We start from the raw sequence: 55,537 nt of genomic DNA, 5'->3' as shown, positions 1-55,537 counted from the left end.
GGCAGATAACCTTTGAATGTACGGCGCAACAGGCTTTTTTCGACTTTGTCGACGGTTTTCATCGAATAAGGAATATTGAATAAGTATTGAACCAATCGGTAATCGCTGAACGGAACACGCGCTTCAAAACTGTTATGCATGCTGATGCGATCTTTCCGTTCCAACATAAACGGCAGGAAGCGGGTGATGAAAAGGTAAGACATTTCCCGTTGTTTTTCTTCGATTCCCGTTTCCCCGTCCAATTTCGGAACCTCACTGACCGCTTCCTGGTATCTGCGGTTTCTGTGCTCTTCCGGCTGGAGTGTTTTGATCGCCTCTTCATTCAAAACATCTTTGAAGTAGCGAATTTGTGCGCTCCACGGGAACGTTCCGGAGAACAAAAATTCATCCTGATGGAACCAAGGATATCCGCTGAAAACTTCATCTGCAGATTCTCCGGAGAGCGTGGCTGCCGCATTTTTCTTCATTTCACTGAACAACAGATGCAACGATGCTTCCATTTCACCCAGTGCCGGCAAGTCGTGTGCCTCCACAGGGAGGAATACATGTTCCGTCAACTGATCATGGTTAATGATGACAGTATGGTGATCGGTATTTGCATATTCCGCAACGATTTTAACATACGGCTCATCCCGGCTGACATGCAACAAGTCGGCTTTGAAATGTTTGTCGCTTCCGGCAAAGTCAAGGGAATAGGTACCGAGTTGTTTTCCTTCTTCCGCCAAATACCGGGCAGCCATGGAAGTAAGACCACTGGAATCCAACCCGCCCGATAACATGGAGACGATCGGGGCATCGGCGATCAATTGGCGTTTCACAGTGTCTTTCAGGATTTCCCGGATTTTTTCAACAGTGGTATCCACATCGTCTTCATGCGGTGTGCTTTCCAATTTCCAATATTGATGATGATCGGCTTTTTCTTTTGTGAAAACAATGTAATGACCCTGTTTGACTTCCTGAATTCCGCGGAACACACCAAAACCGGGGGTGCGGATGGGTCCCATTCCGAAAAGTTCGCTGAAGCCTTCGACATCCACTTCCGGTTTGACTTCCGGATGGGCCAGGATGGCTTTCAATTCGGAACCAAATAAAACTCCGGAATTATGTACTTTGTAAAAGAGGGGTTTGACTCCGATGCGATCCCGGGCCAAAATCAATGCTTGGCGACGTTCATCCCAAATGGCAAAGGCAAACGCCCCGTTGATGCGCTGGATGAAATCTTCTCCCCATTCCAAATAGCTGTGCAGCAAAACTTCTGCATCCGATTCCGTTCCAAAACGATGTCCGAGATTTTCAAGTTCTGCTTTCAAATCTTTAAAGTTATAGATAAACCCGTCAAAGGAGAGTACGATGGAATGATCCCCTGAGCGATAAACCATCGGCTGTTTTCCACCGGCAGGATCGATGACAAAGAGACGGCGGTGACCAATCGCTGCACGTTCCGAAAACCAATAACCTTCATCATCGGGACCGCGATGTTGAATCGCGTTGGTCATTTTGCTTAAAACATTTTGTTCTCCCGACAAATCTCTTTCCCAATCAATCCAACCTGCAATTCCACTCATGAATGAATCATCTCCCATAAAAGAATCAACAAAATTATCAATATATTTAATTATAAAACAAGAAGAAGAAAATAAAAATATTTTTTTACATATTTATATAATATTCTATGTGAAATATTAAAAAAACCCGCTTTTTAAATGCGTTTTATGTAATTTATCATGAAAACAAGTAAAATTTTTACATAACGCAAAACATATGGAAATGCAGGGGAGGATTGGCAAAAAAATCCGGTTTAGCTCCCAAAGAACAGGACACAAAAGCCGTCCCGACAAATTGCAAAAGGCTACGAAACAAACCGTAACCGTCGGCATCATGCGCTGCAGAGGAGAGGAGTTTTTTAATTTCTTGAGCTGAAAATAAGATGGGGCATTCGCCTCTTTTTTACGTAACAATGTTATGTTACAATAATGACGAGGAGGTGTCGGGGAATGGATCAAGACTTGATTTCAAAAAAAGACCTGTTGAAAGAAACAGGCATTTCATACGGACAATTATACCGTTGGAAACGAAAAAACTTGATTCCGGAAGAATGGTTTATCCGCAAATCCACCTACACCGGGCAGGAAACCTTTTTCCCTCGCGATAAAATACTGCAACGAGTGAATAAAATCATCAGCTTAAAAGACGATTTGTCTTTGGATGAGATTGCGCAAATGTTTTCTCCCCGGTTTACGGAAATCTCGCTAACGAAAGAGCAAATTCAAGAGAAAAAGATTGTTTCGGATGTTGTGCTTGAACTGCACCTGTCCATCCATGGTCAATCCAATGTGTTTACCTTGGAACAACTCTTTTATCTCTATGTTCTGGATCAGTTGCTTGAAACGGGTGAAATCACCCTGGACGAAGGAAAATCGCTGTATCTGTTTTTGAAAAACAATTCCCACCGGTTTGAAAAGAAAAATGCAGAGTTATTCGTCGTCCGCAAACTGGGGGTCACCACTTATATTTTGGTGAATGAAATTAAAGAAATTTGTTTTGATGATCGTGTGAAAGTGCTCCTGCGCATTTCGCTTGCAGAGGAATTGGAAAAGTTAAAAGGGAAAATTCAACATTTCGGATGGGGAGATGCAAATGAGTGATTTACTGATCAACGGGTACGGAAATTTTTCGGGTGGTACATTCGAAAAGGTCCGCATCAACGGATTGGGAAAAGTAAATGGCGACCTGGATTGCCGGTTGTTTATCACAAACGGGGACAGTGTCGTGGAAGGAAACGTGCAAACACAAACGGTGAAAGTCAGTGGTTCGTCGGCGATTGAAGGGAAACTGAAGGCGGATGAAACAAAAGTGAATGGCCAATTGACGACAGAAGGGGATGTGCACACCCAAAACATCACGCTCAACGGGACCGCCCAAGTAAAAGGAAATTTCATCGCCGACCAGGCAGACATCCGCGGAACCTTAAAGGTTGACGAAGACTTGGAAGCAGAGTCCGTGGTGATCAAAGGGGTTTTTATCATCAAAGGGCTGTTAAATGCCGGAAACATTCAAGTGGAATTGCTCGGCAATGCCAAAGCAAAGGAAATTGGCGGAGAGAAGATCGTCGTCAAAAAGAACAGCTTTGCTTTAAACAAATGGCTGAAATCCTTTTTTGCCGACAAAACGTTGCAAGCCGAAGTGATTGAAGGGGATGATATCGAATTGGAATACACCCACGCCGGCATTGTCAGGGGAAAAAATGTGAAGATCGGCCCCGGCTGCAAAGTGGACGTGGTGGAATACCAAAATTCGTTTGATCAACATGATCAAGCGGAGGTCAAAGAAAGCAAGCAAGTCTGAGGATACCGCCCCGGACTTGCTTGCAGGGGCGGCTTCATGCTTGCTTCCATTTAATATTGCAACCCAGACTGGGTTTTTGTGTGACCGTCACCGGCTCACCGTTAATGATTTGATCCAATGCGGCACGGATGGATTCGCCGGTCACCGGAATGTCATTCCCCGGGCGGGAATCATCCAATTGCCCCCGGTAAACACATTTCAGATCGCCGTCAAAAATATAGAAATCCGGCGTGCAAGCTGCTTGGTAAGCCTTGGCTGTTTCCTGGGTTTCGTCGAATAAATACGGAAACGGGTATTGGAGTTTTTCTACCACTTCTTTCATTTTCTCCGGCGAATCATCCGGATATTGCTCCGCATCATTGGAGTTGATGGCGATAAAGGAAATTCCTTTCGGAATGTAATCATTGGCCAGTTGCACCAACTGATTCTGAACATGTTTTACATAAGGACAATGGTTACAGATAAACATGATGACCGTGGCAATGGAGGATTTTACATCTTGTAAGGCCACCGTTTTTCCGGACACCGCATCCGGCAATGCAAAATCCGGGGCTTCTTTTCCGAGCGGGAACATATTCGATTCCGTTTTCGCCATATCTGCATCCACCTCTTTATGTTTTTTCCGTATTATAACATTTCGCTCTCTCCTAGAGGAAGATGCAAAGAGGGAACGGATTTTCGTCAAAAAATTCTAAAATAAACAAGGATTTATGCTATAATAACGTTAAAGCGATGAAAGATTCGCAGAGAGGATGGGCTCTTTGCCACCGGTGAACAAAAGAATTCCGATTGAAGTTGTGCGGGTGATTGACGGAGACACTTTGAAAATCAAGAGGAATCAAAAACTGGAACGGGTCCGGCTTCTGTATATTGATGCCCCCGAGCTCAATTCCGCCAATTTGTTGGAACATTTCAAAGCGCTTGAGGCCAGAAAGTACATTGTCAGTCTCATCCATCGCGGCCGGAGTGTCACCATCGAGCAAGGCGCCTTTAAGCGGGACCATTACGGCCGGATTCTTGCCCATGTGTATGTGGATGACATGCATTTGCAACCGCTTTTGCTGAAAAGAGGATTGGCCCGTTGCGTGATTCCGAACCGGGCGCGAAAATTGAAATCAGAACGGAAATATCTGAAAGAGTTCCGGCGTTTGGAAATCATGGCACAAAAAGCCGGGCGCGGGATATGGGAATATGAGCAAAACAACGGCACGATCTTAAGCCGGGTGAAAAGCATTCAATCTTAAAGACAGGGATCCTGGGAAAGGGTGTCCCTGTTTTTCATTTTCGTACGAACCGCATCATGATATAGTCAAAGCATGGAGGGGGGATGCCAAGTTGCACAAAAAGAAAATCATTTCTTCATCAAAGTACCAGTGGCTCCGGATGGAACTTTCCCGTTTTGAAGAAGCCGGGATCATCGATTCCTCGCAAGTTCAACAGATCTTATCTTCTTATGAGGTGAAAGGGAAAGGGAGTGCAGGTTTTATCCGCATCTTGTTGATTTTGGGTTCCGTTTTGATCGGTGTGGGCATTCTCAGTTTTATCGCCGGGAATTGGGAGGCGCTTCCCCGAACGGTAAAATTTCTGCTGATTTTGTTTGGACTGACGGGCGCTTATTTCACCGGCTGGAAACTGGAAGATTCATATCCCAAAACTTCCAAAAGCTTTTATTATATCGGCGCGGCAATATACGGAGCAGGGATTTTTCTCGTGGGTCAGATGTTTCACAGCTCATCGCCTTATCAACAGGCCTTTTTGGTTTGGGCCCTCGGGACCGTACCGTTGGCACTCTACTTAAAAGACCGTTGGGTGATGATCCTGTCCATTGTGTTTATCGGCATTTATGCCTCGCCGGCTTGGGATGCATCCGTGCCGTATCCTTTCTGGGTTTGGGTTTTTATTCCGCTTTTTTACGGATGCAATGAGCGCTGGTTGAACCGAAACCGTCAAGTGTTTTTCTTTGCCAATGCGCTTTTGATCCTCACGATCTGGGCGACTTTCGTCCGGTGGGAATGGCACGGGGGAGTCAATGCATTCATTTTGTTATTGCTGGGAGCAGGCATGACGTTTCTCAACATCCGGCCTTATGCGGAGGTGTTGAAACAGCAAGGAGCCCTCATTCACGGGGTTGCTGCCATTGTACTTACTTATCCGGACTTTTGGGAAATGTGGGGGGGAGTGTTTCATGCCCCGCTTTTGGGATATGCAGTCGCAGTGGCTTATCTTGCCTTTTTGATTTTTTTGCTCAGAAAGAAACAGCTTTCGGCTGTGGTGATTTCCTGTGCACTCATTTTTCGGTTCTATCTGGACTTATCCATCGAATTTCTTCCCAAGTCACTCTATTTCTTGATCGGCGGCATTTTGCTCATTCTCAGCGGTTATTGGATTGAAAAAAGCCGGAAAAGGGGGGGAGGGAAATGAAAAACATCCCCAACCGGTGGTTTTGGATCGTTCTTCTCATTCCGGTCGTTTCCCTGGTTTCCATGACCGTGCAACCATTGCTTGCTTTCATGAGCGGCGAACAGGTTACGCTCAAAACCATCCCGGTGGATCCGAAAGATTTGTTTTACGGGGACTATGTCCGGTTAAAATTGGAGATTGAGGAAGTGGACCGTTCCCGCTTTGATCCGCAGCTCGCACAGAAGGCTGCCCACCATCTGCCTGACCCGGGCATCCCGGTTTACGTCTCCCTAAAACCCAAGGGGAATCACTACATCGTGGACCGGGTTTCTGAAAAGAAGCCGCCCGGTGGCTTGTATCTGAAAGGAACGCTTCAAAAACCGGTGTTTCCCTTTCGGGATGGAGAGAAATACCGGGTGGATTATCATTTGGACCGCTATTATGTCGAGGAAGGATCCGGAGAAAAGTGGGAAGCCTTGGCCCAAAATGGCGGAGTTCTGGTTGAAGTCAAAGTGAAAAACGGTTACGGGGTGATCGTCGGAATCAAAGAAAGCCCCGGCAAATCATGAAAAACACGAGCGATTTCCCGCTCGTGTTTTTGGTTTAATCGACGGATTTTTTCCTTCTCATCAATTCTTCCCGTTTAAATCCAAACCGTTCATAAAGACCGTGCGCATCCCGGGTTGCCAAAATCATGCTGGTATCCCGCACAGCCTCATGTGATAGGAGGAATTTCAGCATCCATTTGGCCAATCCTTGCCGGCGATGATCCGGATGAATGATGACGTCACAAATCCAGGAAAAAGTGGCATAATCCGTTACCACCCGCATGAAACCCACTTGTCCTTCTTCTCCGTAGACGCCGAAACACAATGAATTTTCCATGCTTTTCACAATGGTTTCTTTGGTCCGGTGTCCGGCCCAATAAGTGGTTTGCAACAAACGGCAGACGGCATCCACATCCAACAAATCCTTCTGGTCACTGATCCAATAGGGTAATGTTTCGTGTCTCCATTCCATCTGTATCCCTCCCGGAAATTCCCCTTCAGTATAATGGATGTAAATGAGTTAAAAAATGCTTAATTTTCTTATCTGTACCGGTACACAAGATGGAGGGAAGAAACCATGGCGGAAAGGAAATATGAAATGATTAAAAATGCGATAAAGAAAGAACTTCAGTCCGGAGCGCTGCAACCTGGCGAAAAATTGCCTTCCATCCGTTCGCTGTCCGCCAGGTTTTCCTGCAACAAAAACACGGTGATCCGCGCTTACCAAGAGCTTGAAAAAGAACATTTGATTTATTCCGTTCCCAAAAGCGGTTACTATTCCATCCGCCGCCCCGGAGTGCCCGACGAGGATGAAGCTGCGGAATTCATTGATTTTTCTTCAGCCAATCCGGATCCGGAAATCATGCCATACAAAGATTTTCAACATTGTCTGAACCGTGCCATTGAACTGTATCAGGATGAACTCTTCACCTATTCCGATCCACAGGGGTTTTTGTCTTTGCGCAAAGAATTGGTCAAACATCTGGCGGATTATCAGATTTTCACCCGTCCGGAACAGGTTTCGATTGTCTCCGGATCCCAGCAAGCCCTGAATTTGTTGGCCATGATGCCTTTCCCCAACGGAAAAAATGTGATTTTGGTGGAACAGCCAACCTATCATGGGATGATTCGGATTATTGATGCACTCGGTTTAACAGCCATTGGCATCCGGCGAACCAAAAAAGGGATTGATCTTGATGAGTTGGAATGCCATTTCCGTAACAATCAAATTAAGTTTTTCTATACCATGCCGCGTTTTCACAACCCGCTTGGCACAAGTTATGACCAGGAAGTGAAAAAGCAGATCGCTAAACTGGCTGCAAAATATGATGTCTACATTGTGGAGGATGATTATTTGCTGGACTTGGAAACGGATCCCAAGAACGATCCCGTTTTCAGTTATGATTTGTCCGGTCATACCATTTATCTGAAAAGCTTTTCCAAAGTCATGTTGCCGGGGATGAGGATGGGGGCGATCCTTCTTCCGTCCATTCTGACAGAAAGCTTCCGCCTGTTTAAATCTGCCTGTGACATCAGTTCGGCCACACTGTCCCAAGCTGCTTTGGAAATCTATTTAAAATGCGGCATGTATTCCCGTCACACTGCGTCGATGCGAGATCTTTACCAAAAACGGATGAAAATTCTCAAAGAAGTGTGTGATCTGCATCTCCCCCCGGAGATGAACGTAGCCGCGGAAACAGACGGAATTTTCAGTCAATTGTATCTCCCAAAGCAACTGCCGGCCAAAGAATGGATTGCCTGCTTGAGGCAACACCATATCCTTGTCTCATCCATTGACCATTGTTTCCTGAAAACCTTCCCGAAAGTGAACGGATTCCGGTTAAGCATCATACAAACCGACAAAACTCAAATTGAAAAAGGCATTCGCATAATGGGAGAAGTGTACAAAAAACAGTTGAAATCCAAATCAATCGCCTTCCCACCCAAAACAGTGATTCATTGGATATGACAGAAAAAATGATTGACCTTGACGCATACGTCAAGGTGTACAGTGAAGATGCAGGAGGTGAAATCATGGAATACACCGTGCAGAAATTGGCCCGGTTGGCCGGCGTCAGCACACGGACCCTTCGTTACTATGATGAAATCGGAATCTTAAAACCTGCACGGATCAATTCATCCGGGTACCGGATTTACGGCCCTAACGAAGTGGACCGTCTGCAGCAAATTCTGTTTTACAAGGAGCTCGGGGTGAAACTGGATGTGATTAAAGAGATCATCACGTCCCCGGACTATGACGGGCTCAAAGCGCTTCACGAACATCGCCGGCAACTGATGCAAAAACGGGAACATCTGGACCGTTTGATTGCCAATGTGGAAAAAACCATTGATGCGATGGAGGGGAGAGGAACCATGACGGATCAAGAGAAATTTGAAGCTTTCAAAAAACGGATGGTTGAAGAAAATGAAGAGAAGTACGGGAAAGAGATCCGCGAGAAATATGGAGCCGAGGTGGTCAACCGCTCCAATGAAAAACTGCTCGGGATGACCAAAGAAGAATACGAAAAAATGCAACACTTGAATGATGAGATCTTTGAAACGCTGGCCCGGGCTTATCAGCAGGGAGACCCGGCCGGGGAACTGGCCCAAAAAGCGGCGGATCTGCATAAACAATGGCTGATGTTTTCTTGGAGTGATTACAGCAAGGAAGCTCACGCCAACCTTGCGCAAATGTATGTGGATGATGAACGTTTCAAAGCCTACTATGAGAAGGAGCCGGGGATGACTGAATTTTTGAGAGACGCCATTTTCATCTATACCGGCATGCACAAAGGATAAAAGATGCAAACCCGTCATGATACATCCCGATGACCAACGGATTCCCGGCTGGATCATCGGGATGTTTTTTAAGGAATTTATGAAGTGGCATAAACTTTTTTTCTCAAATCTTTCCGGATTAAATCATCATAGGTTTCGCGTTCAATCACCACACGTGGGGTTCCGTTTTTGACAAAGACGACGGCCGGACGGGGAAGACGGTTATAGTTGCTTGCCATCGAATATCCGTAGGCGCCGGTGGAAAAGATGGCCAACAGATCATTGCTACTGACTTTCGGCAAACAAAGATCCTGAATTAAAAGATCGCCTGATTCACAACACTTTCCGGCAATGGTCACCGTCTCTTCCAAAGCGGCATCCGCTTTGTTGGCCAAAACGGCATGATATTTGGCTTGGTAAAGAGCCGGGCGGATGTTGTCGGTCATGCCGCCGTCAATGGAAACATATTTGCAGATTCCCGGGATTTCCTTGATGGCGCCGACCCGGTAAATGGTGATCCCGGCATTTCCCACAATGCTGCGCCCGGGTTCCACCCATATTTCCGGGATTTTCAATCCCCGTTCATTCCATGCTTTTTTCACTTCTTCCGTGATGGCTTGTACATAATGTTCAATCGGAAGCGGCCGGTCTTCATCGGTATATTGAATCCCAAACCCGCCGCCGACATTTAAAACTTTTACTTCAAAGCCGGTTTCGGCGCGGATCTCATCCAGATGCTTCCGAATCATTTGAATCGATTGAATAAAGCCTTCCGTTTCGAAAATTTGCGATCCGATGTGGACATGAACTCCCAGCAATTCATAAAAGGGTTTGGCCAACGCCCGTTTGACCGCCATCAAAGATTGCCCGTGTTTGACACTGAAGCCGAATTTGGAATTTTCCTGGCCGGTGGTGATGTATTCATGCGTATGGACTTCAATACCGGGGGTCAACCGGAGCAAAATTTTCACGTTTTTGCGGTACGCTTCGGCCAAGTCATGAAGCATCTCCAGTTCAAAAAAGTTATCGACGACAAAACAGCCGATGTCAGCTTCCAGAGCCATCCGGAGTTCTGCTTCCGATTTGTTGTTCCCGTGAAAATGAATGCGATCTGCAGGAAAGCCGGCCTGAAGGGCCGTATAAAGTTCACCGCCGGATACGACATCCAGCGAAAGGTTTTCTTCATGTGCCAATTCCGCCATGGCCAAACAACTGAACGCTTTACTGGCATAGGCCACTTGGTGGGGACAACCGCTTTTTTGAAAAGCCAGCAAAAAACGTCTCGCATTTTGGCGGATTTGCATTTCATCATACACAAACAGCGGCGTGCCGAATTGTTCCGCCAGTTTGACCGTGTCACATCCGCCGATTTCCAAATGGCCGGAGTTGTTAATCCTCAAGTGATGCAAAAACATATAAAAAAACCTCCTAATCAACTGGTGTTAGGAGAGACAGGCAAGGGCAGAATCCCCATCCGTGAGACAGGTCGATATTTCACCACACCATAACCATTTCTCCTAAAGATAGCGCACCACACGATTCAAGAGAAGTGAACCGTGTGACAGTCCCGTTCCTGTTCGGAGACGGGCCCAGCCTGCTTGCCCAGAGAAACAAACAGACTTCGGCGGCTTTTCCTTTCCTTCACAGTCATCGGCATCTCTGTACCTCGCGGGAAGTACTCATAAAAGCCGCAACCTCTACCTCATCACTAGTTATGATGAGGTTTTTTTCAATATGATTTTTATTGGTGATTTTAATTACGTTCCAGTATAAAGGAAAGGACACATAAATTGCAAGGAATTGTTCAGATCTTTACAAATTCAAAATGAAAAAAGCATTTTTTAGGCATAATGATAAGATAAGAAACCAAAAAAAGGTGATCGGATGAAGCTCAAATCGAAATTGCAAACCCCGATGACGGCAGCGTGGATCGGGTTGGTCAGCAATATTGCCCTGACCATTTTGAAACTGATGGTCGGCTTTCTGTTTCAAAGCCCTTCCCTGATTGCCGACGGCTTTCACAATTTGGCCGATATCGCGGCATCCGGCGCCACCTTGGGCTCCATGCGGATTTCCAAGATGCCGGCCGACCGGGAGCATCCTTACGGCCACGGGAAAGCGGAAGTAATTGCTTCCGGCATGGTCGCAATTGTGTTGCTTTTGATTTCCCTGTTTATGATTTATGAATCCGTTGCCGCCCTGTTTGGGCCGTTTGTCGAAGCGCATGTCCTTTCCTTGCTTGCCGCCGTGATTTCGCTGATTTGGAAACAAATTCTTTATGTCTATACCATCAAAATTGGAAAAAGGGTAAACAGCAAAGGATTAATCGCAACCGCATATGACCATTTGTCGGATGTCTACGCTTCCCTTGCCGCCGTGGTCGGGATTGGCCTGGCGTTATGGGGACAGCACCAGTCGGTTCCTTTTGCGGAATACGGCGATCCGTTGGCCAGTATCGTCGTTTCCCTTCTGATTTTGCGCGTTGCCATTCATATGGGAAAAGAAGCCGTCGATATTTTAATGGAACGCAACATCCCGGAAGAAGAGTTGAAGATTTACCGGGAATTAATCCTGAAGGTAGACGGCGTCAAGCGGATTGATCAATTGCGGGGCCGGGAACACGGCCATTACCGTTTGATCGATGTCCGTGTCGGGGTGCCTGCGGATTTGACGGTCAAAGAGGGGCACGATATTGCCTCGCGGGTCAAAGAAACGTTGATGAATGAATTCCAGGAAATCCAAGAAGTCTTTGTGCACGTCAATCCTTGGCAACCGCCGGAACCGTAAATTTTTCAAAGAGAACACTAGAAAGGAGAATAAAGATTCGATATACATAATAATGGGAGTGACACGGGAGGAGGGATCCGGACGATTCACTACGATTTCCATCTGACAAGGAGCGATTATTGGCTGGACAGTCCAAAAAAACCGATCGGAATTGGTGAATGGCAACAGGTTGTGGAAAAAGACTCGGAAATGAAACTGGTCAATGCCGTCGAATTAAAAACCGTCACCGGCGAAGTGATCAAGCTTGAAGACGAAGGACTTTCTTTATGGACCAACCCCGAAAACGGGGATATGACTTATTTTACATATCGCGACGGGCGGATCTCGGTGAAAAGCCCATCCGACGGCAAATTGCAGTACCAAGTCTTGCGCAAAATGAAGCAACTGGCGGAAGAATTGGAAGCCAATGTTCAAGGAGATGATGGTGAATTTTATTAATCATGCGGTGTCGCTCCCCGGAACATAAAATTCATCAAAAAAAGAAGCACTTACAAATCGAAGTGCTTCTTTTTTTCTGCTTTTTACAACAACAAATCACATAAACTCTTCTTCACCGCAGTTTTCAAGACTATCTTTATTTGCTCCAACTTGTGATCGATATTAAGTTCATAAAATTAATAATTGAATGATAAAAAACGTCATGCAACAAGCTGAGGAGTAAATTTAAATAACAAGCAATTCAGTGGGCTTATATTGCCCAAAGAAGGGTTTTAGAAAAAAACGAAGAAATATAATTATATAAAAATAAAATTATTATTAAAAATATTAGTCATTTACTGAGTGCAGGAGGGAGCATATTGGATAATTATATATTAACAGAGTATAAAGCTGGATCAACCATTTGAAAGAGAGTGGCAGAAAAAGATGTCCGAAGTGTTCATAACCAAATTGGAAAATAGATCAAGACAATGGGGGATTAAATTACAATGTACAGGTAATCAAATTCTCCCCACTTCTAATCATCACGCTCTTAGACTTCATTTGAAAGATATCGATTTAGACACTGAAATCATATCTGTAGTTCTTCTTGATGAAACAAAACAAAAGGGAGAAGAGGTTTATTCTACCATAAAAAAAGAATTAGGAGGAAATCGTGGAGCTCATACCCAAGTCATTCTTATTGATTCATTGAAAAATGAATATACAATCCCACAGATTCTCTTAGGAATTTATACGAAAGCAGGATTACAGCCTTGGGTATTACATCAGCCATTACATGCAGATTGTTATGTTGGTTATGATGTAAGCCATGAAAATGGCCGACATACTACGGGAATTGTTCAGGTGTTCGGCAAAGATGGTAGCCAAATCTTCTCTCAACCTATTTCTTCTGCAGAAGCGGGAGAAAAAGTCAGTGCAGAGGATATGTGGAGGAAATTGACTGGATCAAAGATGGATTATCCAATCGAGAGCTCACTAATGGCCAATCAATTGCTTTTGATTACATTTCGGTGATTAAAGAATGCGGCAGGAGAATGGCATATTTTGATGATATAAAAAAGAAATACGTCAATGTTCCTGGAATTGCTTATCTTGATGACAATGCCCAGAAGGTTTATCTTTGCTCGACGGACCCATATGAAAAAGTTGGGATGTCAAAACCTATAAAAATAGAAAAGAAAATAGGAGAAATGACACTGGAACAAATTGTAGAAGATATCTATCATCTGTCGTTCATGAACATTCATACCGATCGTAAAGTACATTTTTACCAGTGACAACGAACTATGCTGATAAAAGTTCCACTTTCTTCAGTAGAGGTTATTTATCTTCTCAAAAAAAAGGAATTGGATTTGTATAAAAAATGGATGTCATTATTTCTAAAAGCCCTCTCAGCAATAGAGAGGGCTTTTTTCTTACATAAAATAACCACTGCTAATGAAGTTAGAATCTTCAATTACTATCTTCACGCAGCCGTTTTGGCTGTTTCTTTTTTGTTTTGTCCATGGATGAAAGTGCGACGCCGGCGATGATCAAGAAGGCACCCGGATAGAAGTTCCACGTGAGTTTCTCATTTAACAACCAGGCTCCGAGCAGGGTGCCGACAACAGGCTGGCAAAAGAAAAACAGGGACCCGACGGAGGCGTCGATATATTCAAATCCCTTGTTCCACAAATAAAAAGCCAGAGCAGTCGAAATGATTCCCAAATACAAGATGCCCAGCCATATTCCCCGGTCCGTCGGCCAGGTCCCCCCTTTGGCATGCCATTCCCACCAGCTGATGGGAAACGTAAAAATCACGCCAAACAGGTTGGACCAGAAGGTCACGGTCAGAGAAGAATATTTGAGCGTTTGCACCCGGCTCAATACGGTATAAAGCGCCCAAGTGACCGCGGCGCCGAACAAGATCAGATTGCCAGTGAAGGTGGAAGAGCCGGTTTCCGACGGATAACCGATGACAAGGATCACCCCGACGGTTGCGATGACCAGCGCTGCTCCTTTGCGAAAACCGGGTCTTTCGCGCAACAGTTTCCAGGCGAAAACGGATATAAGTGCCGGGGAAGCGGAAGTAATCAGCGATCCCAGGGAAGCCCCGGACAAATGCGTGCCGACGAATTGCAATCCGATGGAACCGGTATAGCCGATCAAACCGATCAAGGCCATCTGTTTCACATCGCGGCGTGCAATTTTCCATTCACGGGCCAAAAAAGCCCAAGCCCCTAACACACTCAAACCGATAACAAAACGCATCTCCAACAAAACCCAAGGAGGAACGGTATTTAAAACCACTTTGCTTACCACATACATTCCGCCCCAAATGGAAGCGGCGGCACTTAAGCAAAGGGGACCGGGCCACCATTTTTTCATCTTGCTTTCCTCCTTGCCAAAAGTCTCATGGTGGGAAGAGAATGCAATATAATGGAAAATAAATCCCTCATCAATGTTTGGGTTCATCCACAAAGCGCACCCGGGACAATTGCTGTTTCACTTGTCCCCGGATCGCTTTCAGGTAAATTTGATACAGCTTGGCTTGTTCCTTTTTTTCTTCCTCTGTCAAGCCCTGCGTTCTTTTTTTGCGAGCCAGTTCATTGATTCGCTGTATGAGTTGTTCATTGATCACTCCAATCACTCCTTCTTGTTCACTGTACCGAATTCAACGAGGTCTGGCAAGAATGCGAACGGGAAACCGGCCGGGAGGATATCCAATGTTCCGTGTCACTTCACGGCACTTAAATTCCATAAAAAAGAAGCACTTCGATTTGTAAGTGCTTCTTTTTGGACCACGGTGCTTTCACGGAGCCGTTTTGGTTGTTTCTTTTTTTGTTTTGTCCATGGATAAAAGCACGACACCGGTGATGATCAAAAATGCACCCGGGTAGAAGTTCCATGTGAGTTTCTCATTTAACAGCCAAACACCCAGCAACATGCCGACAACGGGCTGGAAAATAAAAACCGGGGACCCGACGGAGGCGCCGATATATTCAAATCCCTTGTTCCACAAATAAAAAGCCAGAGCAACCGAAATGATTCCCAAATACAAGATGCCCAGCCATATTCCCCGGTCCGTCGGCCAGGTCCCCCCTTTGGCATGCCATTCCCACCAGCTGATGGGAAACGTAAAAATCACGCCAAACAGGTGTCACGGCGAGTGAAGAATACTTTAAAGCTAATCCCCGATGGAACACCGTATACATGGCCCAAGTGATCGCGGCACTAAATAAAAACAGATGACCCGCGAAAGAAGTGAAATTTTCGAACGGAAGTCCAATTACAATGAAGATACCGACGATCGTAATGGCCAGAGCGGTTCCTTGGCGCAAATTTGTTTTTTCACGCAGTGTTGACCATGTGAAAACGCTGATGAATGCAGGGAAAGCGGAAGTGATCAAGGCACCTGAGGCTGCGCCGGATAAATCAGTGCCAACGAATTGCATACCGATCGAATAAGTATAACCGATCAAACCGAGCAAGGCCATTTCTTTCACATCGCGGCGGGCGATTTTCCATTCACGGGCCAAAAAAGCCCATACCCCCACCACGCATAAACTGATGACAAAACACATCTCCGACAAAACCCAAGGAGGCATGGCGTACAGAACCATTTTGCTTACCACATACATTCCGCCCCAAATGGAAGCGGCGGCACTTAAGTAAATTGAACCAAGCCACCAATTTCTCATGTTTTCTTCCTCCTGCCAAAAAACTCTTGCCGGTTTGACTGCAGTTTCATTGTGGGAAGAGAAGATGTACAATATAATGGAAATCGAAACCATTCATCCATGATTGGGCTTATCCACGAAGCGCACCCGGGACAACTGCTGTTTCACTTGTCCCCGGATCACTTTCAGGTAAATCTGATACAGCTTGGCTTGTTCCTTTTTTCCTCTGTCAAACCCTGCGTTCTTTTTTTGCAAGCCAGTTCATTGATTTGCTGTATGAGTTGTTCATTGATCACCCCGATCACTCCTTCTTGTTCACTGTACTGAATTCAACGAAGTCTGGCAAGAATGGGAGAGGATGAGAAGAGAGATTTGCGATGAAAGCGATCATTTATGCGAGAGTCAGCACGCAAAAAGAAGAACAGGAAACCAGCCTTGAAAGGCAAGTGGAAGTTTTGACCGAATGGGCAAAAACATTAAAAATGGATGTGTGTCAGGTGATTAAGGAGCAACACAGCGGATTCGATTTAAACCGGCCGGGGTTGTATCAAATGTTTGAGACGATTAAAAAGGAGAAAGCAAACGCCATTTTGATCCAGGATGACACCCGCTTGGGACGGGGAGAGGCAAAATTGGCGATTATCCATCAACTGGACCGTTCCGGTTGCCGCATTTATTCCAAACAGCATCAAGGCGAGTTGGAATTGGAAGCCGGAGAATCCACCGTGCTTGCCATTATCGCCAAAGTCGAAGAACTGCAACGGAAAATGATGAACCAGAAGATCAGTTGGGGGATGAAACGCGCCATCCGGGAGAAAGGATACAATCCGGCGAAAAATCTTAAAAACCAGGGGATGGGAGGAAGGGAACGGAAAGAACTTCCGGTGGAACAAATCGTGGCATTGAAAGAAAAAAATCTGACATTCGAAGAAATCGCCGCAACGTTGAAAGGTTTTGGTTATCCGGTATCCCGTGCCACCGTTCACCGGCGATATCAAGAATGGAAAAATCAACAACAAAAGATGGAGGAGTAACGATGGCTGAAGTCAATTTGGGAATTTACAAAGAGTTGACACAAATCCCCGGCGCTTCCGGCTTTGAACATGAAGTGCGCCAGTGGATGCGTTCATACATAACCCCGTTGGCGGAAGAAGTCCTGACGGACCGGTTGGGAGGCATTTTCGGCGTCAAAAAAGGAAGCGCTCCGGATCCGAAAGTGTTGGTTGCCGGACACATGGATGAAGTCGGGTTTATGGTTACCAAAATCACTTCCAACGGATTTCTCAAATTTCAAACACTGGGCGGATGGTGGTCACAAGTCATGCTTTCGCAACGTGTGGAGATTGTGACCCGCACCGGCAAACGAATTCCCGGCGTCATCGGTTCCACCCCGCCGCATCTGCTCAGTTTGGAACAACGCCGCAAACCGATGGAAATCTCCCAGATGTTTATCGATATCGGAGCCGACAGCGATGAAGAGGCAAAGAGCTGGGGAGTCAGAGTCGGGGACTTTGCGGTGCCGCATTGTGACTTTGTGGAAATGGAAGGCGGAAAACGCCTGTTGAGCAAAGCTTGGGACAATCGCTTGGGCTGCGGATTGGCGGTGGAATTGTTGCAAGAATTGCAAAACGAGAAGCACCCCAACACCTTGTATGCGGGCGCCACGGTGCAAGAGGAAGTCGGCACCCGGGGAGCGGCCACGGCCGCCAAAATGATCGACCCCGATGTCTTTTTTGCCGTGGATGTCGGTCCTGCCGGTGACACTCCCGGAGTGAAAGACGGGTTTGGCGAAATCGGAAAAGGGGTCGTGATCCGGATTTATGACCGCTCGATGATTCCTCTGCCGGCCATGCGGGACTTCTTGCTGGACACCGCGGAATCCAATGATATTCCATATCAATTCTTTGTCTCGCAAGGAGGGACGGATGCCGGGCGTGTCCATCAAACCGGAATCGGAGTGCCGTCGGCCGCCATCGGGATTTGCGGACGCTACATTCATTCCAATGTAACCATTGTCGATAAAGAGGACATCGCGGCTGCCAAAGAATTTGCCGTCAAACTGATCAAAAACCTTGACCGTTCCACTTACCAATCTTTGCTTGCCTGAGAAAGGGAAGGGATGATGAGTCAAACCGCCATTTCCGAAGAACTGTTTTGCTTTTTGGATGGAAACAGCTTAAAAGACAAAACACGGGAGGCCATGATGCTGCTTTCGGTCAGCGAAGACGGCTGGCCGCATGCCGCCATGGTCAGTGTGGGGGAAGTGGTTGCTTTAAACCATGAGGAATTGAGAATTGCCCTATGGCCAAAGACCCATACCGTCGCCAATTTAAAACGAACCCAACAAGCAACCTTGGTCGCCGTCCACAAAGGAAAAGTGCACTATGTCCGGCTGGCGATTAAACCGCTGCCCGCCTTGAAGGATGCCAAACACAACCGGGAGCGGTTTCAGGCCAAGGTGGTTTCCGTCAAAGAAGATACGGCCAAATATGCGGAAATCACTTCCGGCATCCGCTTTGCTTTATATGATCCGGAATCCGTGGTCCGGCGGTGGACCGAAACGGTATCTGAGTTGAAGAAATAGAAGACCCGCTCTCAGGGTCTTTTTTTATTGATCCATCTCTTGCGACAGGCTTTGAATCCATTTCAATTCGAGCTCCGTCTGGGCTTTTTGCAAATCAATGACTTTCAATACATAAGGGTTTTGCACATGATCTTGTTCAGCCTTCCGGTAGTATTCCAGCTTTTTTTGTAACACTTCCTGTCTGTTTCGCATAATTTCTTGTTGTATTTCCGGTTCCAACCGGTCAAATAATGCCACCCTGACTAAAAATTCGATTTGTCTTGCCGCCAGTTTACCCGGAAAATCACAGATCATTTCCAGAAAGATTTCCTCCCCAGTTTCGGTCAAACAATAGACGTGGCGGTTTGGTTTTCCTTCTGACCGAATCACTTCTTTGGAAATGGCGCCCATCTCCACAAAACGACGCAACGCGGGATACAACAAGTTGTTGTTGATTTCAAATTCATCGCCGAGTGCGTTTTGGATGTTGCGTTTGATTTCATAACCATGTTTGGGACCTGACATCAATTCCCCCAAAATCAATATTTCTGCATACATGGACATCACCTTGATTTGAAATTTTTGCGAATCGCTCCGGCGTCATATTCTAAGTTAATTTATCATATGTTATTCTAACATAGGGAGGGATTTTCATTGAGTGATACCAACAACACCATCATCGTTCCTGAAATTTCCAAACTCAAAACCAAAGAAAAGCAGTGGGAGCCTTATGCATGGTACAAAGAAATGAGAGAAAACCATCCGGTATATTACGATGAAGAACAAGACGTGTGGAATGTGTTTTTGTATGATCATGCCAAACGGGTCCTGTCCGATCATGAACTTTTCTCCAACGTAAAAACCAGAAGTTTGATCCCCACTCCCAGAACAGACAACCGGGCCAATATCAACTTTTGTGACCCGCCGGAACATCGCAAAAGACGCGCGCTGTTGGCCAAAGCTTTCACCCCCCGCAGTCTGGAATCATGGGAACCGCGGATCCAAGCCATTGTCAATGACTTGATTGCCGAAATGGAAAAATACGAAACAGTGGATATCGTGGAAAAATTGGCCGTTCCGTTACCCGTCACCGTCATTGCCGACCTGCTGGGGGTTCCCAACAAAGACTGGCGTTTGATCAAACATTGGTCCGATATTTTGTTCCGTCCCTATGAAAAAGAACACTATGACGATATTGCCAAGAAAAAACAACAAGCTTTGAAAGAATTCCGTGAATACTTATATCCCATTGTGCAAGAAAAACGCAAAAACCCCGCTGATGACATCATTTCCGACCTGACCCGGGCTGAACTTCACGGGGAACGGTTAAACGACGAAGAAGTCGTTGATTCCAGCAGAGGGTTGCTTGGCGCCGGAAATGAAACCACAACCATGCTCATTGCTAATATATTTTATTGCATGTTGTTTGATCAACCGGGGGTTTATCAAGAGTTGCGCGAGGACATCTCGCTGGTTCCCGATCTGATTGAAGAAGTGTTGCGTTTTCGCTTCCCGGCTTCCAATGACCGACGGATCGTGAAAGACACCAATGTCTTCGGTCCTTTGATGAAGAAAGGGCAAATGATTATCGCATGGGCCGGATCCGCAAACCGGGATGAATCCCAATTTGCCAATGCGGAAACCTTTGACATCCATCGTCCCAACAACAAGCAACACCTCACGTTCGGAGCCGGACCGCATTTCTGCCTCGGGGCTCCGCTGGCCCGCATGGAAGCCAGAATTGCACTGACCACCTTTGTCAAAAGCTTTGCCGACATCCACCCGGTGGAAAACTTTAATTTGACGGATCATTTGATCGCTTCCGGTGTGGGGCAGTCGTTGAAAAGCTTGCCGATTCGATTGGAAAAAGCATGACAAACCTGTTCTGTTAAACTCATCTCCTGACAGAAAACACCTTGAGACGGACTCAAGGTGTTTTCTTTTTACCTGAGATTGCAAAGCACAAAAGCCATGATATGATAGGGGGGGGATAGATAATGCTTTGGAAAAGGGGTTATGTCGATGTCGCAAAATATTTGGCTCTGGATTTTTGTCGGACTTTGCGTTTTGTTCTCATTGATCATCACGATCCGGTTAGGGGTCAACCAAAGTCCGGAACAAAACCAAGGTTATGTCAAACGCCGCAAAAAAATTGTTTGGCTGCTGCTTGCGATTTATGCCGCAGCCGTTTTGGTCTGGGGTGCCTTTGTGTTCCCTTTTTTATCCTGACGACAAGAGGTGTGGGATTTGGATTCGGTGATAAAACCTGAAGCTTTGCGGCCCGGAGATACCATCGGCCTGATTGCACCGGCCGGTCCGGTCCGTGAAAAAGAGTTGGAAAATTGCATCCGCATGTTGTCCGGCTTTGGTTATGCGGTGAAAACCGGGAGATCGGCCGGCAAGGCCTATGGATACCTGGCCGGGAAAGATTCATACCGGACAGAGGATTTGGAATCAATGTTTCTCGATCCGGAAGTGAAAGCCGTTTTTTGTTTGAGAGGCGGATATGGAAGTTTGCGCATCATCGACCGGATCGATTATGAAGTGATTCGCCGCCATCCGAAAATTTTTGTCGGGTACAGCGATATCACGGCGCTTCACATTGCCATCCGGCAAATCTGCGGCCTGGTCACTTTTCACGGCCCGATGGGTGCGGAATTGTCCGGCGAACGGTACAATGAAGAAAGTTGGAACGTATTGTTTTCCGTCTTATCCGGCCGGGATGTGGAGGGTTACCCCCCGAATGAACACTTCTTTTCCATTGTTCCCGGCGTGGCGGAAGGGGAACTGACCGGCGGCAATCTGAGTTTGTTGCGTTCGGCCGTGGGAACCCCTTATGAAGTGGACACCCGGGACAAAATTTTGCTTCTGGAAGATGTGAATGAAGAAGTGTATGCCATCGACGGCATGCTGAATCAGTTGCGGCTGGCCGGTAAGTTTGAACATGTGCGGGGAGTGATTCTCTCTGATTTCCGGCTCGCCGAACCCGGTCGCGACAAGCCTTCCATCCCTTTTCGGGAAATGATTGAAACATTTTTCACCCCGCTCGGAATTCCTTGCTTTTACGGCTTTTCCGCCGGACATTGCCGGCCTAATTTCACGTTGCCGATCGGCGGAAAAGTGAGGATGGATTCCGCGCGGGGAAGGGTTCAAATCACTGAGCCTCCGGTGATTCCCACCTGATTTGGAATATTTCCCGGATCAAAGCGGGCAGTTCGTTTTCGCTCACTTCTCTCTTTTCTTTTCCGGACGGGGTCACTTGAACCAGCTTTCGGCCGATCAACGAGACTCTGCCGTCCGGCGTCATTTTGGAAATATAAATGGACCGGTTAAAAGGAGAGCGGGGAGAAGTTTCGATCAAACGGCAAGCTTCATGAAAATCCTGAAATGTTTTTGCATCCCCTGCAAACCGGTATAAGACCTGCCAACTTTCAGTCCCGGGCTCTTTTTTCTCCAGAACGTAGTGGTCCGGGTTGGAGCGGATCCGGTATCGTCCGGCAATATCTTGCACAACTTCTCCGGATAATGGAACCGGCCGGCGCGGGGCGTTTCCGCCAAAACCCACATCAACCAGATATTTTTCCCGGTTCAGACAAACAAGATTGGTCAGATGGGTTCCTTCCAATCCCCATTCTCCACGGGATGATTCATATACCGTTCCTGCAACCATTTGCACGTCAAACCCCAATTCATTTAAGAGCCAATGAAACAAGCCGTTTAATTCAAAGCAAACGCCTCCGCGTTTTTTCACGATGATCTTTTGAAAGAGGGATTTTGGATCCAATTGAATGGACCGTCCGGAGAGAATATCCAGGTTTTCAAAGTGAATGTGTTGTTGGTGTTTTTGCATTAACCCGGTGAGACCGGACAGATGGACCGGAACCGGAGGCTGGACACCGATCCGCGCAAGGTATTGAGGGATCATTCTGATTTCTCCTTTCCCATTACATCGGGTACTTCTTATTGTATCGGAAAGGAATTATGCAGAAAATAGAGAAGTATTTGCTTGAAGGAGGTTGTCGCTGTGCAAGATCGTGAATTCACCGCATTGGTTGTGGACCGGAAGCAAGATCAATATTCCCATTCTTTTCAAATGCTGAAGATCAAAGACTTGCCGGAAGAAGATGTTCTGATTCGCGTTCAGTATTCCAGCTTGAATTACAAAGACGGCATGGCCGTTTTAAATCGCGGGAAAATCGTCCGCCAATTCCCCATGGTTCCCGGCATTGATTTGGCCGGCACGGTGGTCGAATCCAAAAACAGTGCATTTCAACCCGGCGATAAGGTGATTTTAACCGGATGGGGAACCGGAGAAACACACTGGGGAGGATATGCCGAATACGCAACCGCGAAACCCGAATGGCTGGTTCCGCTCCCGTCCGGCCTTCAATTGAAACATGCCATGAGTCTGGGGACCGCAGGGCTTACGGCCATGTTGGCCGTGTCGGCTTTAGAGCGGCATGGAATCAACCGGAAAAAACCAATTTTGGTCACCGGTGCATCCGGAGGGGTCGGAAGCTTGGCCGTAGCCATTTTGTCCCGTCTGGGATATACGGTTGCCGCATCCACCGGAAGCCCGGACAACCATGAATTTTTAAAATCCCTGGGCGCAAGCGAAATCATTGACAGGAAAGAACTTTCCGAAGCGCCCCGTCCGCTTGAATCCCAACGGTGGGGAGGCGCGGTGGATGTGGTGGGCGGTGACACGTTGGCTCATGTGTTGAGTGAAATGAGCTATTACGGAACTGTGGCCGCTTGCGGCTTAGCCGGAAACCATTCACTTCACACCACGGTTTATCCATTTATTTTACGCGGGATCAAATTGGTCGGCATCGACTCCAACACCTGCCCGGCGGATGAAAGAACCCAAGCGTGGAACCGTCTGTCGGAACTTTTGCCGGCAGAACTTTTGGACCAACTCACCGAAGTTCACGGCCTTCGCGATGTTCCGGCTTTAAGCGAAAAGATTTTAAGCGGCGACGTCAAAGGGCGGATCGTGATCGATGTTCAGCAAACGTGAGTGCTTCTTACAACGGTGATTTTTTGCTTTTTTGCGGTGTGCTCGCAAAAAAAGTCCTCTTTGGATCGGTCAAGAGGACTTTTTTGATATGCCTGTTCATCAGCGGTTGATATAACGCTCAAACACAAACCCGTAATCTTTGACATGATACTGATTTCTCGCTTCAACAAGCCAGGAGAATGCCGCCTGATTTAACTCTTTGAATTGCTCGACCGGATTGTGTTCGGTGGTCCGTAGCTGGCTTAAAGTGGACGAAGCCAGATTGAGACTCCGGTTGGCGTATTCCAGGATAATTTCGTTATCACGGGAGATTTCAGCGATTTTCAACAACGCTTTGTATAAGTCTTTCAACTCATCCAAATGTTTTTTATGGACATCAATGGAGAACACTCTGGATCCGATTTTAAATTTGAGTTCGATGTCCAAATCGACGGTTCCGGCTGTTTCGAGCATCACTTCCGAAATTTTGTGTGTACTGTAATCATAGCGGTAAAGAGAACGTTTTTTGCTTGTTGCGCTGGTTCCGTCCAGATGAATCAACGCTTTGTTCGTGAAACAATACTCATCGGTTTTGGATTTGATTAAAAAGTAAATTTTCTCATCATCTTCGTGCATCACAAAATCGTCCGAATCGACTTTGTCATAATCTTCCGGTTTGATCACGGATCCGATATCACTCAATCCGAGCACATCCGAAGCCACTTTTCCGAACATTTGAATCAACCTTTCTATATGTTTTGTTGACGGTTGGATATTCCGTTCCATTCGTATGGTACCATAAATGGAATAAAACGGTTGATAAAATCATCAGGTTCGTGTTTTTTCATCGGGAGGGGCGAAGGCATCGTAAACCCATTTGCCGATTTGGTTGATTTTCCGTTGCGCTTGAAGATGATCCAGTCCGCAGCTTAATACCACCAGGATCAAGGAATGGGAACCGATGTATAAAATTCCCCCGTCGTGAAGCGTCTGGCTGACCCACCCGGTTTTGTGCGCCATTTCCCATCGTGGCAGACTGCCGATGATTTCGGATTCGGAGGGAGGGAACCATCCGGGCAGGCAATTCCGCCATTGTTGTTTTTTTAATATTTCGATCATCTTTTGGCTGGCATCACGGGAAACGGCTTGACCGGTTGCCAGCAGCCGGAAACAACGGGCCATGTCTTTGGCGGTGATTTGATTGCTTTTGTTTGAGCCGGCCGGAACGATATGGAGGCGGTTGATGAAAACCGTATCGTTCATTTCCAGGTCAAGGATCGTTTCTTGGACATAATCTTTTCCCAACCGGTCAATCAAAAGGTTGGTTGCTGTATTGTCGCTTTGGATAATCATCAAGGTGACCAAATCCTGAATGGAAAACTCCGTTCCGTACGAAAGATGCTGCAAAACCCCTGAGCCGCCGACTTTATCTTCACGCCTTAACCTGATCCGGTCGCTCAAGCAGAGTTTTCCTTGCGCATGAGCCCGGTAAACTGCCACCATCACCGGCACTTTGATCATGCTGGCCGCCACAAAAGGTTGCTTTTCATTCCAAATCCATTTTTCTCCGGTATGAAGATCTTCCATCCAGATCCCCCAAACCCCCGAAGCCTTTTTCTTCCAGGCATCCAATGAACCGGTCAACGTTTGAAACGGTGATTGTCCGCTCATGCAGTCATCCTCCTGATCATTTGACGTCAAGAATATTCTAATGCAATCCCGGGGGCATTTCTATTTATTCATAAAAATATAACTTTTTTCCTTGTTTTAAAATATTAATATCTGATTGTCGTTTTGTTGTATAATGGAATCAATAACAGAAACTTCATATCATTCGGGATCTAAAAACTCAAACAATCCATCCAGACATTGCAAAAGACTGATTTTTATAAAACAGGGAGCGGAACAATGACGGAAGATCTTATCGAGTTATTGGAGATGTTAAATAAAAATTCAGGATGGTTTTTTGACTTTTTAGTGATTATTATTGCTGTCGGTCTGACAGCCACCTTGGTGATCCATATTTATCGTTATGCCACCGGGAAAAATGATTGGTTGGGCCGCAGTTTGGACGAAGGGGATCAAAGCAGCCAAATGGCCATGATCCAACTGGACACTTGCCGAAACGAGAAAGAAGAGCTGGAAAAGAAAGTGCTGCTTCTGGAACAGGACCGGCAAGAATTGATGGATTTGCTAAAAGAAAAAGACCAGCAGATTGATCAGCAGAAAAACCAATTGGCCAAAGCGGAAGATGAGATTGAGATTTTAAAAAGTTTATATGAAGAATTGGACAGCAAATACAATGATGAAACCTACACCATGTCTCAAATTATGTATACCATTGAGGAAGTGGCCGCAGCCATCGCCGATCAAAACCGCTTCCAGCAAAACCGCGATGAAATCTTCATGAATTTGCTGGACTATCTGGTGAACACACTGAAGAATTTCCGAAAAAAACAACCCCGGGTCATCATTCACGTCAAACATCCTGAAAAAAATGATGTACTTGTGCATTTCGCCCATTCCAGCGGACACTCTCACCGCGTAAAAATATATGAACCCCCGATCCAAGGCAGTGCAGCGGGTCGCGCATGGAGAACAAAGGAAATTTATTATGTGCCCGATGTCGAGTCTCCGGATTATGAATATGACCAAAAAAAGAATTCACGTAAGGTATACCGCACCATATTATGTGTACCGATCAAAGCCGGAATGATGGAACCCACCCGGATAGGGGTTCTGACCATTACCGGAGCGCCGGTCGATGCCTATGAAGATATCGAAATTGAACGGGCCGCATTGTTTGCCAGTTTGCTATTTCCACTGGTCTACACCGATCTTAAACACCGAGGTGGGAATCATCCATGATGCAAGGACGCAAACCATCGTATGAAGAAAGAAAAAAACTGAACCGAATGTACCGCGAAGGATTGTTAAGCAGGGAAGAATTGATGGAGAAAATGAAAAACGGACTGTTTGACCACGAGCGGTTAAAAGTGAAGCGGAAGTTCGTCAAACTGTTCAAGTCAAACCCTTCGAAAAGAACATGATTTTTTCATGTTCTTTTTTGTTTTTCACCGGCAAAAGGGAGGAGGAGGCTTTTTTGACGCTGTTGACGAAGGCGTTTGAAAGCACTATGCTACAGAAGGGAATTCAGGATTCTCCGGATTGATTCGGAGGCCCTGAAAATCAAACAGAAAGAAGTGTACGGCAATGGATGTCAGTTTCATGGTGCTGATTTTTCTGCTTGGTGCCATCGGATCTTTTCTCTCCGGAATGTTGGGGATCGGCGGAGCCATCGTTCAATATCCGGTGTTGTTGTATCTTCCGCCTTTGTTTGGATTCCCTGCATTTTCCGCTCATGACGTTACAGGGATGGTTGCGGTTCAAGTGTTTTTCACGTCCATGGCGGGACTCGTTGTTCACGGGAAAGGGGGATCCTTCAATCAATCGCTGGCCGTTTATATGGGAACGGCCGTATTGGCCGGGAGTTTTCTCGGTGGATATGGTTCCAAATGGCTGAGTGAAACATGGATTCATTTCATCTACGCCATCTTGGCTACCTTGGCGGTATGGATGATGTTTCACTCCGAAAAAGAGACAAAGGAAACCGCGGCTCGTCCAATCGTTTCTCATCCCGCGACGGTGATGGGGATTACGTTGGTTGTCGGGGTTTTTTCCGGTATCATCGGTTCGTCCGGTTCGTTTATTCTGGTGCCGGTCCTGTTGTTTGTTTTTAAAATTCCCACCCGTACGGCCATTGCCACGTCCCTTGCGATCGCCTTTGTATCTTCTGCAGGATCGGTGGCGGCCAAATTGGTTTCGGATCAAATCTTGCTGCTTCCTTCCATGATTCTGGCAATTTCCGGACTGATCGCCTCGCCGGCGGGAGCGATGGTCAGCAAGAAAACAAATCCCCGTACATTGCGGGTCGGCTTGACCCTTGTCATCGCCATCACATTTTTGAAAATCTGGTATGATTATCTCGCAATCTATATCGGATAACCCGGCGGTTCAAATGTTCATAAAGAGAACCGCCGGGCAAATTCAAATTCATTTTTTACGCGCAGGGGGGAGGGAGCAGCTTTGTGTTTCACGACCGAAGCAGCCGGGTCTGCGCACAATGTTCAGTAAATACAGAAAAATCGTTTTTAATAATAAAAGAAATAATTCCGTGTTTTTTATTCAATTTCCAATGCGAATGTTTCGATGCGCCATTAAACATTTTTTATTTCTCAAAACTATAGTTAACTTTTCTTAATGAGATAACATCCAAGGGGGGGATGCCATTTTTTGAGAAATCGGTGTCTGCTTTTTCCCTCATCAACTGACAACGTTACAAAATATAAATTTTGTAACCGTATATAACGGTTTTTCAGGGGAGAAATCTACTGGTTATTACTAATCAATCCATTTATTTCCACTCGTTTGAGTTCTCTGTTTCACATTTATTTCCAATTAGAAATCCATTCTGATGATCGAATCGGATTTGTAAAATGATTTCCTGTGAATCCATACAAAAAACGCCTGAGTACCTTATACAGGTTTCTCAAGCGTTCGGATTTGTATTGTTTAGAAATCGTTTTTTATAAAAACCCTGTCAGAATATGTATCAATGGATCTGCGGAAGTTCAGGATTCAAAGATAATGATGGGCAATACAATAAAGATCCCGACGACAACCACCGAAAAAACCAGGATGCTTAAGATCATGACGATGATTTTCCAAAAGCTCATGTCATACGCCCATTCATTCATCCGGTCCAAGGTTCTTTTCAAGGGTTTCTTCCAATGAAGGATGCAAAAGGTTGCAACAAAAAATAATACAGGGAAATAAACGACCATCCATTGAGGAAATTCTTCGTCGTCATAATTTTTTCTTATCAATATGATACCAAGCAAAATTAAAGCGTATAATGCAGAGTATAATAAATTTTTACCGACTTTCACCGCATCTCCCTCCTGCAATGTTTTGATAACATGGGAATATGTCTATTTCATAATACATGGAACACATGATTTTTCAACAACCACCGGATATGGATATCATTGATTTGCAACTTCGGGCTCAAAAACAGCGAGCGGAACCCCGATCAACAAGATGATGGCAATCACCCAGAAAAGAACCATGCCTGCAATGATCATGATACATTTCCAAAAACCCGCTTGCGCCTGCTCTTTCAACCGGTCGATGAATCTTTTCAACGGTTGTTGCCAATGATTGAAGCTAAAGGTCATGACAAACAGGAGTACGGGAAAATAAATCAGCATCCACAGGCGAACATCCGCCCCGTAAAACCGTTGAAGCAAAAAATAAACCAGCGTGAAAAGCGCGAAACATCCTGACATGACAAGATTCGGGCCAACCCCCATGGTCATTTTCCTCCCGGCGTTTTTTTGATAACATGGGAACATGTCTGTTTCATGTTACATTTCACAATCGTTTTTCAACAGATGCCAAAGGTACTAATTTTTATGGCGAGGTGAAACAATGGATAAAGAATATCAAGTGCAACTTTCCGTGCAAGATCTCAAGCAGGCAGCCAAAATCATGCGCCGGGCTGCAGACCGGATCGAATCCATCAACCAGACGGAGTCTTTTACACTGCAAACGTTGATTTCCGATATCGAAGAGTTGACCGACCGGTTGGATAACAAAGGATGAAAAAGAAAATAATGGGAATGAGCAAAAAAATAAAGGCCTTCACATTCCGTTTGTAAGGCCCCTCTTTTTTTATTCACGACCCATATGTCCAAAAGAACCTAACGCCTCTTAAAACCACGCCAGATTCGCTCTGAGGCGATTTTGGATTTTTCAGGAATATACGTTCGCTTTCTGTGGCCGATTTTATGCCGGTTTCCCCCTTGCTCTCCCCTCCTGCCACCTTTTATCTCAATATTCAAAATGATTCGCGATGGAAGACAGCTTTGGCTCGTTGCCGGTCAAAAAAGAATACCACCGGTTTCGGAACCGGACTTGGGGTCCGTCTGCCGCAACATGCGCTTCCAAACGAAGGGATTCCGGTATGGGCCGCGGATGCTGACTTTCCACGATTTCCTGATCCTCTTTCAGTACCTTGAGGCTGAATTTGGACAAAATTTTGTCCATCAAGAACGATTTGGCAAAATTTCGGCCGATATATCCCCGGATGTCCGTGGAATGAGAATCAACCGGCGTAAACGTCACGAAATTAATCAACCGGTGTATTCCGCGGGATCGGGGGCGTAATATCCATTGTTGCGGAAACCGGTACTCCAATTCGGTTTGATTATTTTCAATGCGGATCCGATCCCCTTCCGCATGAAATTGAATTTTTACATCCGGCGAAGACTTTCTCCCGATCGTCCGGCGGTGAACAACCGGAAGATGGGCCACATCCAAGACGCTTTCCACCACCCGGGTAAAATGGGCTTTCCATGTGGATTGAAAAGGAACAAGCCGGAGGTCCGGATCCTCCAGTTCCGGAAACAACGTCAGCTCATCGTGGGCGTGATCGGAAGGATAAACCCAGATCAGCCCGGCCTTCTCCATCACCCGGTATGCCGTGGCATGGGCAAATTCAGGAATCCTTGCTCCGGGCTGGGATGGAATATCCGTACATCTTCCGTCTCCTTGAAACAACCAACCATGAAAAGGGCACCGGACTCCACCGTCTGCACAAAATCCCAGCGAAAGGTCGGCTCCCCGATGGGGGCAATAGGCATGAATGGCATGCGGGGTGTTGTCTTCTCCCCGGAATAACACAATATCCCGGCCGGCGATCCGTTTTTTGAGGGGCTCCTTTTTCAACTCCGACGACCATGCAACGGCATACCACCGGGCGGGAAACACCGAGTCTTCCGACATGAAATAACCTCCTTGAGATGATTGTTGTCAAGACTTTGTATATGTGGATTCCCGGTATTTAGACCTCGAAGTTTTCCTCAATGGACGGCCAAAAAACGTTTTCCGTACTCCCCGTGATCATGAACGGCAGGATGTTCGATCTGGACGGTGGAGTGGACAATTCCGTATTTTTGAGAGAGAGTATCATTGATGTCCTTGATCACAAGAAACGGTTCTGCCGCTTCATCAATAAACACATGAGCCGTCAGCGAATAATGGTCCGTGGAAACCGCCCACAGATGCAGTTCGTGCACATCCCGAACCCCTTCCACTCTGCTGATGTCTTGGCGGACCGATTCCAGATCAAACTTTTCCGGCACGGCTTCCATCAGAATGAAATAAGATTCGTAAAGGATTTTGGAACCGCCGTAAAAAATGATTCCTCCGATCACCATACTGATCAGCGGATCAAAAATCAAAAGCCCGGTCACGGATATCAGGATGAAGGAAACAATGATCCCCACGGAGCTCAGCAAATCTCCGATAAAATGCCAGAGAGCACTTTGGATGTTCAAATTCTCTTCTTCCTTGGAACTGCGGCTTAAAATCACCGTCAACACAATATTGACCATTAACCCGATGACCGCGATTGTCAGCATCAAGGGCTTATCGATTTCCCGGGGTTCAATGAGCCGGCGGATGCCTTCAATAAAAATCCCGATCGCAATCACAACCAGAGCCAACCCGTTTAAGAAGGACGCAATGATTTCAAACCGGAGAAAACCAAACGTGTATTTTCCGTTCGGATTTCGGGTGGCCATGTAACTGGCCGTCAAACTCAGGCCCAATGCAAAAACATCGGAAATCATATGGGCGGAATCAGACAACAAAGCCAGCGAATTGGACAGCAGGCCGCCTGCCACCTCAACCGCTGTGAAAAAGACGGTTAACGCCAGGGTGATCCACAAGGTTTTTCGAGAGGTGTGCTGTTCTTTTACATGGTTGAGATGGTGGTAATCATAAACTTTCATTTTCATCCTCCTAAATTATAATAATTATTAAAAAGTAATCATTCTAATGATATACTTCTTTTCTGCAATGATCAACCTCCAATTGCAAAAAAAGCCGGTAAATCACCGGCTTTTTTTGCAAACTTTGAGACCATTTCCTTTATCCGTTTGTCATCAATCCATGTCATTTCCTCCGTTGACCGGAAGATAAGCTCCGTTCATAAACGGATTCCAATCAGCCACCAAACTCAAAACAGCCCCGGCCACATCCTCCGGTTTGGCCAGGCGTCGCAAAGGGGTGACATTCCGAATGGATTCATGCATTTCTTTCGGTTGGTCTTTTGTCGCATCAGTCAACACTAAACCAGGGGCGATCACGTTGGTCCGGATATTTTTGGGCCCCAATTCCAGTGCCAGGTATTTTGCAAAAGACACGATGGCTGCCTTGGCTGTCCCGTGAGCAACAAATCCTTGCGCGGGTGTCCGGGATAACTTTTCCGGAGACTGGTACGAACCTTCAGAAAGTCATCGATGCTCCCAATCGCTTTTCTTGGAAAATGATCATCATTCAACGCTACATATGCCGGGATTTTCAAACCGAGATCAACCCCAACCACACGACCGGCAATTTTTGATTCAAGCACAGCGGCTGGCATTTCCAATGATAGATTTAAAATGAGTCGATTTTTTCTGTCAAATTCAACGGACGAATCGCAAATGTCGATTTTCCCTTCAAGAATCCGGTCAAGTGTTTTGTAGAGCTCGGTCTTGTTTTGCCCTTTGCTCCGGAGGATGCAGAGAAAAACAATCCCTTTGATCCATTTGAAGTAAAAGTCGCCGTCTTCCTTGTATAACTTTAAGCTTCTCCCGCGGATGTACAGAGGATTATCCTTCTTGTACGTACGCAAGGAACGTTCACCTTTCAGTAAGCCGTTTTTCACATCATTTTTGAAGTCCTGGTACACCTTCATACACAAGCAATCTTTTGTATCACTTGTTAAATGAAACTGACTGGAGATCACATCTCGAATACTGGTTTGTTCTGAACCGCCAATGATTTGGGTGAACTGCTCAAACAGCTCTAGATTTTTCTTTTTCTGCATGTCTTCCAATTTCTTTTGCTGCTTCTTTAACGTTTCTTTCAACTCCGCTTTTTTCTCATCCGTTCGTGCTTTCTGTATCGCTTCCTTTGTTTTCTCGATACGTGCCAGTTGTTTCTGTTCCTTTTCCAGGTATGCGGAGTCGGCCAATTTCATTTTCTGGCGGGCAATAAAATTGAAAAAGAGATGATTCATTGCCATATTCATGGCCCAATTTTGTTTCCTCATCTCATCCCGGATAAAATCATAAGCTTCTTCTCGATTGTCCGAGACGATGGTGATTTTGATTTTTCTTCCGGTGATCATACCTGTTCCTCCTCTCGTCTATTTTCCATTAATTTCGTTTTCACACTTCATAGTCCATTCAAAACTGCTTACCTTTTTGTGATAAGATGGGAGCCAATTTAACATTTCACATAGTCAATCAAAATCCCAATGTGGAACATCTTTCCTTGAATCAAGTCTTTTCCTACACACTCTCTTTTTATACACTGGATTTTACTAGATGATAGAATGAGGTGATCCCTATGAGCGAGCAAGAAATCCAAGTACTTCTTCGCCAAATCCTCGATGGGCAAAAGCGACTCATAGAGGAAATGAAAGGGATTCATAGACATTTAGAGAGATTGGAATCGAAGTTCGTAACATCTGAAAAAAGTGATTCCCTCCCCGATCGACACATCGTTCCGGTTCCCATGGAGATCCCACTCTTAACAAGAACTTCAGAAGCTGAACAAATATGGTCGAAGGTCTGTGACATTATTCAAGAGCGGATTTCTCGTCCAAGCTTTGAGACTTGGGTTAAACCGACAGAGGCGCGGGGGATAAATGAGAAAAAACTATATATTTCCTGCGCGAACGATTTTGCCCGGGATTGGCTCTCTTCCCGCTATGCATCCTTGGTAGAAGAATGTTTGGATACACTTGAAACCGATCTGAAAACAGTCGAGTTTGTATGGATTCCATCGGAAACACGTGATAATATCCAGAAATGACAAAGACGGCCGCGAGAGCCGTCTTTTGGCCTTTCTATATTCCCAGTAATTCATCCCTGTAACGATATACTTTTTCAAACGCAACTGCATATTGCTCAATTAATTTCTTATCTTCCGGATCGGTGAACGTCGGTAAGCTCAACGCCTTTTGATAATAGGCCTCAGCTTGCGGGAGATCACCGTCCTTATAAATAACTGGGTGATTAAAAGGATTCATCTTGGGCCAACCATTGTGATACATCCCATCTTCCAACGTTTGAAACAAGGGAAGCATATGAAGAGGACGAGATCCCGGCTTTTTGATTTCTACTCCTTCTGCTTGTAAAGCTTTTACATATAGTTCAATCGGAATTCCGTCCATCTCCTCCTGCTGATACAATGGCTTATAGCCATAGAATGCTCCCCTTGAGACATACTCCTTGGTGACTGGTGGCTCAACACCGGGGATTTGCTCTAATAATTGACTGAAGTAATTGAGATTTTCCCCTCTGGCTTGAATGCGTTGATCGAGTTTGCTTAGACTTACCTTTGCTAAAGCAGCTGCGAGCACATGCATTCTGTACTTGAGCCCATAACCTGTTTTGACAAATTGCTTGTAAAAGTCGCTGGTGACACATTGCTTCGATCGGTCCCGATAGTGCCCAAGGAGCGTTGCTCTTTCATAAATTTCTTGCGAATTGGTCAGTAAGATGCCGCCCTCCCCTCCTGTGACCATTTTGTTTCCCTGTAGACTCCAACAGGCCACATCACCAAAAGTCCCCACTAATTGACCTTTATATTTTGAACCGTGGGCATGAGAGCAATCTTCGATTACTTTCAGATTGTAGTCCTGGGCAAATTCCATGATTTCGTCCATTTCACAAGGATGTCCCCACATATGTGTAACGACGATCGCGCGAGTTCGACTTGTAATTTTTCGCTTCATATCCCGGACGTCAATGTTGCCCGTTTCCGGATCTGCATCGACGAGAATAGGTATGGCATTCACATGAAAGATGGGAGTAACAGTGGCCAAGAAGGTATAAGTGGGAGCTAATACTTCGTCTCCTGGTCCTAAGCCACATCCAAAAAATGCGGAGTGGAGTGCTGTGGTACCTGCGTTTGTTGCAACAGCATATTTCATACCATGGTAACTTGCGAAAGCATCTTCAAATTCCTTAATGATTCCGGAACGTCCGTAAACAGAAAGTTCGCCTGTTAACAATTGATCGTTCACTGCCTTTATATCCTCTTGCGTGATTGGTGGCCAACTGAAGTGGGGTTTGGGTCTTTTGATAACCGGTTCTCCACCAAACAAAGCGAGTTTGGACAAGGGGATTCCTCCTTATTTTGCCTTTCTCGCATGCCCAGCAAGCCAGAAAGGATTGGTATACACAAAGACAGGCTCACCCAATTGGCTTGATCGATAAGCGGCTTCCACCAAATGCAGGTGGGGGAGATGAGAAGAACCGTCATCGATTTTACCGTTCAGAGCATTTTCAATAAAATGATCAATTTGTTTTTGAATCGAAACGCTCCAATCTTGGTTGATCTTCACATGAGTCCTGACGCTTCCATCCAGGTTATAAATGATTAGGTTGTACCGATTGGCATAAAGCGTACCTTTGGTGGCATGTACATAGATTTGTTCTTCTTTTGGTTGCGAAGCTCTAGTCAGGTCAAGCGTTCCAATCAGTTGGTGATTGATTCGAAAGGAAAGTGTTGCTGTATCTTCGGTTTCATATGAGACATCAGGGCGAGCGATGTTAGACATCTGTGCATAAACCTGAGTGGGAAGACCAAGATACCAGATGATTAAGTCAATCATGTGGTAACCCATATCAAGAATGGCCCCTCCACCGGCAATGCTCTTTATTCCGCGCCAACCAAAATCATATGGGCCTCCATTGAAACTGTAGCTTCCTCGGAAGAAAAATGGATCGCCAATGGATTTAAGCAATTCTTTACCGGTTTGGTAACATTCGTGGTATCGGCGCTGCATCACAGTGATTAATGACTTTTGGTTTCTCCTGGCTAGTTCAACCAGTTCTTGTCCTTCGGTGACCGTACAAGCAAAAGGCTTTTCTTTGATGACATGAAGTTGATGGGTGAGTGCATAAGAGGCTGCTGCAAAGTGTGAATTGTGTGGGGTACAAATAAACACGGCGTCCAGATCCGTTTGTGCAATCATGTTCTGATAAGAGGAAAAGTAGGGGATTTGGTATGTGCGTCCTGCTTGAATCGCCCGCCCGATATTGGGATCACATACAGCTGCTAACGTGCCCAACCTGGAGAAATGAATGGTTTTCATTTGTTCCAAGGCTTGGCTGCCGGCACCAATAAAGCCTATTTTAAAACTGGCCATGCTGATCTCCCCTTACGCAAAGTGATGAATAAACTCCAACCACCGATCAATAATGTTCTGCTTTTTGAATTGATCGTCCCAAAACTCAGGAACATCAATCAACTGATTATCCTTGCGCAGCCGGACACCACGTTCTTTCGTCACTACGCCATAAACATGAATGGAAGCTCCATGTTTTGTGAAAATATCTTTGATCAAATCCCATTGATCGTGCCGTATGGTCCAACCGTGCGTAAGAGGAGTATCGTAACCGGGTTCCAAACAAAATAAACGGCCATCCAGATCCAGTAACGTGCCGATTTCTTTAAATTGCGGATGGGTAGGAAGGTGATTCAGATCGATTTCGACCCCTAACCCATTTCGTTCAGCGATCGTGTACATAAACTCGACAATCCCATCTGTCAAATCCATACCAGAGGTGATAGCCCCCGTCTTGAATGCTTCAAACATAGGATTGAATGGAGCGAAAGGAAACAAGCGATAAGCATCAATGCTTTTTTGTGTTTCCTTTTTTAAACGGTGGTAAATGTCCAATTTTTGAGCGATGTAGCCGCTCCACCCTAACCCCAAATGACCTGTGGCCACGATCAAATCTCCAGGCTGGGCCCCAGATCGGCGGATAATGCGATCTTTTTCAACCGTTCCCCAAGCCATACATACGGTTTCCAAATGATTGATATCTAAATTTCCGCCTTCAAAAATCATCCCGTAATAGCTAAGCGCTTGATTGATTCCTGTGACGATATTTTCAATATCATTCACAGATGTCTCAAGCGGTGCCGATAAATCCATGGAAAAACCGCGAGGAATGGCTCCCATTGCCAAAACATCACTACATGTACATGCAGCAGCCCATCGGCCGTAGAATTGATAATTTTCGTCGCGTGTAATGTTTCGTGAAAGGAAGGATGGATGGTCAATGGAATAAACGAGGTAAGGTGCTTGAGGATCGCTGGTGAGCTTAGAGAGGTCAATAACGATACAATCATCAAAGTCTTTAACTTTGGCTGTTGCAGCGTATTTGCCTAAAATTTCGTGAATAAAACCCTTCTCGGTCAAATCCTGCAACTGCATATTTACGCCCCCCTTTAAATTTGTTAATAAAACAAACTCTACTGTTCGTTTCGGGACGTACTGTTTTCGGCTATAAGAAACCACCTTATCGGTGGTTTCTTATCGGTAATTGTTCAAAGCCAATTCTTATGTTTTGTTTTATCTCGTTTGATGCTTGAAGTTGGTCAAGATCTTCTAAGTTTACCCATCGATAGGAGATATGAGCTGGACTTAAACGAAGAGTGATTTCATTTGAGTCCAACTGAACAAAATAAACAATTTCGACTGTATGTCTTCTTCCTTCGTCAGATACATAAGAAAATGTACGGTAAGGTCCGATCACAGAGACATCCAAACTCACTTCTTCGCGAAATTCCCGTTTCAATGCATCACTAGGGTCTTCTCCAAAATCAACCTTTCCTCCAGGCAGTTCGAAAAATCCAGGTAAAAACGTTTCATCTAATGACCTTTGAATCACCAATACTTTTCCTTGATGATGGAGGAAACCACTAACTACAATCTTTTGGTACTCTTTACTCATAAACATCCCTCAAGTCTTTTTTGGTTTCTGAATACAATCTACATTTACATTATTCAGTCTAAACTTAAATTAAATGCATTTCAATGCCCAATGTTCATTTTTTTCAGAATGTAGGATACACTTGACTTAGATTTAGATTGTTTTTTGAAAGGAGACATAGCACATGAACGCTTTTTCTACTTGGCCGGAGTTGGAACAAGTAGACATTGCCTTTTTACCTGTTGGCTCATTAGAGCAACATGGACCTCACTTACCGATCAACACCGATAGTATCATTGCAGAAGCAGTAGCAAATGAATTAGCCAAGCGCTTTAATCAAGCCTTTGTAGTACCCACTTTGCCCTACTCCGCCTCTTTTGAGCATGCAGCATTTCCCGGTTCGATTTCATTGCGCTCAACTACGATTATTTCCGTGATACAAGATATTATCCATTCTTTGGAACGTTCAGGGGTTAAAAAAGTAGTGATTGTGAATGGACATGGCGGAAACTATCTTTTGGGTAACGTTGCACAAGAGATGAATATTGATGGTCCACGCATCCTGCTTACTCCTAGTCGAAAACATTGGGATCAGGCTTATGAGCGTGCAGGTATCTCAACTACGATCTCCCATGATATGCACGCTGGCGAGGGAGAAACCTCTCTCTTGCTCCATTTATTGCAAGAAGGAACTGTTCGATCAGATAAATTTACAGACGTTGATTCACCACAACGGGACTTGCTTACGGTGGTAGGGATGAAGCCCTATACCAAAACTGGGGCGATCGGTTTTCCCACTAGAGCCAATGCCGAAAAAGGAAAGGCTCTCTTACACGCGCTGACAGATGAAATCTATATTACGGTAAAGGAGTTCTTGAACCTTGCGTAAAAAATGGATGAAGATCTACAACATATTACGAGATCGAATCATGGAGGAAACCTATCCACCCGGTTCAGACTTTCCAACTAACTTGGAGCTAATGAAAGAATTCGAGGTCCATTCTGGAACCATTCAAAATGCGGTTAACCAGTTGATACGAGATGGATTAGTGTTTTCGTCTGGGTCGAATCCCAACCGGAGAAAAGTCAGACCGGTTCCCTATCGCTCCAGTCGGAAAGGGGATTTTTTGGAGGAGCATGGTGATCCAGGACGAGAGGAATTAGTAGAGATAAAAATTCTATATGAAGATGAGGATTTGCCCCAAGCCATTCAAGAAGAAATGAAGGCACCGGTTCTTTTCTATCATACAAAGCAGTATAGAGATGATATATTGATCTCTGTCACACGCTCTTATATTCCGAATGTTGTTCCCTTAAAAGAACTACGTGAGTTGCTAAAACAGCCGGGAGCAATGATTTATAATTGTTTAAAAAAGCTCGGTGCAAATCCAACCGATTGCCGGGAAAACTTAATCGCATCGCTGGCCACTGCTACCGAAATGATAGATCTCGATTTGCCACCGCAATCGAGTATTCCCGTTGTGCAGATTATCCGTCGGGCTTATGAACCAGATGGCAAATTGGTTCAACTTTGTTTTATGGTAGATCGAGCCGATTGCTATGAATTTGAGTACAAGTTTCCTTTATTTTAGAGTCTATAAAGGGGGTGAAGACATGATTGTCAAATATCATGCAGCTGGCGATCCACCTGGTGATTGATATATCGGGCTTTGAATTCAGTGGCCATCGCACTGCAAGCTCCTCCGTTCCACTCTGGAAGATATATACGGCTTTATCAAAAAGATAAAAGAGCCATCGGAGGTGAAAAAATGAAAATCAACCTGGCCAAACATAAACTCGTCAAAGTCTGGATGAAAAGAAAAACAGAAATCGACCGAAAGATCATCAAGGAAAACGTTGCAACTGATGAGCAATTTGAGCCGTACATAGTCCAATTGTTTACTGAAATCGGCCCACTCTGGTTCCAAGCATTTCGTTTTGACCACCCTGACCAGGAATACAATCATTGGAACCTGAAGTGTTGGATCGAAGAAAATGAACACGAATGTCGGCAAAAGGGCGACACTAATAAGGCACTAATTTGGGTTCAAATGTATAATTACTTTATAACCTTGTTAGAAATGGAATTGATTCCCCGTGATCCATATGAACCGATAAACATAGCCCACTCCTGATCAGAGTGGGCTCGTATCATTACCAGCCAAAACCAAAACCGCTACTATCATTATCGTTGTTGTCGTCATCACCATCGTCGTCTCCCCAAGGCGTAGAAAAAAAAACTCATGGCCGTATCAATTTTTTCATTATACTCGTCTTCACTAATATCTGGTGGTTCTGAGGAGTAGGAAGACTGCTGTTTTTCCTCCTGCTCCCATCTCTTCCGTCGAGCTTCCTCCTTCGGTTTGATATACTTCTCATAATCCTTTGACTTATAGCCGCTTGACCATCTACTCAGCGCACGAGCATCCCTTTGAGCCGGAGTTTCCTCACCATCCCCAAAAATAGCGCGCCAAATGCTACCTACTTCCCGTTTTTTACCCATTTCATTTTCCTCCCTTTACGTTCAAATGAAGTCACATCTATCCAATCAAAACCAGCGCTTATTTTCTGCTTCTTCTCGGATTTTCCGCTTAATATTTTGAACCATTTGCCAGCCTTCTTCAGGGGTATCAACCCGAGAAGGATTTAATCTCGACATAGCATTCGTTTCAATCTCTTCGATCTTCTTTTTTGCTTCATCAGGATCAGTCGTAAAGAAAAACATCTTTCTCTCCTCCCAAAAGACATGGGAGCATTGACATAATTACATCGGCATTGTACGCTCATGACAGACAACACTCCCATGTGTTGTTTTTGCTTCAGGCTCATCAAAGGGTGCTTGCCGGCTGCCTTGATGGGCCTTTAAGCTTGGTTTCAAGTAACACCATCTGATCAAGGAGATGAGCAATCGCTCTATCGCCTTTGATTGTTGGATAATTTGCCTGATTCTTTAGCAATCGATCAATCTGCTGATCCAGATCCTCTATCAAGCTCCGGATTTGTGCAATGTCGTCCATGCTGTTCAACCTCCTTCTCCTTGATGTAGTTTCTAGCCATTGCACGAAACAGTTCTGAGAGATCCGAATAGTATTCTCTTTCAATCTGCCTCTCAAGCGCTTCTTTCATTGTTGGTGGAAGGTATAGCTGGACCTTTACCATCAGAGGCTTTTGCTTTTTACTCAATTGCCATCCTCCCCTTCTTCAACTTCATCACCACTCACCCACTCTTCCCAAAAGTAATCCCGATTGATCCTGGCCATTTTCAAAATTTGTTGATATTCATGGGGTGTTAACTCCTTGTACCAAGGCGGTTGAGCGATTGAAGCGATCTCATCCGCTGGTAACGACTTTCTGAATCCACGAGGATGAATGAATTCAATGGGTTTTCTTTTTCTCCGTTTTTCCATCCACTCATTGACCAGATCCTCATAGTCCCGATCATCCCAAAGAAATATTTCAATCCGGCCGTCATTCATTGTGCAGTATCCAACTGGATATTTTTCAAGGCTTTTCATCCGATCCATTTCGTTTTGAAAAACTTCAGTTTGAACCAAACACTCTTCACAAAACAGGGCTCCAGTTGCAAAAACATAATCCACCTTGAACTTTTTACATTTTTTGCATCTTGGAGCACTTGAGTCATCTGACCGAAAAAAGAGCGGTTTGTTAATTTCCACCGAGAAAAAATCAGGGTGTCCATGTTGCTTAAAAGTAACGACCCTTTCTGTTTGCTTTTCATTTTCTTCAATGAACTTCATGATTCTATCGTCAATGTGAGCCTTGAGCTTCTTTAACATCAGCTCCCCCCTCCCCACTTGGTTTATGAACACATTTTCTAGGCAGAAACGGGGATTCGAGGCCCCTCCGGAATAGGGTGCGCTGGAAATCAAGACGATTTTTCCTCCTCCCTGTTTTTCCATATGCGGGACCACTTCCTGGCATAGATGAAAAGCCGAACGCATTTCGTCGTTCAACTTGACGGAAAACTCTTCCCAGCTCATCTCCATAAACGGCTTGACCGCAAAGGCGATGTTGGCATTGTTGATGAGAATATCCACTTTTCCGAATGTCTGAACGGCCCGGTCCACCAACTTTTTCACATCTTCTTCTTTCCGGACGTCCGCTTGCACCACAATGCCTTTTCTTCCGGCGGCCTCCACTTTTTCAAGCACCTGCAAAGCCTCTTTTTCAGAATGATGATAATTAATGACAACATCGGCTCCGGCCTTGGCAAATAACACGGCCGTGGCGGCACCGATGCCCCGGCTGCTTCCGGTGATCACGGCCACCTTGTCGTTGAGTGGTTTCATTCTTTTCCCTCCTGATTCTTTCATTCGTAATACTGTCAGCATAAATCATTCAGGCCAATCTTTCATCCATGGAAACAAAAATTGTTTGTCGGGCCGTTACTGCCTTGAATGCATCTGATCAACACCGCTTTAGACGATTCACCATCTGACCTCTTGATCCTTCCGGGAAACGTGTAAAATGAAAAAGGGTCCTTATATTAACATGGGGCACATCACCGAAAGGGTTTTGATCTGCATTTCCTGCCAACATGATCACTTGCCTTGCATGGGTAAAAATAAAAGCGAAAGGCCGTCAATGGGATGGGGCCGGATGGATGGGTTCCGATGCAAAGACTCAGGCACAACAACCGGTTGATTCAAATGAAATTCGATATCCAGAGAGGAGAGAACCAGTGAAGTCGGATAAGAAAATCATTTACTTTTTATGCACCGGCAACGCTTGCCGCAGTCAAATGGCGGAAGGGTTTGGAAAGAAATATTTAGGCGATCGCTTTAATGTATACAGTGCAGGAATCGAGGCACACGGGCTGAATCCAAAAGCAGTGAAAGTCATGGCGGAGAAAGGAATCGATATCTCCTGTCAAACATCGGATGTCATCGAGCCGGAATTACTCAATAAAGCAGACTACGTGATTACCCTCTGTGGTGATGCAAATGACAAATGCCCGATGACCCCGCCTCACGTTCACCGTGACCATTGGGGATTGGATGATCCGGCGAAAGCTCAGGGGGCGGAAGAAGAAGTATGGGAAGTGTTCCGCCGGGTTCGGGATCAAATCGAAGCAAGAATTATCAAGTTTGCGAAAGAAGGGAAGTAACAAAAAAGAGTCACTCCCTGTACAAAGGGATATGACTCTTTTTGTTTAATCAACGGCACTCTTCAATCAGTTTTTCTGCGATGACACAATTCACCCGGTTGTCATCTGATTTACCATGTTTTTCATCGATTCCAATTTCTCAAAAACCCGCGGGCTTGACACAATGCCCCCGCTAACAAACGCTAAGGATGAATACACACCCAACCAACTCCAGCTCATCTACAGCTATCAAGATGGGATCATGCTCCTCTTGCTCACGATCCATTTCCGTCGGTTTTCCACTATATCGAAATGGAATTCCCTGGTTATAAATTTCGGAATCGCCGGCACATCCCAGGGAAGGGCTGAGATCAAATATTTTTGATGGGTAAATAAATCAAAAAATAGTTGATGTGTTTTTGTTGCAACGTGCTTAAAGGCAGATCTTTTCGTAATAGGATGCAATATCAGGCAGAACCTATGTTTTCCGGAGGGGGGCATGGTGAAAACCGGTTATGTTCGTGTTTTACCTGTAGATGTGAATGAGGAATGCCAAAAATGATCTTCGTTGATAAGCAAAGCAGGAAGATTTTGAACCGCCCGTGAAGGGGATCGCCCGTGAAGGGGATCTTCTTTATCTGGACGCTCTTGATAGCCTTGGCAGGGATTATGATGGGATCATCCAATTGGCCAATATGAATTAAAGGTTCAAAAAACCCTCCCATGCACTTCAAACAGGGAGGGTTCGGAATCTGTTTATGCAGCCAGTTTTCTTTCATCCGGAACCATGAATGCGAAAAGAACCGCCAGGATGGGCAGCACGGAAATAAACGATAAAATGGTGGGCACCCCGAACAAGTCAATCAGATATCCCATGAGCGTGGCTCCGATTCCCCCGGCTCCGACGCCAAAACCGATGGCCAACCCGGAAGCCATGGCGATATTGCGGGGCAGCAATTTTTGCATATACACCACTGTCACGGCAAAAGAAGATAAAACAAAAAAACCAAACAAAAAGATCACCAGCCACATCGAAACCCCTTGGGCATAAGGCAACCATAAGGCGAAAGGAACCGAAGCGAGCAAGGAACCGACCAACCAGCGTTTGATGCCCAAATAATCAGACAACGCCCCGCCGATAAACGTTCCCAACGCGCCGGCACCCAGAAACACGAAGTTTAACACCTCTGCCTGACTGTAAGACATGTTCATCTGATGCAAAAAGAAAAAAGGCAAAAAAGCGGAAACCCCGACTTGGCACCAAGACCGCAATGTGATCACAACAACCAGCCAAAAAACCCCCGGCCAGTGGTTTTTTCCTTTGGATTGTTTTTTGGCTGCCTGCGACCTGCTCACCTGTTCTTTATACCAAGGCAATAAACGCAGCAGCAGGATGAGCGCGATCACTGCCAGCACACTGAACCAGAGCAGCCCTTCTTTTCCCGTATAAACCAAAAACAACGGAATCATCAAGGGTCCCAAAGCCTGGCCGCCGTTGCCACCCACCTGAAAAATCGCCTGTGCCAGCCCTTTGGTATTTCCTGATGCGAAGTGGGTTCCCCGGGATGCTTCCGGATGAAAAATCCCGGAGCCGAGCCCAGACAAGGCGATCAAAAACAAAACCCATCCATAACTGGGTGCCCAACCGGTCAGTGCCAATCCCATCACAGAGATAAACACACCGAGCGGCAACATCCAGACCATCGGTTTGTGATCCGTCCATGCGCCAAACAATGGCTGCATGACAGATGAAGTGATATAAGAAGCAAGAATAATGAGCCCCGATTGTGTGTAAGTCAAATCAAAAGCTTGCTGATACAGCGGCAATAACGCCGGGACAATGCCGGTCGTCACCAAATCATTCATCATATGCGTCGTGCTGAATGTCCATACTTTTCCCTTGGACATCGGTCTTTTTGCCGGCATGGATTGTTGTACGGTATCCACCAAAGGCCCTCCCTTTCTCTAAAAAAAGGATGATGCCGGTTTTCGGCATCACTTAAAAATTCGGTACGTTAAATATTATTATACAATAACCTTCGCAGTTTAAATCAAAAAGAGCAAGGTTCCAAGCTTTTCTCCCCACATCCCTCCGCTGTTGGAAGCCAAAAATTTAGGCTCAAAAAAGTTTTTCTAAAAAATCATAAAAAAAATAATTGATATAATGAAGGGAATATAGCATTTATAACTAAATGTTATTTATAAGGGTTTTTCTCTAAAACACCCTAACTCAACTTGCAAGGAGGATCGAAATGGGCAAAACCATTGCTGTCATTGGTGCACTGGATACCAAAGGGCATGATTATGCATTTATCAAGCAGGAAATCGAAAAACACGGGCACCAAGCATTTGTCATTAACACAGGTGTTTTGGGAGAACCGTTTTTTGATCCGGATATTCCCGCCGAAAAAGTGGCGGAAGCCGGTGGGAGCTCTTTGGAAGAGCTTCGAAAAAAAGGTGATAAATCTCATGCCATGTCTGTCATGACCCGGGGAATTGCCGTCATTATGAAAGAGCTGTTTCTGGAAGGAAAAATCGACGCCGGTTTTTCGATGGGAGGATCCAACGGGACCATGATCGGGACGTCCGGCTTGCAAGCCCTTCCGGTGGGAGTCCCGAAGGTGATGGTGAGCACGGTGGCCTCCGGTGATACAAAGCCTTATGTGGGGATCAGCGATATTGTCATGATTCCGTCGATATTGGATGTGGCCGGAGTCAACCGGATCAGCGCCAAAATTTATTCCAATGCCGTCGGTGCCATTGTCGGCATGTTGGAAGCCGAGGTGCCGCCCATCGATACCAAACCTTTGATCACCGCCTCCATGTTTGGAAACACCACCACGCTGGTGAATCAATGCAAACATTTGCTGGAACAAAAAGGCTATGAAGTATTGGTGTTTCACGCAACCGGCACCGGCGGGAAAACCATGGAATATTTGATTGGTCAAGGATACATAACCGGCGTGTTGGACATCACCACGACAGAATTGGCCGATGAACTGGTGGGAGGAGTGCTGTCCGCAGGCCCCACCCGGATGGATGCCGCCGCCAAGTGGGCGTTGCCTCAAGTCGTGGCGCCGGGGTGCCTAGACATGGTGAACTTTTGGGGACCGTCCACCGTGCCGGAAAAATTTAGAGACCGACTCTTTTATTATTGGAACGATAACATCACATTAATGAGAACCACCCCTGAAGAAAATGAAAAACTGGGCCGGATCCTGGCCGAAAAAATCAACCGGTCCAAAGGAGAATCCGCCGTCTTTCTTCCATTAAAAGGCGTTTCCGAACTGGATGCTCCCGGAAAAGAATTTTGGTGGCCGGAAGCCGACCAAGCGCTGTTTGATGCCATCAAGCAATACACCAATCCGGATATCCCAATCTACGAGTTGGATTGCAATATTAATGATCCGGAATTTGCCGATGCCGTGACGAAAAAATTGATGGAACTGATTCAAAAAGAAAACGAATGAAAGGAGTTTGACATCATGCCGTTTATCAGCAGAGAAGAATCACTAAAACGTTTAAGAAACACAATTCAGCAAGGAAAGCCGATTATCGGCTGCGGGGCCGGAACCGGAATTTCTGCCAAATTCGCCGAACGAGGCGGAGCCGACATCATCATTATTTATAATTCCGGCCGTTATCGCATGGCCGGTCGCGGATCCCTGGCCGGTTTGCTCCCCTATGGAGACGCCAACGCCATTGTGGTGGAAATGGCTTCCGAAGTGTTGCCGATCGTCCAAAACACTCCTGTCTTGGCCGGCGTTTGCGGCACCGATCCCTTCCGCAGAATTCCCGTTTTCCTGAAACAACTGAAAGAAATGGGATTTGACGGGGTGCAAAACTTCCCCACCGTCGGACTTTTTGACGGGAATTTCCGTCAAAACCTCGAAGAAACCGGAATGGGCTTTGATTTGGAAGTCGAAATGATTCGTGAAGCCCACCAACTGGATATGTTGACTTGTCCATACGTCTTCAATACGGAAGAAGCCGTCGCCATGGCTGAAGCCGGCGCCGATGTCCTGGTGGCGCATATGGGGTTGACCACCAAAGGTTCGATTGGAGCGGAAACGGCATTGACCTTGGAGAAATCCGCCGAACGGATTCAGGCCATCCATGATGCCGCCAAAAAAGTGAATCCCGACATCATCATCCTTTGCCACGGAGGACCCATTGCCGAACCGCAAGACGTGAAAGAAATCTTATCCATGACCAAAGGCGTGGACGGGTTCTTCGGCGCATCCAGCATCGAGCGCCTCCCCACGGAAGTGGCCATTCAAACCCAAGTGGAAAACTTCAAGAATTTATAATGCAAAAAAACGCCTGGAAAAATGAATCCAGGCGTTTTTTAATGGTGGTGTGGCTGGATGGTATTGGTTGTGGAAGCCGGAAAAGCATCCACCCACACCGCATTGAGCGGAAACGAAACGATAATGAGTGCGATCGAAAACAAAACCCCCCAACCGGCGATTTTCTTTTCCCGCATGGCTTCCATCTTTTTATCCGCTTTTTTCACTTCCTGTGCAATCAATTGGATGATCAACGCCATGGCAAGGACAAACGAGACAATCACCACGGCCAGGGTCCATGCCGAATTTTCGGGAACCATCATCACCCCCAGCATGGCCCCCATCATTCCTCCCATGATCCCTGCCAAAAACCCGTCCAGGGAAGCCAGGAGGTGAACCGGTTTACCGGTAAAATAACCGGCAACCATCCCAAACGCCATGGCAATCTCCGTGGAAACCCTCATGGTTTCCAGAAAAACACCGAGCAAGGTTCCCAATAACAAACTGCTCATCATGGCCACACCCATGGAAACCATCATGCCCGTCATTTTGCTCAGAAAACGGTTATGTATGTTGGCGATGATCATCACATAAGCCGTAAACCCGATCCAGATCAGACATCCGACTGCCAATGTAGCCAATCTCGCACCCCCATCCCGGGTTTATTATATTTATAGTCCTCCTTTTTCGCATGATTCCTTCGGGCTATATTGAGAGATTTTTGCTTTAAAAGAACAAAAAAGGAGGAATCACTCCTCCTTTTTATCCAATGAACAGGCAAAATCCCACAAAGTATATTCGCTCGAAACCAGAACGGAACGGCATCCCGCTCTTTTGCCCGCTTCCAGATCGACTTGCCGGTCCCCCACCATCCATGACCGGGACAAATCCACTTGATGTTTCTTTGCCAGCTCCAAAATCATGCCGGCTTGGGGTTTGCGGCAAGAGCAACCTTCAAAAGGTTTGTGGGGACAATACAAGATGTCGTCAATGATGGCCCCGGGATGTCCGGCGATTAAATCTTTCTGCATTTTTTCATGGATTTTTTTTAAGGTTTTTTCTTGGATATAACCCAGTCCCACCCCGCCTTGATTGGTAACCACAAAAATTTTGTACCCGAGTCCCCTTAATTTGGCAATCGCTTCCGGAACTTTCTCCAGCAAATAAAAATCCTGCGGCCGGTTGACATGATCCACCCGGCCCGTCATCACTTCGTTGATGACCCCGTCCCGGTCGAGAAAAACGGCTTTGTTTTGTCCCTTCAACTTCTTCCCACCTTTTGGTCTTTTTGATTATCATAATGGAAAAAAGGCCTTTGTGCGATCGGCTTCGGTCCCAAGCCGTACTTTGCGTTTTCGCATGTCTGTTGTATACTAAAAGGCAGGACTTTTTTCGGGGAAACTGATGAAAAGGGGAAGTGATCTGTATGGAAACCAATGATCAAAATTATCGTGTGCTCCTATACTATAAATATACACCTTTGGAAGACCCGGAATCCTTCGCGGATGAACACCGTGCATTTTGTAACGAACTGGGCTTGCGGGGACGGATCTGGGTTTCCAAAGAAGGAATTAACGGAACGGTGTCGGGAACGGTTGAGCAAACCCAAAAATATATGGATTACATGCATCAGCATCCGCTGTTCCATGATATGCCCTTTAAGGTGGACAAACACCACAAACATGCATTCAAAAAAATGATTGTACGCCCGAAAAAAGAATTGGTCACCTGGCGTTTGAAAAAGAACGTGGATCCCAACAAAAAAACGGGAAAACGTTTGTCGCCCAAGGAATTTTATGAAATGCTCCAACGGGATGACGTAATTGTGTTGGACGGAAGAAACGATTATGAGTATGACATCGGCCATTTTCGCGGAGCCATCCGCCCGGATGTCAAAACCACCCGCGAGTTCCCGGAATGGATTCGCAAAAACATGAGCCAATACAAAGACAAACCGATCATCACTTATTGCACCGGGGGTATCCGTTGTGAAAAATTGACAGCCTTGATGTTGGAAGAAGGGTTTAAGGAAGTTTACCAGCTGGACGGTGGAATCATTACCTACAGCCAGGATCCGGAAGTCAAAGGGCAACTCTTTGACGGGAAATGTTATGTTTTTGATGAGCGCATCTCGGTCCGCATCAATCAAGTCGAAGACAAGATCGTCGGGAAATGTTCCCATTGCGGAAAACCCGAAGACCGCTACATCAATTGCAAATACGATCCTTGCCATAAACAGCACATTTGTTGTCCCGAATGCGAAGAAAAATATGAAGGCTATTGCACCACGGAATGCAAAGAACGGGATCTTCAAAAAGCAGCCAAAGAAGCAAGCGCTTCTTAATCAGCGCAACAATAAAGCTTGTCGCCAAGTCATCCGGGCGACAAGCTTTATTTTTTCTTACCGCACTTTGATCATTTTATCCGGATCGTGCCGGTGTTCTTCATAAAATTTGACACAAACCTGAATGTAATCTTTAAAATCCGCACACTTGATCCCTGAATCTTTTAAATCTTCCAACGCTTGTGAGCAATCGTATTCCGCTTTCAGGCGAAAATATTCGATGGTCTCTTTTTCCACCATCAGCCACCTTCGAAACGCCGGAATTAAAAGCAAGCCGTATACAATAAAAGAAGGCAGCGTAAAGGACGCTTTCTTTCCAACCAACGTCTCGCAAATGATTCCGAACGCTTCCCGGGCCGGATAAGGGTTGGGATCGGTCAAATGATACACTTTTCCTTCCCCCACCGGATGAGTGGCCAAATAGCATGTTGCGTCCACGATATAATCCACCGGCACGAGATTTAACAAGGCTTTCCCCCGGCCCGGATAAGGAATGGGGAAACGGGAAAATTTGTCCAAATAACGCATCACAAAGTAAGGCCCGTCGAACTTGACCGTCTCCCCCGTTTTGGAATCTCCCATGACAATTCCCGGTCGGATAATGGTCAAAGGCACTTGATTCATGAGCTTCTGGGTCATGACTTCCGCTTCGAACTTGCTTGCTTCATAATGGTTTTTAAAAGACTGTCCTTCATCCAATTCGGTCTCCAAAATCCGGCCGGTCCGCTTGCCTGAAACATAGGCGGTGCTGAAATAAACGTATCGCTTCAATCCGGATAAACTCAGGACGAAATCGTTTACATTTTGGGTGCCGGTCACATTCACCTTATGCGCCGTCTCCTTGGGAACCGCCAAATCATAAATCGCGGCCAGATGAAAAACATAATCGATCTCCTCACGGAGACGTTCCAAGCGTTGCTGCGGGATGTCCAAATTTTCCTTGGTAATGTCGCCGGGAATCAGGCTGAAACATCCTCTGGACCCCGCTTTCTTTTGCGTTAATTGCGAAATCACTTTTTCCGCCTTCTCTTGTTGACTGGGGTGAACCAACAGCAGGAAACGGGAAGACGGATCCTGGTCAAACAACTTTTCAACCAGCCGGGTGGCAATAAATCCGGGGAAACCGGTAAAAAAGTAAGTATGTGAAGGCATAAGATCCCCCCTTTAAATGAAATGCAGGCACAGCCTCCCGGTTTGGGAGGCTTATGTGCCGATATTATTTTCCTTTAAAAGACGGTTTGCGTTTGGAAAAGAAAGCAGCAACCCCTTCGATGGCATCTTCCGTGCGCATCACGGCCAGCATGTTTTCGCGTTCGACTTTCAACCCTTCCGGCAGTTCCTTCCGGCTCCCGTTGATGACCGATTGGATGATTCCTTTCATGGCAACGGGCGGTCCTTCGGCCAATTGTTTGGCCCATTCAAACGCTTCTTCGGCCAACCGTTCCGCAGGCACAACTTTATTGACCAGTCCGATTTCCAATGCTTCCTGTGCGGAAATTCTTTTCCCTTCCAGCATGATTTCCAAAGCGCGCCTTTGCCCGATCAGACGTGGTAACCGTTGTGTTCCACCGTAACCCGGCATAATCCCCAACCGGACTTCCGGCAATCCGAATTCGGCATGGTCGGCGGCAATCGCCAAGTGGCAAGCCATTTGCAATTCGTTTCCGCCACCCAACGCTTTCCCGTTGATGGAAGCAATCACCGGTTTGGGGAAGTTTTCAATCCGGTCGAATAAATCATGGATTTGTTTTAAGAAACCTTCAGCCTGTTCCCGATCCCCCATCCCGCCAAACTCGGAAACATCCGCACCGGCGGAAAAAGTTTTTTCTCCCGCACCGGTGAGGATCAAACTCCGGACGGACGGATCCTTTTCCAATTGATCCAAAATGGAACCCAATTCAATCAGGGCATCCCGGCTCAGCGTATTTACTGGCGGGCGGTTGATGGTGATCCGTGCAACCTGATCGCGAATCTCCACCAAAAAATGCTTCCACTCCATCAGCCTTCCTCCCGTTCAATAATGACTGCAAGCGCCATTCCGAATCCGATGCACATCGTGGCCAACCCGTAACGTTCCTTCCGGCGTTCCAGCTCATTGACCAATGTCGCGATAATCCGGGCCCCACTGGCTCCGAGCGGATGCCCCAATGCAATCGCGCCTCCGTTGGGGTTGACTTTTTCCATGTCCGGTTTGATCTCCTGCTTCCAGGCAAGAACCACCGAAGCAAACGCTTCATTGACCTCAAACACGCCGATGTCGTCCAAACTTAAACCGGCACGGTCCAACACTTTTCGGGTGGCGGGAATGATCCCCGTCAGCATGATATCCGGCTCCACACCTGCCAATTGCGTGGCCACCACCCGGGCTTTCGGGACAAGCCCCAATTCTTTGGCTTTCCGGCGGGAGGTGAGCAAAACAGCGGCCGAACCGTCACTGATCTGGCTGGAATTTCCCGGTGTCACATTGCCGTCGGGACGGAAGGAGGGAGACAATTGAGCCAGTGCTTCCAAACTGGTATTGGCCCGGGGAGTCTCATCCTTGTCCAGTTTCACCAGTTCCCCTTTATCTCCTTTGATTTCCACCGGCACCAGCTCGTTGTCAAAGCGTCCTTCCTGTTGTGCGGCCAGCGCCTTTTCATGGCTGTGCAATGAAAATTCGTCCATCTCTTCACGGGAGATTCCCCATTTTTCGGCGATCATTTCCGCCGAGAGCCCTTGCGGAATAATGTTGTATCTGGATAACAGCCGGTCGCTGAAACTGCCGCCGTCACTGCCCATGGGGACCCGGTTCATGCTTTCCACCCCGGCCGCGATCACACAATCCGCCATTCCCGCCATGATGGCATGAGCCCCTTGGGCCACAGTTTCCAAAGAAGAAGCGCACATCCGGTTGACACTCACTCCGCACACTTCCACCGGAAACCCGGCGATTAAGCCGGCTATTCTGCCGATATTGTATCCTTGCTCGCCGATTTGCGTGACGCATCCCATTTTAATATCTTCCACTTCCGCCGGATCCAGTTGGTTTCTCTCCACCAGTTTTTGCAGGACGAAAGCCGCCATGTCATCAGGCCGGACCGTCGAGAGTGTTCCTTTTTTCCGCCCGATCGGGGTCCGGATGGCATCAATGATCACTGCATCGCGGTCACTCATGATGTTCTCCCCTTTCTTCATCAAAAAGTAAACAGATCAATTCCGCCCGCAACCGGAAGTCCGACCCCGGTGATGTATTTGGCCTGATCCGAAGCCAAAAACACGATGGCATAAGCAATATCCTCCGGTTCTCCCGGTCTTTTAAAAGCCGTCCGTTCAATCATGCGCTCCCGCATTTTCGGATTGGTATATTGAAAGGCCTCCGTATTGATAATTCCCGGCACAATGGCATTGGACGTAATGTTGTACCGGGCCCCTTCCAAAGCCAAAGTTTTGGTCAAGCCCAAGATTCCCGCTTTGGTGGTGGAATAACTGGCTTGACCGTATCCCCCCAAGGTTCCTGCAACAGACGCCATATTGATGATGCGTCCCCATTTTTGTTCTTTCATATAGGACCAAACTGCCTTGGAACAGTTGTAAGCTCCCGTCAAATTCACCTTCAAATCCCGGTCCCAAAAATCATCATTCTGGTGTTCCAGACGCGCTGTATGATCCAAGGTCCCGGCATTGTTGACCAAGATGTCAATCCGCCCGAACTTGTCCTTGATTTCAGCCATGACCTTTCGGACTTCTTCCCGGTCCGTGACATCCATCCGGTATGCCGCCGACCGCCGTCCCATTTCTTCAATTTGTTTGGCCGTGGATTTGGTGTAAATGGTTTTGGATTGAGCCATGATTTGGGACATCGGCCCGTACTGTTCGGACTTTTCCTCCAATTTCTCGTCTTCTTCGATCAAAATATCCGTCACCACCACATCGGCTCCGGCTTCCGCCAACTTCAAAGCGTCCATTCTCCCCAAACCGCGGGAAGCTCCGGTGACAACCGCCACTTTTCCTTTGAGTGGAAGATTCATGATGTACCTCCTTGCTTTGCAGATTCTAAAATAATCATGCGCGGATGAGAGACATCCCCGTACATTTGGGCAATTTCATCTTTATAAATTTTTTCGATCTCATGTGTCCGTACTTTTAATGAAGGCGTGATCTCCCCGGTTTCCTCTGTCCACTCCCGTCCGGATATCCAAGCTTTTTTGGGCCGTTCATAACGGGGGAAATGCTTGACCGCCTGCGTGATCTCATTTTGAAGAAGCGCTTTCACTTCTTCGCATTCAACCAGCTTCTCACGGGAATCGGCAGGCAAATTCTTTTTTTCGGCCCAAGGGATCAGCTGTTCAAAATCGGGTTCGATTAACACGGTGGTGTATTTTCGATCTTGTCCGATTAAGCAGCACTGGTTGATGTACAAACTGGCGCAAATCGCATTTTCCACCGGTTGGGGACTCACGTTTTTTCCGGTGGACAGGATCAAAAGCCGTTTTTTCCGGTCCGTGATTTTCAAATAACCTTCCTCGTTGATTTCACCCAGATCCCCTGTTTTCAACCACCCGTCTTGAAACTGCTTGGCGGTTGCTTCTTCATTCCGGTAATAGCCTTGCATCACATTGGGTCCGCGGACCCAAATTTCGCCGTCCTCGGCGATACTGACTTCCAAGTTGGGCAGTGGAAGCCCCACGGTTCCGATCCGGGCACGGGAAAACGGATTGACACTGATCACCGGTGAGGTTTCGGTCAGTCCGTATCCCTCCAACACCGGCACATCAATCGCCCAAAAGAACCGGGCAATGTCGGGATTCAAAGCAGCACCGCCCGAAATCATCCCGCGCAACCGCCCGCCCAGTTGCGATTTGATTTTCTGAAAAACGAGCTTGTCGGCGATTTTCCATTTCCATTTCAGATCCGGCGGCAAATCATGCATCATCAAATAATCAGCCGGTTTGCTGGTGTACAGTTCATACCGTTTTTCCCCGATTTTAAGAGCCCATTCAAAAACTGCACGGCGGATCGGCGTCCCCGATTGAATCTCTTCCTGGACACGGGCATAAATTTTTTCAAAAAGCCTTGGCACACTTGTCATCACCGTGGGACGAACCTCGAGCAGATTTTGCGGGATCGTCTCCAGGCTTTCTGCATAAGCAATCGTGGCCCCGACCGACAACGGCATAAACTGTCCGGCCATTCGTTCAAAAACATGCGCCAGCGGCAGATAGGACAAGAAAATGTCATCGTGACGGGCTTCCATGCACCAAATTTGAATCCCCTCAATATTGGATAAAAAATTTCCATGTGTTAACATAGCACCTTTGGGAACACCCGTCGTTCCGGATGTATGGATGATGGTCATCAGTTGATCGCGTCCGATTGCTTTCCAAATCTCTGTCCATCGATCCAGCGGGTGTTCCTTTCCTTGGTGCTCCAAGGAAGAAAAGGTGACGATATTTCCGTTATTTTCGGAATATTTATCAGATCCCATATGAATAATGGTATGGACATCATTTTGGCCATGGATGACTTTTTGGAGTTGTATTTCATCCTCTACAAAAACCACTTCGCAGTCTGCTTGTTTTAAAATGATGTTGACATGGTCCGCAGGCAAGGACGGGTAGATCGGCACGCTGACTGCCCCCAAACTGCCGATTGCCAGATCGGCAATGGGCCATTTGTATTGATTGTTGGAAAGGATCCCGACTTTGGTATCCTTCCGGACCCCGTAACGATACAGTCCTGCGGCCATCCATTGAATACGGTTCCAAAAATTCCGATAAGTGAGTGTTTGGTAAGTGTTGTTTTCTTTCCACTTCAGTGCGATATTGTCCGGATATTTTTCAACGGAGCGCCATACCATTTCCACCAGGTTTTGGTTTTTCATTGGCAGCCCTCCAGAAGCAGTGATATGACGCCTGAGGCAGTTCCCGGTCCGGACCGGGAACTGAAATCATACATATTTACTTACGTCGTATTGACGGAGCAAGTTTTCCATCTTCATCGCAGCACCGATATTTCCTTTGATTTTCAATTTCCCGGACATGAACGCTGCGGTTCCGCTCAGATTTCCCAAAAGCAATTCTTTAAAATCCTCGATTTTCATTTGCAACACACAGTCCGCTTCTGCCGGTGAACCTTTCTCCACTTTGGCTTGTCCATTGGACAATTGCAGCTGATAGGTGACTTCTTCTTCTCCTGTGAGGTCATATTGATAAACGGCATTCATGCCTTCAATCGGCTTGGAATCCTCATTCAACGCCTGCTCGATTTTTTCGAAAATTTCATGGATGCTCAAGTCTTTCATCTTCATATCTCCCTTCATATGGATAAAATTTAGAAACTGTTGGTGATCACTTTATATTGAATTTGTGTGGTTCCTTCGTAAATGGACAGGATTTTCGCATCCCTCATCCACTTTTCAACCGGGTAATCCCGCATATATCCGTATCCGCCC

General features: G+C 46.2%; 66 protein-coding genes, 1 pseudogene and 1 riboswitch (2 of these 68 only partly in view). Of the genes and pseudogenes, 30 read left to right on the top strand and 37 right to left on the bottom strand.

Annotation, left to right across the window (positions count from 1 at the left end; all coding sequences use genetic code 11):
- Window positions 1-1,565: the 5' portion of an asparagine synthase (glutamine-hydrolyzing) gene (gene asnB / locus I8U21_RS08565; protein ID WP_181732152.1), read on the bottom strand. 259 nt of this gene lie to the left of the window's left edge; only the first 1,565 of its 1,824 coding nucleotides appear in the window; it begins with the start codon at window positions 1,563-1,565; the stop codon falls past the left edge of the window.
- Between the two features lie 429 nt (window positions 1,566-1,994).
- Between asnB and I8U21_RS08560 the strand changes: the two genes are divergently transcribed.
- A complete protein-coding gene (locus I8U21_RS08560) occupies window positions 1,995-2,645 on the top strand; it encodes a YhbD family protein (protein WP_181732151.1) in 651 nt (216 codons plus the stop codon).
- Window positions 2,638-3,345: a bactofilin family protein gene (locus I8U21_RS08555; RefSeq protein WP_049720116.1), complete on the top strand. Its 708-nt coding sequence runs from the start codon at window positions 2,638-2,640 to the stop codon at window positions 3,343-3,345. The genes I8U21_RS08560 and I8U21_RS08555 overlap by 8 nt, the downstream gene beginning before the upstream one ends.
- Window positions 3,346-3,379: 34 nt before the next feature.
- Here I8U21_RS08555 and I8U21_RS08550 read toward each other — a convergent pair whose 3' ends face one another.
- A complete protein-coding gene (locus I8U21_RS08550) occupies window positions 3,380-3,940 on the bottom strand; it encodes a thioredoxin family protein (RefSeq protein ID WP_198053712.1) in 561 nt (186 codons plus the stop codon).
- A 175-nt stretch (window positions 3,941-4,115) separates the two neighbouring features.
- Here I8U21_RS08550 and I8U21_RS08545 point away from each other — a divergent pair, with 175 nt between their 5' ends.
- The 3 genes from I8U21_RS08545 to I8U21_RS08535 all read left to right on the top strand — a co-directional run bounded on the left by I8U21_RS08545 (window position 4,116) and on the right by I8U21_RS08535 (window position 6,314).
- Complete coding sequence (locus I8U21_RS08545) at window positions 4,116-4,589, top strand: thermonuclease family protein (RefSeq protein WP_236533612.1); 474 nt, start codon at window positions 4,116-4,118, stop codon at window positions 4,587-4,589.
- A gap of 91 nt (window positions 4,590-4,680) precedes the next feature.
- Complete coding sequence (locus I8U21_RS08540; protein ID WP_198053711.1) at window positions 4,681-5,766, top strand: DUF2157 domain-containing protein; 1,086 nt, start codon at window positions 4,681-4,683, stop codon at window positions 5,764-5,766.
- Window positions 5,763-6,314 carry a GDYXXLXY domain-containing protein gene (locus tag I8U21_RS08535; protein ID WP_138614979.1) on the top strand — a complete coding sequence of 184 codons (552 nt, stop codon included), beginning with the start codon at window positions 5,763-5,765 and terminating at the stop codon, window positions 6,312-6,314. The genes I8U21_RS08540 and I8U21_RS08535 overlap by 4 nt, the downstream gene beginning before the upstream one ends.
- Before the next feature lie 34 nt (window positions 6,315-6,348).
- On the opposite strand, the gene I8U21_RS08530 is transcribed toward I8U21_RS08535, so the two are convergent.
- The gene (locus I8U21_RS08530; protein ID WP_181732147.1) at window positions 6,349-6,765 is read right to left on the bottom strand and encodes a GNAT family N-acetyltransferase; all 417 of its coding nucleotides are present in this window, start codon (window positions 6,763-6,765) and stop codon (window positions 6,349-6,351) included.
- Between the two features lie 105 nt (window positions 6,766-6,870).
- On the opposite strand from I8U21_RS08530, the gene I8U21_RS08525 reads away from it, so the two are divergent.
- Both I8U21_RS08525 and I8U21_RS08520 read left to right on the top strand, forming a co-directional pair.
- Window positions 6,871-8,262, top strand: a complete 1,392-nt coding sequence (locus I8U21_RS08525; protein WP_198053710.1) for an aminotransferase-like domain-containing protein — start codon at window positions 6,871-6,873, stop codon at window positions 8,260-8,262.
- Window positions 8,263-8,327: 65 nt separating this feature from the next.
- Window positions 8,328-9,092, top strand: coding sequence for a MerR family transcriptional regulator (locus I8U21_RS08520; RefSeq protein WP_198053709.1), 765 nt, complete (start codon window positions 8,328-8,330; stop codon window positions 9,090-9,092).
- Between the two features lie 77 nt (window positions 9,093-9,169).
- Here the strand turns inward: I8U21_RS08520 and lysA are convergent, their stop codons facing one another.
- A complete protein-coding gene (lysA, locus tag I8U21_RS08515) occupies window positions 9,170-10,486 on the bottom strand; it encodes a diaminopimelate decarboxylase (RefSeq protein ID WP_198053708.1) in 1,317 nt (438 codons plus the stop codon).
- Window positions 10,487-10,587: 101 nt separating this feature from the next.
- A riboswitch (Lysine riboswitch) is annotated at window positions 10,588-10,779 on the bottom strand.
- Between the two features lie 176 nt (window positions 10,780-10,955).
- Here lysA and I8U21_RS08510 point away from each other — a divergent pair.
- The 4 genes from I8U21_RS08510 to I8U21_RS08495 all read left to right on the top strand — a co-directional run bounded on the left by I8U21_RS08510 (window position 10,956) and on the right by I8U21_RS08495 (window position 13,576).
- A complete protein-coding gene (locus tag I8U21_RS08510; RefSeq protein ID WP_198053707.1) occupies window positions 10,956-11,858 on the top strand; it encodes a cation diffusion facilitator family transporter in 903 nt (300 codons plus the stop codon).
- Window positions 11,859-12,047: 189 nt separating this feature from the next.
- Complete coding sequence (locus tag I8U21_RS08505) at window positions 12,048-12,296, top strand: hypothetical protein (protein WP_181732143.1); 249 nt, start codon at window positions 12,048-12,050, stop codon at window positions 12,294-12,296.
- A 426-nt stretch (window positions 12,297-12,722) separates the two neighbouring features.
- On the top strand, window positions 12,723-13,313 hold the full coding sequence (locus I8U21_RS08500) for a Piwi domain-containing protein (protein ID WP_198053706.1): 591 nt from the start codon (window positions 12,723-12,725) through the stop codon (window positions 13,311-13,313).
- A 20-nt stretch (window positions 13,314-13,333) separates the two neighbouring features.
- Window positions 13,334-13,576 (top strand): hypothetical protein, encoded by a 243-nt coding sequence (locus tag I8U21_RS08495; protein ID WP_198053705.1) that lies wholly within the window; start codon window positions 13,334-13,336, stop codon window positions 13,574-13,576.
- 175 nt (window positions 13,577-13,751) lie between these two features.
- Here the strand turns inward: I8U21_RS08495 and I8U21_RS08490 are convergent, their stop codons facing one another.
- The 5 genes and pseudogenes from I8U21_RS08490 to I8U21_RS08475 all read right to left on the bottom strand — a co-directional run bounded on the left by I8U21_RS08490 (window position 13,752) and on the right by I8U21_RS08475 (window position 16,213).
- A complete protein-coding gene (locus I8U21_RS08490; RefSeq protein WP_198053704.1) occupies window positions 13,752-14,666 on the bottom strand; it encodes a DMT family transporter in 915 nt (304 codons plus the stop codon).
- 70 nt (window positions 14,667-14,736) lie between these two features.
- Window positions 14,737-14,919, bottom strand: coding sequence for a DUF896 domain-containing protein (locus tag I8U21_RS08485; RefSeq protein ID WP_037994442.1), 183 nt, complete (start codon window positions 14,917-14,919; stop codon window positions 14,737-14,739).
- Window positions 14,920-15,090: 171 nt separating this feature from the next.
- Complete coding sequence (locus I8U21_RS15310) at window positions 15,091-15,426, bottom strand: DMT family transporter (RefSeq protein ID WP_198050652.1); 336 nt, start codon at window positions 15,424-15,426, stop codon at window positions 15,091-15,093.
- A 439-nt stretch (window positions 15,427-15,865) separates the two neighbouring features.
- Window positions 15,866-15,979, bottom strand: a pseudogene (locus I8U21_RS15305) (EamA family transporter); the annotation flags it as partial.
- Between the two features lie 93 nt (window positions 15,980-16,072).
- The gene (locus I8U21_RS08475; RefSeq protein ID WP_198053702.1) at window positions 16,073-16,213 is read right to left on the bottom strand and encodes a DUF896 domain-containing protein; all 141 of its coding nucleotides are present in this window, start codon (window positions 16,211-16,213) and stop codon (window positions 16,073-16,075) included.
- A gap of 122 nt (window positions 16,214-16,335) precedes the next feature.
- Between I8U21_RS08475 and I8U21_RS08470 the strand changes: the two genes are divergently transcribed.
- Genes I8U21_RS08470 through I8U21_RS08460 form a run of 3 tightly spaced genes read left to right on the top strand, consistent with a single transcriptional unit; the run spans window position 16,336 to window position 18,542 of the window.
- A complete protein-coding gene (locus I8U21_RS08470) occupies window positions 16,336-16,992 on the top strand; it encodes a YneB family resolvase-like protein (protein ID WP_062843005.1) in 657 nt (218 codons plus the stop codon).
- A gap of 2 nt (window positions 16,993-16,994) precedes the next feature.
- Window positions 16,995-18,065, top strand: a complete 1,071-nt coding sequence (locus tag I8U21_RS08465; protein WP_198053701.1) for a M42 family metallopeptidase — start codon at window positions 16,995-16,997, stop codon at window positions 18,063-18,065.
- A gap of 12 nt (window positions 18,066-18,077) precedes the next feature.
- Window positions 18,078-18,542 carry a pyridoxamine 5'-phosphate oxidase family protein gene (locus I8U21_RS08460; RefSeq protein ID WP_198053700.1) on the top strand — a complete coding sequence of 155 codons (465 nt, stop codon included), beginning with the start codon at window positions 18,078-18,080 and terminating at the stop codon, window positions 18,540-18,542.
- A 24-nt stretch (window positions 18,543-18,566) separates the two neighbouring features.
- On the opposite strand, the gene I8U21_RS08455 is transcribed toward I8U21_RS08460, so the two are convergent.
- The gene (locus I8U21_RS08455; RefSeq protein WP_198053699.1) at window positions 18,567-19,079 is read right to left on the bottom strand and encodes a PadR family transcriptional regulator; all 513 of its coding nucleotides are present in this window, start codon (window positions 19,077-19,079) and stop codon (window positions 18,567-18,569) included.
- Between the two features lie 96 nt (window positions 19,080-19,175).
- Between I8U21_RS08455 and I8U21_RS08450 the strand changes: the two genes are divergently transcribed.
- The 3 genes from I8U21_RS08450 (at window position 19,176) to I8U21_RS08440 (ending at window position 21,704) form a co-directional block, all read left to right on the top strand.
- Complete coding sequence (locus tag I8U21_RS08450) at window positions 19,176-20,396, top strand: cytochrome P450 (RefSeq protein ID WP_198053698.1); 1,221 nt, start codon at window positions 19,176-19,178, stop codon at window positions 20,394-20,396.
- 147 nt (window positions 20,397-20,543) lie between these two features.
- On the top strand, window positions 20,544-20,750 hold the full coding sequence (locus I8U21_RS08445; protein WP_181732135.1) for a hypothetical protein: 207 nt from the start codon (window positions 20,544-20,546) through the stop codon (window positions 20,748-20,750).
- Window positions 20,751-20,777: 27 nt separating this feature from the next.
- Entirely contained in the window at window positions 20,778-21,704 is a 927-nt protein-coding gene (locus tag I8U21_RS08440; RefSeq protein WP_309544775.1) for a S66 peptidase family protein, read from the top strand.
- On the opposite strand, the gene I8U21_RS08435 is transcribed toward I8U21_RS08440, so the two are convergent.
- On the bottom strand, window positions 21,676-22,446 hold the full coding sequence (locus tag I8U21_RS08435) for an arylamine N-acetyltransferase family protein (RefSeq protein WP_181732133.1): 771 nt from the start codon (window positions 22,444-22,446) through the stop codon (window positions 21,676-21,678). The two genes, I8U21_RS08440 and I8U21_RS08435, sit on opposite strands and share 29 nt — an antisense overlap.
- Before the next feature lie 99 nt (window positions 22,447-22,545).
- On the opposite strand from I8U21_RS08435, the gene I8U21_RS08430 reads away from it, so the two are divergent.
- The gene (locus I8U21_RS08430) at window positions 22,546-23,541 is read left to right on the top strand and encodes an MDR family oxidoreductase (protein WP_181732132.1); all 996 of its coding nucleotides are present in this window, start codon (window positions 22,546-22,548) and stop codon (window positions 23,539-23,541) included.
- Window positions 23,542-23,640: 99 nt separating this feature from the next.
- Here the strand turns inward: I8U21_RS08430 and I8U21_RS08425 are convergent, their stop codons facing one another.
- A complete protein-coding gene (locus tag I8U21_RS08425) occupies window positions 23,641-24,255 on the bottom strand; it encodes a PH domain-containing protein (RefSeq protein WP_198053697.1) in 615 nt (204 codons plus the stop codon).
- A gap of 93 nt (window positions 24,256-24,348) precedes the next feature.
- Window positions 24,349-25,191: a serine hydrolase gene (locus I8U21_RS08420; RefSeq protein WP_198053696.1), complete on the bottom strand. Its 843-nt coding sequence runs from the start codon at window positions 25,189-25,191 to the stop codon at window positions 24,349-24,351.
- A gap of 237 nt (window positions 25,192-25,428) precedes the next feature.
- On the opposite strand from I8U21_RS08420, the gene I8U21_RS08415 reads away from it, so the two are divergent.
- The 3 genes from I8U21_RS08415 (at window position 25,429) to I8U21_RS08405 (ending at window position 27,525) form a co-directional block, all read left to right on the top strand.
- Entirely contained in the window at window positions 25,429-26,388 is a 960-nt protein-coding gene (locus tag I8U21_RS08415) for a GAF domain-containing protein (RefSeq protein ID WP_037994463.1), read from the top strand.
- On the top strand, window positions 26,385-26,570 hold the full coding sequence (locus I8U21_RS08410) for a hypothetical protein (protein ID WP_037994465.1): 186 nt from the start codon (window positions 26,385-26,387) through the stop codon (window positions 26,568-26,570). Before I8U21_RS08415 ends, I8U21_RS08410 begins: the two co-directional genes overlap by 4 nt.
- A 163-nt stretch (window positions 26,571-26,733) precedes the next feature.
- Window positions 26,734-27,525, top strand: coding sequence for a sulfite exporter TauE/SafE family protein (locus I8U21_RS08405; RefSeq protein WP_138614986.1), 792 nt, complete (start codon window positions 26,734-26,736; stop codon window positions 27,523-27,525).
- Between the two features lie 626 nt (window positions 27,526-28,151).
- Here I8U21_RS08405 and I8U21_RS08400 read toward each other — a convergent pair.
- Both I8U21_RS08400 and I8U21_RS08395 read right to left on the bottom strand, forming a co-directional pair.
- Window positions 28,152-28,298, bottom strand: a complete 147-nt coding sequence (locus I8U21_RS08400; protein WP_156097719.1) for a hypothetical protein — start codon at window positions 28,296-28,298, stop codon at window positions 28,152-28,154.
- A 267-nt stretch (window positions 28,299-28,565) separates the two neighbouring features.
- Entirely contained in the window at window positions 28,566-28,892 is a 327-nt protein-coding gene (locus I8U21_RS08395) for a hypothetical protein (RefSeq protein ID WP_181732127.1), read from the bottom strand.
- Window positions 28,893-29,010: 118 nt separating this feature from the next.
- Between I8U21_RS08395 and I8U21_RS08390 the strand changes: the two genes are divergently transcribed.
- Complete coding sequence (locus I8U21_RS08390) at window positions 29,011-29,184, top strand: hypothetical protein (RefSeq protein WP_170151223.1); 174 nt, start codon at window positions 29,011-29,013, stop codon at window positions 29,182-29,184.
- 228 nt (window positions 29,185-29,412) lie between these two features.
- Here the strand turns inward: I8U21_RS08390 and I8U21_RS08385 are convergent, their stop codons facing one another.
- The 4 genes from I8U21_RS08385 to I8U21_RS08370 form a co-directional block, all read right to left on the bottom strand.
- A complete protein-coding gene (locus tag I8U21_RS08385) occupies window positions 29,413-30,366 on the bottom strand; it encodes an aromatic ring-hydroxylating oxygenase subunit alpha (RefSeq protein ID WP_198053695.1) in 954 nt (317 codons plus the stop codon).
- 77 nt (window positions 30,367-30,443) lie between these two features.
- Window positions 30,444-31,376, bottom strand: coding sequence for a cation diffusion facilitator family transporter (locus I8U21_RS08380; RefSeq protein ID WP_198053694.1), 933 nt, complete (start codon window positions 31,374-31,376; stop codon window positions 30,444-30,446).
- A 153-nt stretch (window positions 31,377-31,529) separates the two neighbouring features.
- A complete protein-coding gene (locus I8U21_RS08375) occupies window positions 31,530-31,790 on the bottom strand; it encodes an SDR family NAD(P)-dependent oxidoreductase (RefSeq protein WP_370527052.1) in 261 nt (86 codons plus the stop codon).
- Window positions 31,730-32,761: a hypothetical protein gene (locus I8U21_RS08370; protein WP_198053693.1), complete on the bottom strand. Its 1,032-nt coding sequence runs from the start codon at window positions 32,759-32,761 to the stop codon at window positions 31,730-31,732. The genes I8U21_RS08375 and I8U21_RS08370 overlap by 61 nt, the downstream gene beginning before the upstream one ends.
- Before the next feature lie 221 nt (window positions 32,762-32,982).
- Between I8U21_RS08370 and I8U21_RS08365 the strand changes: the two genes are divergently transcribed.
- The gene (locus tag I8U21_RS08365) at window positions 32,983-33,450 is read left to right on the top strand and encodes a DnaA N-terminal domain-containing protein (RefSeq protein WP_198053692.1); all 468 of its coding nucleotides are present in this window, start codon (window positions 32,983-32,985) and stop codon (window positions 33,448-33,450) included.
- A gap of 34 nt (window positions 33,451-33,484) precedes the next feature.
- Here the strand turns inward: I8U21_RS08365 and I8U21_RS08360 are convergent, their stop codons facing one another.
- The 4 genes from I8U21_RS08360 to I8U21_RS08345 form a co-directional block, all read right to left on the bottom strand.
- Window positions 33,485-34,762 carry a DegT/DnrJ/EryC1/StrS family aminotransferase gene (locus tag I8U21_RS08360; protein ID WP_198053691.1) on the bottom strand — a complete coding sequence of 426 codons (1,278 nt, stop codon included), beginning with the start codon at window positions 34,760-34,762 and terminating at the stop codon, window positions 33,485-33,487.
- Window positions 34,763-34,774: 12 nt separating this feature from the next.
- Window positions 34,775-35,794, bottom strand: a complete 1,020-nt coding sequence (locus I8U21_RS08355) for a Gfo/Idh/MocA family protein (RefSeq protein WP_198053690.1) — start codon at window positions 35,792-35,794, stop codon at window positions 34,775-34,777.
- 12 nt (window positions 35,795-35,806) lie between these two features.
- Window positions 35,807-36,868 carry a thiamine-phosphate kinase gene (locus I8U21_RS08350; protein ID WP_198053689.1) on the bottom strand — a complete coding sequence of 354 codons (1,062 nt, stop codon included), beginning with the start codon at window positions 36,866-36,868 and terminating at the stop codon, window positions 35,807-35,809.
- A gap of 85 nt (window positions 36,869-36,953) precedes the next feature.
- Complete coding sequence (locus tag I8U21_RS08345) at window positions 36,954-37,388, bottom strand: NUDIX domain-containing protein (protein ID WP_198053688.1); 435 nt, start codon at window positions 37,386-37,388, stop codon at window positions 36,954-36,956.
- Window positions 37,389-37,551: 163 nt separating this feature from the next.
- Here I8U21_RS08345 and I8U21_RS08340 point away from each other — a divergent pair, with 163 nt between their 5' ends.
- The 3 genes from I8U21_RS08340 (at window position 37,552) to I8U21_RS08330 (ending at window position 39,502) form a co-directional block, all read left to right on the top strand.
- Window positions 37,552-38,256: a creatininase family protein gene (locus I8U21_RS08340; protein WP_198053687.1), complete on the top strand. Its 705-nt coding sequence runs from the start codon at window positions 37,552-37,554 to the stop codon at window positions 38,254-38,256.
- On the top strand, window positions 38,249-38,959 hold the full coding sequence (locus I8U21_RS08335) for a GntR family transcriptional regulator (RefSeq protein ID WP_198053686.1): 711 nt from the start codon (window positions 38,249-38,251) through the stop codon (window positions 38,957-38,959). Before I8U21_RS08340 ends, I8U21_RS08335 begins: the two co-directional genes overlap by 8 nt.
- Before the next feature lie 87 nt (window positions 38,960-39,046).
- Entirely contained in the window at window positions 39,047-39,502 is a 456-nt protein-coding gene (locus I8U21_RS08330) for a hypothetical protein (protein ID WP_198053685.1), read from the top strand.
- Window positions 39,503-39,570: 68 nt separating this feature from the next.
- Here I8U21_RS08330 and I8U21_RS08325 read toward each other — a convergent pair whose 3' ends face one another.
- The 4 genes from I8U21_RS08325 to I8U21_RS08310 all read right to left on the bottom strand — a co-directional run bounded on the left by I8U21_RS08325 (window position 39,571) and on the right by I8U21_RS08310 (window position 41,677).
- Window positions 39,571-39,870, bottom strand: a complete 300-nt coding sequence (locus I8U21_RS08325; protein ID WP_198053684.1) for a hypothetical protein — start codon at window positions 39,868-39,870, stop codon at window positions 39,571-39,573.
- A 45-nt stretch (window positions 39,871-39,915) separates the two neighbouring features.
- The gene (locus I8U21_RS08320; protein WP_198053683.1) at window positions 39,916-40,092 is read right to left on the bottom strand and encodes a hypothetical protein; all 177 of its coding nucleotides are present in this window, start codon (window positions 40,090-40,092) and stop codon (window positions 39,916-39,918) included.
- A 236-nt stretch (window positions 40,093-40,328) separates the two neighbouring features.
- The gene (locus I8U21_RS08315) at window positions 40,329-40,550 is read right to left on the bottom strand and encodes a CopG family ribbon-helix-helix protein (protein WP_198053682.1); all 222 of its coding nucleotides are present in this window, start codon (window positions 40,548-40,550) and stop codon (window positions 40,329-40,331) included.
- The gene (locus I8U21_RS08310) at window positions 40,547-41,677 is read right to left on the bottom strand and encodes an SDR family NAD(P)-dependent oxidoreductase (protein ID WP_198053681.1); all 1,131 of its coding nucleotides are present in this window, start codon (window positions 41,675-41,677) and stop codon (window positions 40,547-40,549) included. Before I8U21_RS08310 ends, I8U21_RS08315 begins: the two co-directional genes overlap by 4 nt.
- A gap of 392 nt (window positions 41,678-42,069) precedes the next feature.
- Between I8U21_RS08310 and arsC the strand changes: the two genes are divergently transcribed.
- The gene (arsC, locus tag I8U21_RS08305; RefSeq protein ID WP_370527051.1) at window positions 42,070-42,495 is read left to right on the top strand and encodes an arsenate reductase (thioredoxin); all 426 of its coding nucleotides are present in this window, start codon (window positions 42,070-42,072) and stop codon (window positions 42,493-42,495) included.
- A 735-nt stretch (window positions 42,496-43,230) separates the two neighbouring features.
- Here the strand turns inward: arsC and I8U21_RS08300 are convergent.
- Window positions 43,231-44,421 carry an MFS transporter gene (locus I8U21_RS08300; protein ID WP_370527050.1) on the bottom strand — a complete coding sequence of 397 codons (1,191 nt, stop codon included), beginning with the start codon at window positions 44,419-44,421 and terminating at the stop codon, window positions 43,231-43,233.
- Window positions 44,422-44,726: 305 nt separating this feature from the next.
- Here I8U21_RS08300 and I8U21_RS08295 point away from each other — a divergent pair, with 305 nt between their 5' ends.
- On the top strand, window positions 44,727-45,944 hold the full coding sequence (locus tag I8U21_RS08295) for a Tm-1-like ATP-binding domain-containing protein (protein ID WP_198053679.1): 1,218 nt from the start codon (window positions 44,727-44,729) through the stop codon (window positions 45,942-45,944).
- A gap of 15 nt (window positions 45,945-45,959) precedes the next feature.
- Entirely contained in the window at window positions 45,960-46,784 is an 825-nt protein-coding gene (locus I8U21_RS08290; protein ID WP_181732123.1) for a phosphoenolpyruvate hydrolase family protein, read from the top strand.
- A 38-nt stretch (window positions 46,785-46,822) separates the two neighbouring features.
- On the opposite strand, the gene I8U21_RS08285 is transcribed toward I8U21_RS08290, so the two are convergent.
- The gene (locus tag I8U21_RS08285) at window positions 46,823-47,404 is read right to left on the bottom strand and encodes a hypothetical protein (RefSeq protein ID WP_181732122.1); all 582 of its coding nucleotides are present in this window, start codon (window positions 47,402-47,404) and stop codon (window positions 46,823-46,825) included.
- A 108-nt stretch (window positions 47,405-47,512) separates the two neighbouring features.
- Window positions 47,513-48,028: a D-glycero-alpha-D-manno-heptose-1,7-bisphosphate 7-phosphatase gene (locus tag I8U21_RS08280; RefSeq protein ID WP_198053678.1), complete on the bottom strand. Its 516-nt coding sequence runs from the start codon at window positions 48,026-48,028 to the stop codon at window positions 47,513-47,515.
- Between the two features lie 161 nt (window positions 48,029-48,189).
- Between I8U21_RS08280 and trhO the strand changes: the two genes are divergently transcribed.
- Window positions 48,190-49,107 (top strand): oxygen-dependent tRNA uridine(34) hydroxylase TrhO, encoded by a 918-nt coding sequence (trhO, locus tag I8U21_RS08275; protein WP_181732120.1) that lies wholly within the window; start codon window positions 48,190-48,192, stop codon window positions 49,105-49,107.
- A 57-nt stretch (window positions 49,108-49,164) separates the two neighbouring features.
- Here the strand turns inward: trhO and I8U21_RS08270 are convergent, their stop codons facing one another.
- The 7 genes from I8U21_RS08270 to I8U21_RS08240 form a co-directional block, all read right to left on the bottom strand.
- On the bottom strand, window positions 49,165-50,259 hold the full coding sequence (locus I8U21_RS08270; RefSeq protein ID WP_181732119.1) for an SDR family oxidoreductase: 1,095 nt from the start codon (window positions 50,257-50,259) through the stop codon (window positions 49,165-49,167).
- A 64-nt stretch (window positions 50,260-50,323) separates the two neighbouring features.
- Window positions 50,324-51,106, bottom strand: a complete 783-nt coding sequence (locus I8U21_RS08265; protein ID WP_049720085.1) for an enoyl-CoA hydratase/isomerase family protein — start codon at window positions 51,104-51,106, stop codon at window positions 50,324-50,326.
- Complete coding sequence (locus I8U21_RS08260) at window positions 51,106-52,260, bottom strand: thiolase family protein (protein WP_198053677.1); 1,155 nt, start codon at window positions 52,258-52,260, stop codon at window positions 51,106-51,108. Before I8U21_RS08260 ends, I8U21_RS08265 begins: the two co-directional genes overlap by 1 nt.
- Window positions 52,261-52,280: 20 nt before the next feature.
- Complete coding sequence (locus tag I8U21_RS08255; protein ID WP_198053676.1) at window positions 52,281-53,114, bottom strand: SDR family NAD(P)-dependent oxidoreductase; 834 nt, start codon at window positions 53,112-53,114, stop codon at window positions 52,281-52,283.
- Window positions 53,111-54,967: an AMP-dependent synthetase/ligase gene (locus tag I8U21_RS08250; protein ID WP_198053675.1), complete on the bottom strand. Its 1,857-nt coding sequence runs from the start codon at window positions 54,965-54,967 to the stop codon at window positions 53,111-53,113. Before I8U21_RS08250 ends, I8U21_RS08255 begins: the two co-directional genes overlap by 4 nt.
- A 66-nt stretch (window positions 54,968-55,033) precedes the next feature.
- Window positions 55,034-55,387, bottom strand: a complete 354-nt coding sequence (locus I8U21_RS08245) for an SCP2 sterol-binding domain-containing protein (protein ID WP_232337580.1) — start codon at window positions 55,385-55,387, stop codon at window positions 55,034-55,036.
- A gap of 29 nt (window positions 55,388-55,416) precedes the next feature.
- Window positions 55,417-55,537, bottom strand: partial view of an acyl-CoA dehydrogenase family protein gene (locus I8U21_RS08240; RefSeq protein WP_198053673.1) — the 3' portion only. It continues 1,052 nt past the right edge of the window; 121 of the gene's 1,173 nt are visible here — the last part of the coding sequence; the start codon falls outside the window, past its right edge; its stop codon occupies window positions 55,417-55,419.

The sequence above is a fragment of the Thermoactinomyces sp. CICC 23799 genome (assembly GCF_016055145.1).
Lineage (GTDB): Bacteria > Bacillota > Bacilli > Thermoactinomycetales > Thermoactinomycetaceae > Thermoactinomyces > Thermoactinomyces intermedius.
The sequence above is the reverse complement of the archived record's forward strand: the minus strand, read 5'-3'. Positions and strand labels throughout refer to the sequence as shown.

Coding starts and splice junctions, on each gene's coding strand:
- I8U21_RS08560 (WP_181732151.1), top strand. CDS start 1,995: ATGGATCAAGACTTGATTTCAAAAAAAGACCTGTTGAAAGAAACAGGC.
- I8U21_RS08555 (WP_049720116.1), top strand. CDS start 2,638: ATGAGTGATTTACTGATCAACGGGTACGGAAATTTTTCGGGTGGTACA.
- I8U21_RS08550 (WP_198053712.1), bottom strand. CDS start 3,940: ATGGCGAAAACGGAATCGAATATGTTCCCGCTCGGAAAAGAAGCCCCG.
- I8U21_RS08535 (WP_138614979.1), top strand. CDS start 5,763: ATGAAAAACATCCCCAACCGGTGGTTTTGGATCGTTCTTCTCATTCCG.
- I8U21_RS08530 (WP_181732147.1), bottom strand. CDS start 6,765: ATGGAATGGAGACACGAAACATTACCCTATTGGATCAGTGACCAGAAG.
- I8U21_RS08525 (WP_198053710.1), top strand. CDS start 6,871: ATGGCGGAAAGGAAATATGAAATGATTAAAAATGCGATAAAGAAAGAA.
- I8U21_RS08520 (WP_198053709.1), top strand. CDS start 8,328: ATGGAATACACCGTGCAGAAATTGGCCCGGTTGGCCGGCGTCAGCACA.
- lysA (WP_198053708.1), bottom strand. CDS start 10,486: ATGTTTTTGCATCACTTGAGGATTAACAACTCCGGCCATTTGGAAATC.
- I8U21_RS08510 (WP_198053707.1), top strand. CDS start 10,956: ATGAAGCTCAAATCGAAATTGCAAACCCCGATGACGGCAGCGTGGATC.
- I8U21_RS08505 (WP_181732143.1), top strand. CDS start 12,048: ATGAAACTGGTCAATGCCGTCGAATTAAAAACCGTCACCGGCGAAGTG.
- I8U21_RS08500 (WP_198053706.1), top strand. CDS start 12,723: ATGTCCGAAGTGTTCATAACCAAATTGGAAAATAGATCAAGACAATGG.
- I8U21_RS08495 (WP_198053705.1), top strand. CDS start 13,334: ATGGCATATTTTGATGATATAAAAAAGAAATACGTCAATGTTCCTGGA.
- I8U21_RS08490 (WP_198053704.1), bottom strand. CDS start 14,666: ATGAAAAAATGGTGGCCCGGTCCCCTTTGCTTAAGTGCCGCCGCTTCC.
- I8U21_RS08470 (WP_062843005.1), top strand. CDS start 16,336: ATGAAAGCGATCATTTATGCGAGAGTCAGCACGCAAAAAGAAGAACAG.
- I8U21_RS08465 (WP_198053701.1), top strand. CDS start 16,995: ATGGCTGAAGTCAATTTGGGAATTTACAAAGAGTTGACACAAATCCCC.
- I8U21_RS08460 (WP_198053700.1), top strand. CDS start 18,078: ATGATGAGTCAAACCGCCATTTCCGAAGAACTGTTTTGCTTTTTGGAT.
- I8U21_RS08455 (WP_198053699.1), bottom strand. CDS start 19,079: ATGTATGCAGAAATATTGATTTTGGGGGAATTGATGTCAGGTCCCAAA.
- I8U21_RS08445 (WP_181732135.1), top strand. CDS start 20,544: ATGTCGCAAAATATTTGGCTCTGGATTTTTGTCGGACTTTGCGTTTTG.
- I8U21_RS08435 (WP_181732133.1), bottom strand. CDS start 22,446: ATGATCCCTCAATACCTTGCGCGGATCGGTGTCCAGCCTCCGGTTCCG.
- I8U21_RS08425 (WP_198053697.1), bottom strand. CDS start 24,255: ATGTTCGGAAAAGTGGCTTCGGATGTGCTCGGATTGAGTGATATCGGA.
- I8U21_RS08420 (WP_198053696.1), bottom strand. CDS start 25,191: ATGAGCGGACAATCACCGTTTCAAACGTTGACCGGTTCATTGGATGCC.
- I8U21_RS08415 (WP_037994463.1), top strand. CDS start 25,429: ATGACGGAAGATCTTATCGAGTTATTGGAGATGTTAAATAAAAATTCA.
- I8U21_RS08410 (WP_037994465.1), top strand. CDS start 26,385: ATGATGCAAGGACGCAAACCATCGTATGAAGAAAGAAAAAAACTGAAC.
- I8U21_RS08405 (WP_138614986.1), top strand. CDS start 26,734: ATGGATGTCAGTTTCATGGTGCTGATTTTTCTGCTTGGTGCCATCGGA.
- I8U21_RS08395 (WP_181732127.1), bottom strand. CDS start 28,892: ATGGGGGTTGGCCCGAATCTTGTCATGTCAGGATGTTTCGCGCTTTTC.
- I8U21_RS08390 (WP_170151223.1), top strand. CDS start 29,011: ATGGATAAAGAATATCAAGTGCAACTTTCCGTGCAAGATCTCAAGCAG.
- I8U21_RS08385 (WP_198053695.1), bottom strand. CDS start 30,366: ATGTCGGAAGACTCGGTGTTTCCCGCCCGGTGGTATGCCGTTGCATGG.
- I8U21_RS08380 (WP_198053694.1), bottom strand. CDS start 31,376: ATGAAAGTTTATGATTACCACCATCTCAACCATGTAAAAGAACAGCAC.
- I8U21_RS08370 (WP_198053693.1), bottom strand. CDS start 32,761: ATGATCACCGGAAGAAAAATCAAAATCACCATCGTCTCGGACAATCGA.
- I8U21_RS08365 (WP_198053692.1), top strand. CDS start 32,983: ATGAGCGAGCAAGAAATCCAAGTACTTCTTCGCCAAATCCTCGATGGG.
- I8U21_RS08355 (WP_198053690.1), bottom strand. CDS start 35,794: ATGGCCAGTTTTAAAATAGGCTTTATTGGTGCCGGCAGCCAAGCCTTG.
- I8U21_RS08350 (WP_198053689.1), bottom strand. CDS start 36,868: ATGCAGTTGCAGGATTTGACCGAGAAGGGTTTTATTCACGAAATTTTA.
- I8U21_RS08345 (WP_198053688.1), bottom strand. CDS start 37,388: ATGAGTAAAGAGTACCAAAAGATTGTAGTTAGTGGTTTCCTCCATCAT.
- I8U21_RS08340 (WP_198053687.1), top strand. CDS start 37,552: ATGAACGCTTTTTCTACTTGGCCGGAGTTGGAACAAGTAGACATTGCC.
- I8U21_RS08325 (WP_198053684.1), bottom strand. CDS start 39,870: ATGGGTAAAAAACGGGAAGTAGGTAGCATTTGGCGCGCTATTTTTGGG.
- I8U21_RS08320 (WP_198053683.1), bottom strand. CDS start 40,092: ATGTTTTTCTTTACGACTGATCCTGATGAAGCAAAAAAGAAGATCGAA.
- I8U21_RS08310 (WP_198053681.1), bottom strand. CDS start 41,677: ATGAAACCACTCAACGACAAGGTGGCCGTGATCACCGGAAGCAGCCGG.
- I8U21_RS08295 (WP_198053679.1), top strand. CDS start 44,727: ATGGGCAAAACCATTGCTGTCATTGGTGCACTGGATACCAAAGGGCAT.
- I8U21_RS08290 (WP_181732123.1), top strand. CDS start 45,960: ATGCCGTTTATCAGCAGAGAAGAATCACTAAAACGTTTAAGAAACACA.
- trhO (WP_181732120.1), top strand. CDS start 48,190: ATGGAAACCAATGATCAAAATTATCGTGTGCTCCTATACTATAAATAT.
- I8U21_RS08270 (WP_181732119.1), bottom strand. CDS start 50,259: ATGCCTTCACATACTTACTTTTTTACCGGTTTCCCCGGATTTATTGCC.
- I8U21_RS08265 (WP_049720085.1), bottom strand. CDS start 51,106: ATGGAGTGGAAGCATTTTTTGGTGGAGATTCGCGATCAGGTTGCACGG.
- I8U21_RS08260 (WP_198053677.1), bottom strand. CDS start 52,260: ATGAGTGACCGCGATGCAGTGATCATTGATGCCATCCGGACCCCGATC.
- I8U21_RS08255 (WP_198053676.1), bottom strand. CDS start 53,114: ATGAATCTTCCACTCAAAGGAAAAGTGGCGGTTGTCACCGGAGCTTCC.
- I8U21_RS08250 (WP_198053675.1), bottom strand. CDS start 54,967: ATGAAAAACCAAAACCTGGTGGAAATGGTATGGCGCTCCGTTGAAAAA.
- I8U21_RS08245 (WP_232337580.1), bottom strand. CDS start 55,387: ATGAAAGACTTGAGCATCCATGAAATTTTCGAAAAAATCGAGCAGGCG.